Source organism: Streptomyces sp. NPDC057445, from assembly GCF_042802855.1.
In the GTDB taxonomy this organism is placed as follows: domain Bacteria; phylum Actinomycetota; class Actinomycetes; order Streptomycetales; family Streptomycetaceae; genus Streptomyces.
Window position 1 is genome coordinate 341,666 of sequence record NZ_JBHVDH010000002.1, and the last position, 56,518, is coordinate 398,183.

Annotated in this window: 50 protein-coding genes and 3 pseudogenes (2 of these 53 cut by a window edge); 22 read left to right on the plus strand and 31 right to left on the minus strand. The window is 70.4% G+C overall.

What is annotated here, in order from left to right; all coding sequences use genetic code 11:
• Positions 1 to 133 carry the beginning of an aminoglycoside adenylyltransferase gene (locus ACFU5O_RS06360; protein WP_384237070.1) on the minus strand. It extends 359 nt beyond the left edge of the window, so 133 of the gene's 492 nt are visible here — the first part of the coding sequence; it begins with the start codon at positions 131 to 133; its stop codon lies off the left edge, out of view.
• Positions 134 to 327: 194 nt separating this feature from the next.
• On the opposite strand from ACFU5O_RS06360, the gene ACFU5O_RS06365 reads away from it, so the two are divergent.
• The gene (locus ACFU5O_RS06365) at positions 328 to 1,023 is read left to right on the plus strand and encodes a CPBP family intramembrane glutamic endopeptidase (RefSeq protein ID WP_384237072.1); all 696 of its coding nucleotides are present in this window, start codon (positions 328 to 330) and stop codon (positions 1,021 to 1,023) included.
• Between the two features lie 213 nt (positions 1,024 to 1,236).
• On the opposite strand, the gene ACFU5O_RS06370 is transcribed toward ACFU5O_RS06365, so the two are convergent.
• The 3 genes from ACFU5O_RS06370 to ACFU5O_RS06380 all read right to left on the minus strand — a co-directional run bounded on the left by ACFU5O_RS06370 (position 1,237) and on the right by ACFU5O_RS06380 (position 5,111).
• Positions 1,237 to 2,019, minus strand: coding sequence for a hypothetical protein (locus ACFU5O_RS06370; RefSeq protein WP_384237075.1), 783 nt, complete (start codon positions 2,017 to 2,019; stop codon positions 1,237 to 1,239).
• Positions 2,019 to 3,311 carry a VWA domain-containing protein gene (locus ACFU5O_RS06375; protein ID WP_384237077.1) on the minus strand — a complete coding sequence of 431 codons (1,293 nt, stop codon included), beginning with the start codon at positions 3,309 to 3,311 and terminating at the stop codon, positions 2,019 to 2,021. Before ACFU5O_RS06375 ends, ACFU5O_RS06370 begins: the two co-directional genes overlap by 1 nt.
• Positions 3,312 to 3,479: 168 nt before the next feature.
• Positions 3,480 to 5,111 carry an FAD-binding oxidoreductase gene (locus tag ACFU5O_RS06380; RefSeq protein ID WP_384237078.1) on the minus strand — a complete coding sequence of 544 codons (1,632 nt, stop codon included), beginning with the start codon at positions 5,109 to 5,111 and terminating at the stop codon, positions 3,480 to 3,482.
• A 60-nt stretch (positions 5,112 to 5,171) separates the two neighbouring features.
• Between ACFU5O_RS06380 and ACFU5O_RS06385 the strand changes: the two genes are divergently transcribed.
• Positions 5,172 to 5,864 (plus strand): TetR/AcrR family transcriptional regulator, encoded by a 693-nt coding sequence (locus ACFU5O_RS06385; RefSeq protein WP_384237081.1) that lies wholly within the window; start codon positions 5,172 to 5,174, stop codon positions 5,862 to 5,864.
• 390 nt (positions 5,865 to 6,254) lie between these two features.
• Here ACFU5O_RS06385 and ACFU5O_RS06390 read toward each other — a convergent pair whose 3' ends face one another.
• Entirely contained in the window at positions 6,255 to 7,427 is a 1,173-nt protein-coding gene (locus ACFU5O_RS06390; protein WP_384237083.1) for a hypothetical protein, read from the minus strand.
• 448 nt (positions 7,428 to 7,875) lie between these two features.
• Positions 7,876 to 8,388 (minus strand): hypothetical protein, encoded by a 513-nt coding sequence (locus ACFU5O_RS06395; RefSeq protein WP_384237084.1) that lies wholly within the window; start codon positions 8,386 to 8,388, stop codon positions 7,876 to 7,878.
• A 388-nt stretch (positions 8,389 to 8,776) separates the two neighbouring features.
• On the opposite strand from ACFU5O_RS06395, the gene ACFU5O_RS06400 reads away from it, so the two are divergent.
• The 8 genes from ACFU5O_RS06400 to ACFU5O_RS06435 all read left to right on the plus strand — a co-directional run bounded on the left by ACFU5O_RS06400 (position 8,777) and on the right by ACFU5O_RS06435 (position 17,629).
• The gene (locus ACFU5O_RS06400) at positions 8,777 to 9,481 is read left to right on the plus strand and encodes a class I SAM-dependent methyltransferase (RefSeq protein WP_384237086.1); all 705 of its coding nucleotides are present in this window, start codon (positions 8,777 to 8,779) and stop codon (positions 9,479 to 9,481) included.
• The gene (locus ACFU5O_RS06405) at positions 9,478 to 12,129 is read left to right on the plus strand and encodes an SUMF1/EgtB/PvdO family nonheme iron enzyme (protein WP_384237087.1); all 2,652 of its coding nucleotides are present in this window, start codon (positions 9,478 to 9,480) and stop codon (positions 12,127 to 12,129) included. The genes ACFU5O_RS06400 and ACFU5O_RS06405 overlap by 4 nt, the downstream gene beginning before the upstream one ends.
• A complete protein-coding gene (locus ACFU5O_RS06410; protein WP_384237089.1) occupies positions 12,126 to 12,389 on the plus strand; it encodes a hypothetical protein in 264 nt (87 codons plus the stop codon). The genes ACFU5O_RS06405 and ACFU5O_RS06410 overlap by 4 nt, the downstream gene beginning before the upstream one ends.
• The gene (locus ACFU5O_RS06415; RefSeq protein WP_384237090.1) at positions 12,386 to 13,666 is read left to right on the plus strand and encodes a hypothetical protein; all 1,281 of its coding nucleotides are present in this window, start codon (positions 12,386 to 12,388) and stop codon (positions 13,664 to 13,666) included. Before ACFU5O_RS06410 ends, ACFU5O_RS06415 begins: the two co-directional genes overlap by 4 nt.
• A 304-nt stretch (positions 13,667 to 13,970) precedes the next feature.
• Complete coding sequence (locus ACFU5O_RS06420; RefSeq protein WP_384237092.1) at positions 13,971 to 14,153, plus strand: hypothetical protein; 183 nt, start codon at positions 13,971 to 13,973, stop codon at positions 14,151 to 14,153.
• A gap of 313 nt (positions 14,154 to 14,466) precedes the next feature.
• Positions 14,467 to 16,362 carry a cellulase family glycosylhydrolase gene (locus tag ACFU5O_RS06425; protein ID WP_384237094.1) on the plus strand — a complete coding sequence of 632 codons (1,896 nt, stop codon included), beginning with the start codon at positions 14,467 to 14,469 and terminating at the stop codon, positions 16,360 to 16,362.
• A 236-nt stretch (positions 16,363 to 16,598) separates the two neighbouring features.
• Positions 16,599 to 17,420, plus strand: a complete 822-nt coding sequence (locus ACFU5O_RS06430) for a Scr1 family TA system antitoxin-like transcriptional regulator (RefSeq protein ID WP_384237095.1) — start codon at positions 16,599 to 16,601, stop codon at positions 17,418 to 17,420.
• Positions 17,417 to 17,629, plus strand: a complete 213-nt coding sequence (locus tag ACFU5O_RS06435) for a DUF397 domain-containing protein (protein WP_384237098.1) — start codon at positions 17,417 to 17,419, stop codon at positions 17,627 to 17,629. The genes ACFU5O_RS06430 and ACFU5O_RS06435 overlap by 4 nt, the downstream gene beginning before the upstream one ends.
• Positions 17,630 to 17,785: 156 nt before the next feature.
• Here the strand turns inward: ACFU5O_RS06435 and ACFU5O_RS06440 are convergent, their stop codons facing one another.
• Positions 17,786 to 18,586: an N-formylglutamate amidohydrolase gene (locus ACFU5O_RS06440; RefSeq protein ID WP_384237100.1), complete on the minus strand. Its 801-nt coding sequence runs from the start codon at positions 18,584 to 18,586 to the stop codon at positions 17,786 to 17,788.
• Positions 18,587 to 18,950: 364 nt separating this feature from the next.
• On the opposite strand from ACFU5O_RS06440, the gene ACFU5O_RS06445 reads away from it, so the two are divergent.
• Positions 18,951 to 19,391: an ATP-binding protein gene (locus tag ACFU5O_RS06445; protein ID WP_384237102.1), complete on the plus strand. Its 441-nt coding sequence runs from the start codon at positions 18,951 to 18,953 to the stop codon at positions 19,389 to 19,391.
• A 316-nt stretch (positions 19,392 to 19,707) separates the two neighbouring features.
• On the opposite strand, the gene ACFU5O_RS06450 is transcribed toward ACFU5O_RS06445, so the two are convergent.
• The 4 genes from ACFU5O_RS06450 to ACFU5O_RS06465 all read right to left on the minus strand — a co-directional run bounded on the left by ACFU5O_RS06450 (position 19,708) and on the right by ACFU5O_RS06465 (position 26,023).
• Entirely contained in the window at positions 19,708 to 22,536 is a 2,829-nt protein-coding gene (locus ACFU5O_RS06450) for an NHLP bacteriocin export ABC transporter permease/ATPase subunit (protein WP_384237769.1), read from the minus strand.
• 55 nt (positions 22,537 to 22,591) lie between these two features.
• Entirely contained in the window at positions 22,592 to 24,709 is a 2,118-nt protein-coding gene (locus ACFU5O_RS06455; RefSeq protein WP_384237771.1) for an NHLP family bacteriocin export ABC transporter peptidase/permease/ATPase subunit, read from the minus strand.
• 113 nt (positions 24,710 to 24,822) lie between these two features.
• Entirely contained in the window at positions 24,823 to 25,692 is an 870-nt protein-coding gene (locus ACFU5O_RS06460) for an HlyD family efflux transporter periplasmic adaptor subunit (protein ID WP_384237104.1), read from the minus strand.
• Between the two features lie 103 nt (positions 25,693 to 25,795).
• Positions 25,796 to 26,023: a type A2 lantipeptide gene (locus tag ACFU5O_RS06465; RefSeq protein WP_384237774.1), complete on the minus strand. Its 228-nt coding sequence runs from the start codon at positions 26,021 to 26,023 to the stop codon at positions 25,796 to 25,798.
• Positions 26,024 to 26,619: 596 nt separating this feature from the next.
• On the opposite strand from ACFU5O_RS06465, the gene ACFU5O_RS06470 reads away from it, so the two are divergent.
• Positions 26,620 to 27,819, plus strand: a complete 1,200-nt coding sequence (locus ACFU5O_RS06470; protein ID WP_384237105.1) for an alpha/beta hydrolase family protein — start codon at positions 26,620 to 26,622, stop codon at positions 27,817 to 27,819.
• Positions 27,816 to 28,346 (plus strand): nuclear transport factor 2 family protein, encoded by a 531-nt coding sequence (locus tag ACFU5O_RS06475; protein WP_384237107.1) that lies wholly within the window; start codon positions 27,816 to 27,818, stop codon positions 28,344 to 28,346. Before ACFU5O_RS06470 ends, ACFU5O_RS06475 begins: the two co-directional genes overlap by 4 nt.
• Positions 28,347 to 28,399: 53 nt before the next feature.
• Here the strand turns inward: ACFU5O_RS06475 and ACFU5O_RS06480 are convergent, their stop codons facing one another.
• The 5 genes from ACFU5O_RS06480 to ACFU5O_RS06500 all read right to left on the minus strand — a co-directional run bounded on the left by ACFU5O_RS06480 (position 28,400) and on the right by ACFU5O_RS06500 (position 32,931).
• Complete coding sequence (locus ACFU5O_RS06480) at positions 28,400 to 30,016, minus strand: sigma-70 family RNA polymerase sigma factor (RefSeq protein WP_384237109.1); 1,617 nt, start codon at positions 30,014 to 30,016, stop codon at positions 28,400 to 28,402.
• Positions 30,013 to 30,594 (minus strand): NUDIX hydrolase, encoded by a 582-nt coding sequence (locus ACFU5O_RS06485; RefSeq protein ID WP_384237111.1) that lies wholly within the window; start codon positions 30,592 to 30,594, stop codon positions 30,013 to 30,015. Before ACFU5O_RS06485 ends, ACFU5O_RS06480 begins: the two co-directional genes overlap by 4 nt.
• A 282-nt stretch (positions 30,595 to 30,876) precedes the next feature.
• On the minus strand, positions 30,877 to 31,698 hold the full coding sequence (locus tag ACFU5O_RS06490) for a metallophosphoesterase family protein (protein WP_384237112.1): 822 nt from the start codon (positions 31,696 to 31,698) through the stop codon (positions 30,877 to 30,879).
• 352 nt (positions 31,699 to 32,050) lie between these two features.
• Positions 32,051 to 32,467, minus strand: a complete 417-nt coding sequence (locus ACFU5O_RS06495) for a hypothetical protein (RefSeq protein ID WP_384237776.1) — start codon at positions 32,465 to 32,467, stop codon at positions 32,051 to 32,053.
• A 5-nt stretch (positions 32,468 to 32,472) separates the two neighbouring features.
• A complete protein-coding gene (locus ACFU5O_RS06500) occupies positions 32,473 to 32,931 on the minus strand; it encodes an ATP-binding protein (RefSeq protein WP_384237114.1) in 459 nt (152 codons plus the stop codon).
• Between the two features lie 210 nt (positions 32,932 to 33,141).
• Here ACFU5O_RS06500 and ACFU5O_RS06505 point away from each other — a divergent pair, with 210 nt between their 5' ends.
• From ACFU5O_RS06505 to ACFU5O_RS06515, 3 genes are all read left to right on the plus strand, one after another.
• Positions 33,142 to 34,002, plus strand: a complete 861-nt coding sequence (locus ACFU5O_RS06505) for a helix-turn-helix domain-containing protein (RefSeq protein ID WP_384237115.1) — start codon at positions 33,142 to 33,144, stop codon at positions 34,000 to 34,002.
• A complete protein-coding gene (locus ACFU5O_RS06510; protein WP_384237117.1) occupies positions 34,003 to 34,239 on the plus strand; it encodes a DUF397 domain-containing protein in 237 nt (78 codons plus the stop codon). It abuts the gene before it with no gap.
• Positions 34,240 to 34,322: 83 nt separating this feature from the next.
• Positions 34,323 to 35,132, plus strand: a complete 810-nt coding sequence (locus ACFU5O_RS06515; RefSeq protein ID WP_384237118.1) for an SAM-dependent methyltransferase — start codon at positions 34,323 to 34,325, stop codon at positions 35,130 to 35,132.
• Positions 35,133 to 35,146: 14 nt separating this feature from the next.
• Here ACFU5O_RS06515 and ACFU5O_RS06520 read toward each other — a convergent pair whose 3' ends face one another.
• Positions 35,147 to 37,051 (minus strand): M64 family metallopeptidase, encoded by a 1,905-nt coding sequence (locus tag ACFU5O_RS06520; protein WP_384237120.1) that lies wholly within the window; start codon positions 37,049 to 37,051, stop codon positions 35,147 to 35,149.
• 135 nt (positions 37,052 to 37,186) lie between these two features.
• A complete protein-coding gene (locus ACFU5O_RS06525; protein ID WP_384237122.1) occupies positions 37,187 to 38,659 on the minus strand; it encodes a glycosyltransferase 87 family protein in 1,473 nt (490 codons plus the stop codon).
• Positions 38,660 to 38,759: 100 nt separating this feature from the next.
• Between ACFU5O_RS06525 and ACFU5O_RS06530 the strand changes: the two are divergent.
• The 3 genes and pseudogenes from ACFU5O_RS06530 to ACFU5O_RS06540 all read left to right on the plus strand — a co-directional run.
• Positions 38,760 to 39,735: pseudogene (locus ACFU5O_RS06530) on the plus strand (molybdopterin-dependent oxidoreductase); the annotation flags it as partial.
• A complete protein-coding gene (locus ACFU5O_RS06535; protein ID WP_384237124.1) occupies positions 39,735 to 40,196 on the plus strand; it encodes a hypothetical protein in 462 nt (153 codons plus the stop codon). The pseudogene ACFU5O_RS06530 and the gene ACFU5O_RS06535, both read left to right, overlap by 1 nt.
• Positions 40,197 to 40,376: 180 nt before the next feature.
• A complete protein-coding gene (locus tag ACFU5O_RS06540; RefSeq protein ID WP_384237125.1) occupies positions 40,377 to 41,294 on the plus strand; it encodes an endonuclease/exonuclease/phosphatase family protein in 918 nt (305 codons plus the stop codon).
• Between the two features lie 57 nt (positions 41,295 to 41,351).
• Here the strand turns inward: ACFU5O_RS06540 and ACFU5O_RS06545 are convergent, their stop codons facing one another.
• From ACFU5O_RS06545 to ACFU5O_RS06580, 8 genes are all read right to left on the minus strand, one after another.
• A complete protein-coding gene (locus tag ACFU5O_RS06545; protein ID WP_384237127.1) occupies positions 41,352 to 41,861 on the minus strand; it encodes a DUF664 domain-containing protein in 510 nt (169 codons plus the stop codon).
• Complete coding sequence (locus tag ACFU5O_RS06550; RefSeq protein ID WP_384237129.1) at positions 41,858 to 42,544, minus strand: methyltransferase domain-containing protein; 687 nt, start codon at positions 42,542 to 42,544, stop codon at positions 41,858 to 41,860. Before ACFU5O_RS06550 ends, ACFU5O_RS06545 begins: the two co-directional genes overlap by 4 nt.
• A complete protein-coding gene (locus tag ACFU5O_RS06555) occupies positions 42,541 to 43,167 on the minus strand; it encodes a DUF2064 domain-containing protein (RefSeq protein WP_384237132.1) in 627 nt (208 codons plus the stop codon). Before ACFU5O_RS06555 ends, ACFU5O_RS06550 begins: the two co-directional genes overlap by 4 nt.
• Positions 43,164 to 43,844 carry a glycosyltransferase family 2 protein gene (locus ACFU5O_RS06560; RefSeq protein WP_384237135.1) on the minus strand — a complete coding sequence of 227 codons (681 nt, stop codon included), beginning with the start codon at positions 43,842 to 43,844 and terminating at the stop codon, positions 43,164 to 43,166. The genes ACFU5O_RS06555 and ACFU5O_RS06560 overlap by 4 nt, the downstream gene beginning before the upstream one ends.
• A complete protein-coding gene (locus ACFU5O_RS06565; RefSeq protein WP_384237137.1) occupies positions 43,841 to 44,905 on the minus strand; it encodes an NAD-dependent epimerase/dehydratase family protein in 1,065 nt (354 codons plus the stop codon). The genes ACFU5O_RS06560 and ACFU5O_RS06565 overlap by 4 nt, the downstream gene beginning before the upstream one ends.
• A gap of 53 nt (positions 44,906 to 44,958) precedes the next feature.
• Positions 44,959 to 48,096, minus strand: a complete 3,138-nt coding sequence (locus ACFU5O_RS06570) for an alpha-mannosidase (RefSeq protein WP_384237140.1) — start codon at positions 48,094 to 48,096, stop codon at positions 44,959 to 44,961.
• Positions 48,097 to 48,107: 11 nt separating this feature from the next.
• Positions 48,108 to 49,436 (minus strand): 6-phospho-beta-glucosidase, encoded by a 1,329-nt coding sequence (locus ACFU5O_RS06575; protein WP_384237143.1) that lies wholly within the window; start codon positions 49,434 to 49,436, stop codon positions 48,108 to 48,110.
• Positions 49,437 to 50,074: 638 nt separating this feature from the next.
• Positions 50,075 to 51,844: an FAD-dependent oxidoreductase gene (locus tag ACFU5O_RS06580; protein ID WP_384237145.1), complete on the minus strand. Its 1,770-nt coding sequence runs from the start codon at positions 51,842 to 51,844 to the stop codon at positions 50,075 to 50,077.
• 125 nt (positions 51,845 to 51,969) lie between these two features.
• Here ACFU5O_RS06580 and ACFU5O_RS06585 point away from each other — a divergent pair, with 125 nt between their 5' ends.
• Entirely contained in the window at positions 51,970 to 52,395 is a 426-nt protein-coding gene (locus tag ACFU5O_RS06585) for a YchJ family protein (protein ID WP_384237147.1), read from the plus strand.
• Positions 52,396 to 52,612: 217 nt separating this feature from the next.
• Here the strand turns inward: ACFU5O_RS06585 and ACFU5O_RS06590 are convergent.
• Positions 52,613 to 52,975: pseudogene (locus ACFU5O_RS06590) on the minus strand (aldo/keto reductase); the annotation flags it as partial.
• A 1-nt stretch (position 52,976) separates the two neighbouring features.
• On the opposite strand from ACFU5O_RS06590, the pseudogene ACFU5O_RS06595 reads away from it, so the two are divergent.
• Positions 52,977 to 53,081 (plus strand): annotated as a pseudogene (locus ACFU5O_RS06595) (ArsR family transcriptional regulator); the annotation flags it as partial.
• Between the two features lie 63 nt (positions 53,082 to 53,144).
• On the opposite strand, the gene ACFU5O_RS06600 reads toward ACFU5O_RS06595, so the two are convergent.
• On the minus strand, positions 53,145 to 53,594 hold the full coding sequence (locus tag ACFU5O_RS06600) for a hypothetical protein (protein WP_384237149.1): 450 nt from the start codon (positions 53,592 to 53,594) through the stop codon (positions 53,145 to 53,147).
• Between the two features lie 152 nt (positions 53,595 to 53,746).
• Between ACFU5O_RS06600 and ACFU5O_RS06605 the strand changes: the two genes are divergently transcribed.
• A complete protein-coding gene (locus tag ACFU5O_RS06605; RefSeq protein ID WP_384237151.1) occupies positions 53,747 to 54,703 on the plus strand; it encodes a GlxA family transcriptional regulator in 957 nt (318 codons plus the stop codon).
• A 48-nt stretch (positions 54,704 to 54,751) separates the two neighbouring features.
• Here ACFU5O_RS06605 and ACFU5O_RS06610 read toward each other — a convergent pair whose 3' ends face one another.
• The 3 genes from ACFU5O_RS06610 to ACFU5O_RS06620 form a co-directional block, all read right to left on the minus strand.
• A complete protein-coding gene (locus ACFU5O_RS06610; RefSeq protein ID WP_384237153.1) occupies positions 54,752 to 55,051 on the minus strand; it encodes a hypothetical protein in 300 nt (99 codons plus the stop codon).
• 18 nt (positions 55,052 to 55,069) lie between these two features.
• A complete protein-coding gene (locus ACFU5O_RS06615; RefSeq protein WP_384237155.1) occupies positions 55,070 to 55,327 on the minus strand; it encodes a hypothetical protein in 258 nt (85 codons plus the stop codon).
• A 238-nt stretch (positions 55,328 to 55,565) separates the two neighbouring features.
• A protein-coding gene (locus ACFU5O_RS06620; protein ID WP_384237158.1) for an ATP-dependent DNA ligase crosses the window boundary here: on the minus strand, positions 55,566 to 56,518 show its 3' portion. 115 nt of this gene lie beyond the right edge of the window; only the last 953 of its 1,068 coding nucleotides appear in the window; its start codon lies beyond the right edge, outside the window — the gene reads right to left on this strand; its stop codon occupies positions 55,566 to 55,568.

The following is a 56,518-nucleotide window of genomic DNA, read 5'->3' on the forward strand; positions in this document are numbered from 1 at the left end:
CGAAGCCGTGCCGCAGCAGGGCCCCGGTCAACTCGGCCGAATCCTCGGCCCGGACGAACCAGTCGATGTCCTTGTGGTCACGTGTGACCTCGCCGAGGTAGAGAAGTCCATGGCCCAGCCCCCGCGCAGCCATACGACGATCCCGAGTGCGTCCGCGATGCCCCTCACCGCGGCGATGAGGGCCAGCTGCTGTTCCGCGCGCTTCCTGTCCACAGCTGAGCAGGCTATGCGCCGGCGACTGATGTCGGCACGCCGATCACCGCCGTGGTCCGCCGAGCGGCGCGTTGCGGGAAGACCACCGTGGGGATCGGGCATTCTGGCGTGACCATGCGGATGCTCATTCTGGCCGTCGTGGTGCTCGCGGCCTCCAACACACTCGTCAACCGGCTTGGGCCCGATCTGTACGTCCCCGTCTGTGTGACCACGGCCGCCTCGCTCGTGCTGATCGCCCGGCGGGCCGGGATCACATGGGACGAGCTGGGGCTCGGCCGTTCGTCGGCGCGGAGAGGCCTGCGATGGGGACTCGTGCTGGTCGGGGCCGTCCTTCTGGTCTATCTGGTGGCGCTGGCTGTGCCGTTCACCCGTGAGGCATTCCAGGACGAGCGCGCCGCGGAACTGTCGGGCGCGCAGCTGGTGTACCGCGTGCTGGTGCGCGTACCGCTGGGAACCGTGCTGCTGGAGGAAATCGCGTTCCGGGGTGTCCTGTGGGCCATGATGCGGCGACGCTGGGGCGCGTCCTGGGCCACCACCGTCTCCTCTGCACTCTTCGGGCTGTGGCACATTCAGCCGTCCCGCGGGCTCACCCACTCCAACGCGGCGGCGGAAGCGGTCTTCGGTACGGGTGCGACCGGAGCGGCGCTGTCAGTGGCAGCCGCGGTCGTCGGTACCGCCCTCGCGGGTGTGGTGTTCTGCGAGCTGCGCCGCCGGTCGGGCAGCCTGATCCCACCCATGGCGCTGCACTGCGCTCTCAACAGTGCGGGATATGCCCTGGCATGGGCGGTCGGCCACTGGTACGGCGATTGACCGGACAGCAGAGGTCGTGCCGGTCGGATCCCACCGCCCGACGCCGTCTCGCTCGACAGGTACTGATTCACCAGGACGCCCCGTCAGGCACCCGTCAGGGCCTCGCACCCGCCGGTCGGCCGCAGGTGGGGTGATCGAGGCACCGCCCACCCCGGGGGGAGGTCCCGCCCGGGGCGAGCGGCGATCCCGCCCGGGGCGAGCGGGCCGGAGGGATCAGGCGCCCGGCGGTACGTGTGCCGGGCGGCCGTTGCCGCGGGTGAGGCGGTAGCCCCAGATTCCGGCGAGGGCGGCGAGCAGCGCACCGCCCGCCGTCCACAGCACACGCGACGACCACCAGCCGGACGACCAGCCGCCGTCCGGTTCGATCTTCGGCCCCGACGCGGGCGCCAGCGGCACGGCCAGCGTGCCGTCCACGGCTGCGGCGCCTCCGGCCTCGGCCGTGATGACCTCCAGCGCGGTGTCGACGGTCTCACCCAGGTCTTCGGTGGGAGCGTCGACGACGGTCAGGCGGACGTAGTACGCACCGGGGAGCGGATCGTTCGCCGCCGGCTCGGCCCAGGACCGGACCGTACGCAGCGCGCAGGACAGCTCGACGGACGCGGCCCCGACCGGCGCCGCCTTGGCGTCGCTCCCGTAGCGGCAGGCCTGACGGCGCCGGAGTCCGTCGTACACATCCATCCGCCAGGTGTGCGAACCGTGCCGGGCGTCGGAGTCGGGCAACTTCACAGTGGCCCGGACCGTGGCCTGCTGCCCGGCGTCGGCCGGGAACTGCCAGTAGAGGTAGTCACCGGTCGACGCCTGGGCCGTGGCCCGCTGTCCGGGGCGTACGACGGTGGCGGTACGGAAGGACGTGCCGGCCTCGGTCGGCGCGGCGGCGGTCTCCTCGGTCTCCTCGGAGGCCGTGGGTGACGGCGTGTCCGCGCCTGCGGTCCCGGGCAGCGCGAAGAGCGCAGCGGCGGCGAGCAGCGCGCCTGTGAACGTGCGTACGGTACGCATCAGTTGGTCCTCCAGACGGCGATGCGCCAGCGCGAGATCCAGCCCCACAGCAGACCGGCCACAAAGCCGACGAGCGTCAGCAGACCGAGCAGCCACCAGCCGCGGCCGAGGCCGAGGAAGGCGACGTCGGCGGCGTTGTCGGGGCCGTCCACCACATCGAGGGTCAGCTCGACGGGCAGACCGGGAGAGGTCTTGACCGAGGCCGGGGCGGAGAAGGAGTTGCTCACCCGCAGACAAACCGTCTCGGCGGCGGGCTTGGTGTCGGTATCGGTGTCCGCGTCCTCGGTCTCGGGCTTCGGGTAGCGCAGGCCCGTCGAGATGACGTCGGTGCGTCCGTCCCCGGTGGCCTCGCCGCGTACGATCTCCCGACCGTGCACGGTCGATGCGCGCAGCAGTACACCGTAGTCGCGGTTGACGGCACGGTCGGCTGCGATGCTCACCGATGCGCGAAGCTCCTGCCCGGGCAGCAGGTCCACCCGGTACCAGCGGTGCTGGCCGAAGGTCTCACGGTCGGTGTAGAGGCCGGCCTTGAGCTGCGGGGCGTCCTTGCAGCCGTCGGTGCCCGTCGTGGCGACCGGGGTGACGACCGGCTCCGCCGCGCGGTCGACCAACTGACTCACACGGTCCGACAGTTCCTCCTTGTGCTGCACGGAGGTGTACGTACCGCCGGTGGCCTCGGCGATGCACATCAGTTGGGCACGCATCTTGGCGTTCGGGACCAGACCGAGCGTGTCGATGGTGATGTTGACGCCCTTGGCCGCGATCTCGCGCGCCACCTCGCACGGGTCCAGCGGGGCGCAGGTGTCCTCGCCGTCCGTGATGAGCACGATCCTGCGGGTGGTGTTGCCGCCCTCCAGGTCGTCGGCGGCGCCCAGCAGTGCGGGCCCGATCGGCGTCCAGCCGGTCGGAACCAGGGTCGCCACCGCTGTCTTCGCCTCGGTCCGGTCGAGCTCGCCGACGGGGTAGAGCGCGCGTGTGTCCTTGCAGCCCTTCTTCTGGTCCTTGCCGGGGTAGTCGGCGCCGAGCGTGCGTATGCCGAGCCGGACCTCTTCCGGTACGGCGTCCAGCACTTCGTTGAAGGCATGTTTGGCCGCGGACATGCGGGACTGTCCGTCGATGTCGCGTGCGCGCATGGAACCGCTGACGTCGAGGACGAGTTCGACCTTGGGCGGTTCCTTCGCGGCCGGCTCGTCGCCAGAGTCTGCGAAGGCGGCGGCCGGAAGTAGGCCACCGGTCAACGTGACCAGCAGCGCGCCGCACACCGCGGCCGCCAGTCGCTTTCGTGTGATCATCGGCGGATCATAGTGAGCGGGGCGGGTGCTGCCCAATTCGAGGGGGGAGTGCGGGACGTGCAGGGGACTTCAAGCCGGCGACTGTTTCCGGCCGGCGCCACCTGTCCCTCTCCGGATCTGCCTGCAGCCGTGGCGCCCCGCCGTGCCGGACTCCCTCCAACGCCCCCGTCAGCCGACGGCAATCGGATCGACAAGTACCCCCGGGTTGAGGATTCCGGCAGGGTCGAGTGCCTGCTTGGCGGCCCGGAGGGCGTGGGCGAACGGCTCCGGACGCTGGCGGTCGTATCCCGGCCGGTGGTCGCGGCCGACCGCGTGGTGGTGGGTGACGGTCGCGCCGTGGTCGGTGAGGATCTGCATGGCCGCGGACTTGATCTCGTCCCACATCGCGACTTCCTCGCCGCGCCGCCCCGGTGCGATGACGGTGAAGTACGGCGCCGGCCCGTCCGGGTAGACATGGGTGAAGCGGCAGTTGATCGTGCCCTCTGCGCCCGTCACCTCCCGTACGACGTCGCCCAGTTGCCGGCGTACCGACTCGTACAGCGCCGGAGCGCGGTCCCAGGTGCAGGCCGTCTCGAACGTCTCGGTGACCACGCTCATCCGGGTGAGCGCGTCACGTAGGTACGGCATCCGCAGGAACGCCGAGCGCCAGGTGCCGGCGGCGGCGTCCTCGCCCGTGTCCTCGGTACCCGGGGAGGCCGGGGCGGGTGAGCCGCCGTGGTCGCGGGCCAGGGTGACGAGTTCGGCGAGGCGCTCGCCGACGGGGGAGTGGGCCGACTCCACACCGAGGACGAGCACGCTCTCGCCGCCCCGTGCGACACCTGCCAGAGCGGCCTCTCCGGGGTCGAGCAGCCGGCAGTTCGCCGGGTGCAGGCCCGACTGCGCGATGGCGCGTACGGCGATCATCGCGGTGTCGAAGTCGCTGAACAGCACCGTGGCCGACGCCTTGTGACGCGGGCGGTCCTGGAGCCGCATCCATGCTTCTGTGATCACGCCGAGTGTGCCTTCGGACCCCAGGAACAACCGGTCGGGCGAGGGGCCCGCTCCCGAACCGGGCAGCCGGAGCGACTCGCTGACCCCGACGGGCGTCACCACACGCATCGACTCCACCAGGTCGTCGATGTGGGTGTACAGCGTTGCGTAGTGTCCGCCGGCACGGGTGGCCAGCCAGCCGCCCAGGGTGGAGAACTCGAAGCTCTGCGGGAAGTGGCGCAGGGTGATTCCGCGCGGCCTCAGCTGCGCTTCGAGGTCGGGGCCGAGGGTGCCGGCCTGGATCCGGGCGGCCCGGCTGACACGGTCGATCTCCAGCACGCGGTCCAGGGACGCGAGATCCAGGGACACCACACCGCGATGCCCGTCCGCGCGGTACTCGACCCCGCCGACGACCGAACTGCCCGCCCCGTACGGCACGACGGCGACGTCCGCGTCCGCCGCCCAGTCGAGGACGTCGATCACGTCCTGCTCGGTGCGCGGGTGGGCGACCTGGTCGGGCGCCGCCGAGAGGTCTCCGTTCAGGGCCCGGACCACGTCGCGGTACGCCTTGCCGTAGGTGTGCGACGCCCGGTCCCGTGGCGTGGCCGACATCAGCGGGGCGAGTGCGGAGGGCGGCTCGATGCGCACCTTCGGCAGGTCGAGGGCGGATATGTCGGGCACCGGCAGCGGAGTCGCCGCCGCGCCCGGAACCAGCCCGCCGAGTGCGAGGCACTCGGCGTCGGGCAGTGCCTTGTCCACGGCGCCCCAGCCCCACCAGGAGCGGTTACGGGACGAGTTGGAGCGGGATGCGGGCGGAGTGCTGTCGACCACGAGATATGACCTCTCGGTAATTTACCCCTTGGTAATTTACCGCAACGTATAGTCTCCGCCATGACCACTGCAAGAGCCTCGGCCTCACCAAATCCGGTCGGCCCCGCCGCACCGGCCGGATCCGGCGGCACGCAAGGAGCCCAAGGCCGGAGTCGCGGCGCCGGGACCAAGGGCGTCCCGCGCGCCCGGCGCGAGGAACAGATCGTGGCCGCGGCCCTGGAGGAGTTCGGCAGGCACGGCCACGCCGCGGCGTCGATGGCCGCGATCGCCCGGCGCGTCGGGGTCACCAAGCCGATGCTGTACACGTACTTCGGCTCCAAGGACGGCCTCTACGAGGCCTGTCTCGAACACATCGGCCCCCGTCTCCTCGCGGCGATCAACGCGGCCATGGCATCCAGCCCGTCGGATGACCGGCTGCCCCATGCGGTCCTCACCGCCGTCTTCGAAACGCTGGAGGAACAGCGGCACGCCTGGTTCGTGCTGTACGACCGCACCCTGCCGCCCGACTCCGAACCATGGCGCGCCGCCCACCGCCACCGCGAGGCCATCGACGAGGTGGCAGCCTCCGGCACCGCGGCGTTGCTGCACGGCCAGGGCAATGACGATGCCCTCGACGCGGACGCCCTCAAGCATGTGTGGACGGGCACGGTCAGCGCCCTCGTCGGCTGGTGGGTCTCCCACCCCGACCTGTCGGCGCAGGACATGAGCGCGCGCTGTGCCCGTCTGCTCGCCGCGATCCGTGGCGACGGCTGAGGCTGCCGCGTGCCGTAGCCGGGGCCGCTGCGACCCTCGGTGCCTCCATGCGCGCACCGCACCGACAGTCGACCCAAGGCCCCCTGCCGACGCCCGTGCACTGCTGCCGACAGCGCACTTGAACCCTCAAGCCGGGGGGCAGCCAACCTTGGGGGATGTGCTATCCGCGTACAAGGGCGTGACGCGGGATCTGCACGATCAGAAACGGCTCTTCGTCGCCTAGAGCCTGTCTCTTTGGGCGCTGCTCCACCTCCGGGCCCAGGGCTGGGAAGCATGGACGCCACGTAGCAGCCGACATGGTCATGGAGCGACTATGGACGACTTGGCGGTGCCCGATCAGGGAGGCGGGAGCGGAACCGCGGGCAGGGAGGCGCCTGGCCCGGAGCGGGACTATTGGATATCGAGGAGGGCGACGGCCTCGGCGAAGTCGGCGCACGCGGGCTCAAAGGTCCGCGTGGCGACGAGGAACATCGAGCGGTCCGTCAAGGCCCGCGCGAGGCGTGCAGGGTCGTCGGGCAGGCGGCGGGCGAGCGCCACGCCTTCGTCGAAGTACGGCTTGAACCGCTCCCCGAACTGGTAGGGGCGGCCGCCCTCGCGGAGGGCCGCGCGGATGCTGATTCTGCGCTGGACGTCGACCAGTTCGGGCAGTCGGCCGGCCTCGCTTAGTCCCGCCGCCTGCGCTTCGAGCTCGGGCAGAGTGTCGAGAAAGGCATCTCGCGTATCGCTCGACCATCCGAGGTCGGTGCCGAAGGGCGGCATCGGGGACTCAGCGCTCGCAGCTGGTTCGTCGGCCCGTCCCGACAGGGCGAACAGGGTGACCCACCACTCGAGGATGCAGCTCCAGTTCTTCGGCTCGCCCGTCGTCGCCAGCTCCTCCAGGACGGTCAGGGCCTCCCGCCGGGTGGCCGCGGCGTCCGCCTCGTGCCCGGCGGCCTCGCGCATCCGGGAGAGATGGACCAGCTCCCAGGTGAGTATGGCCAGCGCCTTGCGCTGGTCGGCGGCCTCGCGCCGGGTCTCGTCGATAAGCTCGCGGAAGACAGCCGATGCCTCATCGTGCAGGCCCGCGCCCTCCAGGTTCGCCGCCCACTCGACCATGTTCCAGAAGGAATGCTCCGGTATGCCGTTCCGAACTGCCTTCTCGTTGAGCTCCGCGGCCTCCCGGAAGCGCCCCTCCTCCGCCAGGATGTTCGCCAGCCTCCCGCTCCTTCCAGCCTTGGCCATTTCCTCGCAGGCCGCACGTCCCTCTGCTCGGCGCCCGAGGGCGAACAGAGCCCGCTGGTAGGCGTCCAGCGCCCTGCACAGCCGTTCTGCCCGGGTCGGCGCCCCGGCCTCGATCCTCCGCGCTGCCTCGACCGCCTCGGCGCCCAGCGCCAGGTCCACCTCCGGGTCCCGGCTGCGGTAGCTCATCGAGAGGAGCGCGTCGACCAGCTTCGGGAGATACGCCTTCGGGCTCACCTCCGCCAGAACCCGGTACGCGTGGACCTGTTCGAGCAGGCTCAGTCGGCCGGAACCCAGCAGCAACACGCGAGCCCGCAGCACCGCATCGTGATCGATCTTACTCATATTCCCCCTGTCTCCGGGTGATTGCACGAAGGAGATTCTGGGAGTTGTGGAGCGGACCGGACAAGGCTCGCGAACTGTGCGTTCCGTCCTACGAAAAACGTCGCTGACCTGTCATGATGGACATGCTTCCGTAGTAGTTCCCGGATGCGTGGCTGGGAGAGCCGGGAACCCGATCACCGGCACGTCGGGAATCTCTGAGGCGAGCGACCACCACGACTTTCTGGTCGTGCACGCCGACCAGCAGGGTCTTTTCGGCAGGCGCAGGCAGGAGGTCAGCGGCCTGGCCAGCATCTTTGACGGAGAGCAGAACCGGCTCGACGTTCATTCACCGGCCTGACGGGCCCTTCGAACACCTTGCTCAGCGCCGAGCCCAGACGAGGATGGCACGATGTTTCCTCTGTCGCCCGAGGGGCGATCTCCGTCGGTGCTCCGTGTACGGACACGTGCATCAGGAGGTCCGACGGGGCATCCAGCCGACGTGACGCAGTACCGGAAGTACCTTGAGGTGGATGAACGCGATGACGGGCGTCTCGTCGTCGTCGGCCGGGAAGAACAGAGCATGCTCGAAGGAGACTGCGTCCTGCGGACGGCCCAGGTCCACGTCTGGCAGATCCGGGCGGTCGTCCCGGGGCTCCAACGTCACATCCCCGCGGGCGGTGAGTTCCCGCAACCGCTCCAGACCGAATTCGGCTGCGAGACCCAAGGTGGTGAAGGTCTTCTTGACCCGGGGGCGGCCAAGCGAGTCGACCCAGGTCACCCAAGCCATGAGGCGCAGCCGCCCAGCCCCGTGTGCGGCGGCGGTTATGCCGCTGCGTAGCCGGTTGTGCAGGTTGGACAGCGGGGCAGGGATCTCAGGTACGACGACGGGTTTGTAGAGGACGATGTCCCGCTCGCCGTTGTTCCATCGGGTGTCGTGGACCGTGAGCAACGGGCGCCCTGACAGGCGTAGTTCCCACTCCACCGCGGTTCCGTTTGCGGGTATTCCCTCGCAGGTAGTACCTGACTTCACGTGACGGGTGGCCCCGCGATCGAGTGTGAGTTCGTCCATGAGCTGCATGATCTGTGCTCCACCTCCGGATGTGGCGAGGTATGCCCGCTGATGTACGTCGAGCGCACAGAACGTACCGCTTGCGATGCTCGCAGGGCAGGAAAACATACAAAGAGCAACGGGCAGTGCATTACGCGCTGTTGTCGGCCCGGCACCGCGCGATAGCCTGTCGTTCGACGGCACAGCGGATCGGTGACGCGCGAGGGGGATCGTGGAACGGCGCGATGTGCGGGGGCACTATGAGGGGCTCGCTGCCGAGTACGACGAGCACTGGGTGTACGGGCCGGAATACGTTCCCTGGATGTCCGCTCGTATCGCCGAAGCTCTGCGACTCAAGGCCACTGACCGCATCGCCGATATCGGCTCCGGCACCGGACTCTTTGCGCGTGAGGTCGCGAAGTCGCTTCAGCCTCGCCATCCCATCCTGTGCGTCGACCCTTCCGAGGCCATGCTTCGCCAGATCGGCATGCCACCCTCACCCGGTCTGACACCCCTCGTCGCCTCCGCCGAAGACATTGCCGAGGGTCGAGCCGACCTACCGTACGAACAGCTCGACGCGGTATGGCTGAAGGAGTCGGTGCACCATCTGGCCGACCCGGCCGGCACGCTCCGTGGCCTGACCGAGCGCTTGGCGCCCGGAGGCAGACTGCTGGTGGTCATGCTCCCGGCCACCATCCGGTACCCGCTGTTCGAAGCCGCCCTCACCCGTTTCGAGGAGCTCCAGCCCGACCCGGCCGACGTGCTGGGCCACCTGCGCGCGGCCGGGCTCGAAGCCGGCCTCACCCATGTCGAGCATGAGCTGCGCATCGACCGGGACAAGTACATGGGCATGGTGCGTGCCCGCTACATGTCACTTCTCTCCACGTTCAGCGACAGCGAGATCGAGAAGGGGATCGAGGAGATGGGCATTGCTCACCCGGAGCCAGTCCTCGTGTTCCCCGACCGATTCGCCTTCATCGTCGGAGAGCTCGTTGAGGCGGGGGAGCGGCGAGGTGGGGGCGAGTGAGTGCCGTGGTCGATGAGCGGCTGCGGCGCCTTCGGACCGAGCTCGACGATCACTCGCGTATCGCGGAACACTTGGGGCTCGACCTCGAGCGCCCGTTACGTTCCCTCAACGACGGCTATCCCGAGAATGCCGTCGCCCTTGTCGGCAAACTGACCGAGAAGCTGCTCAAGGAGCTGTGGCGCCACCACAACATCGAGGGCGACCCGTCGACCAAGGCCCTGAACGATCTCGTCAAGCGCTGCCGCCCGCATATCCGCAGCAGCACGGTGATGGACGCCCTCGAAGACATCCGTCGACTCCGCAACCGGTCCGCGCACGACGGCTACGACATCAGCGACGAGGACGGTCTGCTGGCGGTACGCAGACTCGTCGACGTGCTGGTCTGGTTCACGAACACCGGGAGCGCTGCGCTCCTCGGCGGCGAACCGGACATGGCGCCCGAGGTCGCCCGGCGCTGCGAGTTCCTGGCCGGCCTGTACGTGACCCTCGGCTACCGACAGGCCAAACGCTTCGTCCTCAGCCCCGACACCGTCTATCAGCTGTTCTGTCGCGAGTCGGGTATGCGGCTCGAATACGTCGAACTGATGCTTTCCCAGGACGCCGACGACCTGAGCACCGTGCTCGCCTCCAGCGGCGGCGAATTGCTGCGCACCCGTCTGCCCAAGCTCACCCGGTTCGTCGTCCTGGAGGACGACAACAGCACCGCGTCGTCCAGCGCCCTCCACCAGATGCTGGGGCAGGACCTCCGGATCGTCCCCTACAACGGCTTCGTCGACACGCTCGTCAACTTCGACGCACACCTCGCCGCTGTCGCATCCACTGCCGTACCGGCCGACCCTCGCGCGGCGATCAGTGCCGCCGTGCTGTCCACGGATCCGCGCACCGGCGAGTCGCGGATGACGGAGTTCGAGGACGCCGCGGAGTTACTCACCCGCCTCGCTCGGGGTAGCGCGAACGTACTGGTCACCGGTCGTCCAGGAAGCGGCAAGAGCACGCTTCTCCGCTCACTGGCGGTCAACCCCGAGACCCGCCGGTTCCGCTTCTACTTCGACCTCGGCCTCAAGCCCAAGGACGAGCCCTTCTCCGAGTACGCTGAGCGGCTCCTGGCGCCGTCCATGGCATCGGACCGCTCACGCGCCTACGATCTCTTCCTCTATCTGATCCGTTCCGGCACCGCGCTGTGCGTGCTCGATGCCATGGACGAAGGGGTCCCTGAATCCAGCCCCTCGGGATTCCTCCACCTGTTCACTGATCTCGCGGCGGTACTGTCGGCCGAGTCCGCGGTGGTCATGAGCTCCCGAGTGTCCTTCCTGGCCGACTCACCCCAGGTTCGTCAGTTACTGGACAGCGGCGCCGGCCGCTCCGAGCAGCTGGTCGAGCAGATGTACGCCAACGGAGTCGACCCGGCCAGGGTCCCGCACTTCCACCTCGTACGCCTTGCCGAACCCGACGCGACGCCGCTCGAGAAGCGCCTCACCGCCGAACTCGAACTGCCGCCCGGGCGGCCTTTCGCCGACATCCTCGGCACCCACATCACTCGCACGGTCACCGCCCGTGGGCCGGTGGACATCGAGCGGCGGCTGCCTGCTGCCTTCGGACAGGCATTCCTCGCTGACCGGACCGTGTTCTCCCTCCTCGATCTCCACCGGGAGCTCGGGTCGGACGCGTTCACCGACGGCCGTCTCGAATTCGATGCCTGCGTACTCTTCCCTCTCTTGCGCCTCGCCGGGCCTGATCGGGTCGCCTTCGTGCACACGGCGTACCAGGAGCTCCTGGCCGCGCGATATCTGGCAGAGCCCGGAAACCGCGACCGGGCAGCGGAGACAGCCGGGGGCGCCTTCCTCACCGAGCAGGTCCGGGCCTTCCTTGCGGGCGTTCCCAGCGCTCCCGCAACCGATGACTGTGTGCTGCCCGCAGGCACGTACCTGGTGGGGCCGGCGGAACGGCTGCTGCTCCGGCGTGTCCCACACTCCGTACGCTTCGACCGGCACGCGGTCACCGTCGCCCGCTACCGCCGCTTCCTCGAAGCACTCAACACTGACGGCACCTCGCCCTGGGATCACCCCGAGCAGCCGGCGAACGTCACTCACAAGCCGTGGACCGACCGGCTGCGTAAGCCCGACTACTACACCGATCCCCGCCATGACTCATACCCTGCGGTCTGCGTCAGCTGGTGGAGCGCGTACGCTTTCGCCGCCTTCGAAGGCAAGCGGCTGCCCACTTCCATGGAGTGGGAAGCCGCGGCGCGCGGTACGGACGGCCGGCTGTTCCCCTGGGGCGATGAGCCCGACAACGCACTCGTCAACTGTGCCGACGCCTGGGTCGGCCGTCCGGTCGTGACCTACCAGGCGTGGTACCGGGACTTCGCGGAAGACGCTATTCGCAAGGCATGGGTGACTCCCGTCGACGAACGACCCGGCAACCGCTCCCCGTTCGGGATGGTCGACATGGTCGGCAACTGCTGGGAGTGGACGTCCACCAGTCTTGGTGACCCGGGCGAGGCCGTCATCTGTGGCGGCAGTTACGACAACCCGATGCGTGCAGTACAGGCGAGCAGCAAAGGCATCTACCGGAAGCGGGGTGGCAGCAACGTCGTGGGCTTTCGTTGCGTGGAGGACATCACCGGCACGGAGGAGACGGTGGCATGAGTGACGTGCCACGCCACGGAATGATCGTGGACAGGCGACCGAATGGCGGGGGAGTGAACGGTGCCGTCGGTTCCTACATCGTCCTGGACGACGAGAACCAGCGTTACTACGGCTTCGACTATCGGCAGATCGTGACCGAAGGGTTCCGGACAATCCGCACCGGGGAGCGGGTCCGCTTCCACGTCTCGCCCGAACGACCGGACCGGGCAGAGTTCGTCATCCGGCTCGACCAGCCCGATCCGTCCGCGTACTACCGATGACCACAGCTTCCTCATCGCTCGAGGCCGTCAGCGGCGCGCGCCAGGAACTGACCGTCGTCGTGCCCGTACGGCTGCTGCGTACACCCGACTGGGCGGAGGGCCCGTTCCCGTTCGAGCTGGGCAGCCGCCGCACCGATTCCGCGACCCGTGCCACGTACTTCGCCCCGGCCTCCGCCCGGGTCCTGTACGGGGCGCCCGGCCGGCCTCGCCGCTGGCACCGACCGCTGTCGGTCAGCCAGGACGGACTTCATCTCATCGGCATGGAGCTGCTCCGTACGGCCACGGCTCGTCATCCTGGTCACGCGCTTGCGGTTCTGCACTTCAGCGTGGAGCGACCACTACTCCCTGTGCTGCGCGCGATAGGCGGACGGCCGACCGCTGACGCCCCGCCACTCACGGGACTGTTGGCGCCCCCACGCCTGCTGGCCGAACTCGCCGAAGTGCGTGATGGAACTGAACCCTTCGCCATTGCGCGTCCCTACACCGTCGCATTCATGACACCGCAGGCCGATCACGGTCCGGCGCTGCGCGCAGGATTCGAAGGAGTGCTGCCCCCGACCGCCGACCGCTGGCTGTGGCAGCTGGCCTCACGTTCCACACCGGCCGACTTCCCGCTGGCACCGGAAACTGCCACGGAGCAGCTCGGTTCCGCAGTCCGCATCTCGGCAGACTGGAGTGCCCTGGTTCTGAGGCAGGGTGCCGCCTTCCTCGGTCATCGTGCAGACGGGGGAGACGGCGACTTCTTCGAGTTCGGCGCGTTGCACTCGCGCACGGTCTATCTCGACGCCCTGCTTCTCGGGTCAATCCAGCGGGACCATATCGATGAGCTCACGGACGAACTCTCGGAGGTCTTCGACTCCTCACGGCTGGCGCGCCGGGTCACGACGTTGGAGAGGAACATCGCCCTCTTCCGTAGCACCTACTGGCGTCAGCATCTGACCGCGCACGGTCCGGCCAACGATCTGTTGCTCGCTTTCCAGAATCAGCACCGGCTGCCCGCCCGCTTCAACGAGATCCTCGCGGAGGTCGCCGACTACAGCCGACTGGTGCAGACGCAGGAGAGCCAGCAGATCAGTGGCGCACTGGGGACACTGACGATTCTCGGCCTCCCGCTCGGCACTGCGCTCGGCATCCTGCAGGTTCTCGGTGACGAGTCCGTGACGCATCTCCTGGTCGCCCTTGGCCTCTCTGTGGCCGCGGCGGCGGGTGCCTTGACCACCCGCTACGGGCGTCTGGTTCTGGCGTCCCTGAGAGGCACCGGGAAGCCTCGCCGCTGATCGGCTGTGACCGCTACTCGACCGCGCGTGCGGCTCCAGTGGTGCAAGACGTGGCAACGCCGTGGCCTCTCCCGCGCCGTGGACGGTTGCATTCAGTTGGGAGACGTAGCGCATGCCCTGGACGCCTACGAGGAACGGATCAAGCTTCCCCAGGGAAGCGGTGAACCTTCGAGCCCCGGATTGCCCTCCCTGCCACCGTTGATCCGGGTGCCCCTGCCGGTGCCCCTCGTGCTGGCCTCTTTCACCGGCGCATCCGGCATGGTTCCCGCCGCCTACCGGGATCCTGATCCGAGTATTCCGTGGCGTGACCCCATCCCTCCTGTGGTTCCGAGACGCGTATCTGCCTGCCCCGGAGATCGTCCGCTTCAGCAGCGGGAGTGCTGTGGAACAGGGCATCGATTCGGACTGGCGGCTGCCGGCCGACGGTGGCTGTGCCCGCGTCGCCGAGGAGCTGCGACATCACCTGGCTGTCGTGGATCCCGACTGATCTTCAACTGGACGGCCTGGTTCGGCAGGCTAGATGCCTACCCCTGCCATTGCGGGTAGGCCCCTGATCAGGTCCTTCGGGCGCCGTGCCCTTCTCGGTGCTGGGCGGCGCCTGCACGGTCGCCGGTGCCGATCCGCGAGCGCGCGCGGGCATCTGTTCCAGCCAGCCAGCCAGCCAGCCAGCCAGCCAACCGTCCGGCCAGGCCCTGCTCGTGAACAGGCTCCAGAGCTCCCTCCCCTTGTGTTTTCCGCGGGCCATTACGGGACGACGGATGCCGTTGACAAACTGACGAATCGTCAGGAACGTGGAGCGCATGCCGACGAAGCGCAGGCGTCTCATGGGTGTCCTGTTCCTCATCACCGCGTCCCTGATCGGGTCGAGCATGCCGTCCGTCGCTGCACCCGTGCCCGGATCCCACTGGTTCGACGAGCGGGCCGCCACCTCGTTCACGGTCGAAGACGGGCGATTCGTCGACGGACTCGGCCGCGAGGTGGTGCTGCGCGGGTACAACGTCTCCGGCGAGACCAAGCTGGAGGAGAACGACGGACTTCCCTTCGCCTCCGTCGCCGACGCCGAGAAGTCCGCCGCGGCGCTGCGCGCGCTCGGCGGTGGAAATTCCGCGCGCTTCCTGCTGTCGTGGGCGTACGCCGAACCCGTACGCGGCCAGGTCGACCACACCTATCTCGCCGCCGCCACCGCGCAGATGCGGGCCTTCCTCAGGGTCGGCATCCGTGTCTACCCGGACTTTCACCAGGACCTCTTCTCCCGGCATCTGTTCCACAAGGGCAGCTGGTACACCGGTGACGGAGCCCCGAAATGGGTGGTCGATGCCGGTGGCTACCCGCGTGAGTCATGCGGGATCTGCCTCTTCTGGGGACAGAACATCACCCAGAACCAGGCCGTGACGAAGGCGACGTACGACTTCTGGCACAACAAGGGCGGTATCCAGGAAGCGTTCCTCGCGACGGCGCAGACCACCATGGCGTACGTCGCCGAGCACCTCACGGCCGCCGAGTTCGCCGGCGTCGTCGGCTTCGATCCGTACAACGAGCCGCACGCCGGCTCGTACGACCCCGGCCAGACCAGTCGCACCTGGGAGCGTGACGTTCTGTGGCCCTTCTACGAGAGGTTCCGTGCCCGTATGGACGCGGCGGGGTGGCGCGACAAGCCCGCGTTCGTCGAGCCGAATCTCTTCTGGAACGCCAACCTGGACTTCCAGAGGCAGGAGGGCGGCCTCCTCGACGCAGGACGGCTCGGCCCGCGCTATGTCTTCAACACCCACTTCTACGACCAGAAGGCGATCTCCGGCGTCTTCATGTGGGGCAGAGCGAAGGACGGCCAGTACGCCGGCGACTTCGGCACCGTCCGCGATCGGGCCGCCGGTTCGCAAACCGCGGCCGTCGTCAGCGAGTTCGGCCACCCGCTCGGCGGCACCGTCTCCGACAAGGCCCCGACCGTGGGCAAGGCGATGTACCAGGCACTCGACTCCCGGCTCCCCGGTTCCACGTGGTGGTCCCGCCCCGAGGGCTCGGGCCCGGTCCTGTCCGGCTCGCAATGGCAGTGGGACATCTACCACGGCCGCCACCGCGAGCTCATGAACGGCAACCCCGACAAGGTCCTCGCCGCCGCCGACGCCTGGAACGACGAGGACCTGTCGGCGGTCCGCCTCGACGACTCCGACGCCCCGGTCCTCCGCCAGGACGCCCGTCTCCTGGACCGTCTCTACCCGAGCGCCACCGCGGGCCGTGTACTGGCCTTCACCTACGAGGACCGCTCCCGCGACGGCTCCACCACACTCACGTGGAACCCCGTCCCGGCATCGCTGCCACGCGTGCGCGAGCTGGTGGGAACAGGCCAGTACGGCGTCCTGTTGTGGCGCTCGGACGGCGCGTCGGCCCCGACGGAACTGCACCTCCCCGCATCGTTCGGGCCGGAGCGCACGACGGTCGTCTCCGACCTCGGAGTCCTGCACGGCCTCCCTGCGTACGACAGCGGCACCGCGATAGCGGTGGCCCCCGAGCCCGGCGGCACCGCAAGCCGCCGCGTTCTCCTGACCGCCAACAGCGCCAACGGCGCCGACGACGCCGACGACGACGACGCCGACGGCCTGCACTACGCCCTGATCACCAACGGCGCGACGAACCCGCCGACGGACCTGCTCCTCGCTGCACGCGCCGAGCTGGCTGCTTGGGCGGCGGAGCGCCGCTGAGGATGCGTCGATTGCCTGACGACGTGGTCCCCGCTCTCCCAAGCGCTGTTCGGCGCATCGTCTTGTGGTCCCCGCCGTGTGCTCCAGCAGAGAGGCGGCCTTCGTCAGAGGAGTCAGGCTCGTACACGAGGTCCTGTACGAGCTCACTCGCTGACGGTACGAGTAACCCAAGGTGGCCATGGGCTCGTTGTACAGGTGCAACGAGTGCGAAGAGCGCGACAAGGGGGTCGCCGCCCATGGCGAACAGCAGTGCACCCGAACAGTCCGACAGCCTCCGGGCGTTCGGAGCCGTCCTCAAGGTCTTCCGGGAACGGGCCTCGCTCACGCAGGAGCAGCTTGCGCCGCTGGTCTGCTACTCGCAGTCCTGCGTGGCCTCCATCGAGCAGGGGCGGCGCATGCCGCCCGGCGACTTCGTCGAGCGGGCCGAGGCGGCCCTTGACTCGTTCGGCGTGCTGCGGGCAGTGGCCCAGCACGTGTCGCGCAGGCCGGGCCTGGCGGCCTGGTTTCGGCTGTGGGCGCAGCTGGAGTCGGCGTCGGTCAGCCTGTGTACGTACGAGTGCCGGGTGGTGCCGGGACTGCTCCAGACCGAGGCGTACGCACGTGCCGTGATGCTCAACGTCCCACCGCCGCCCACCGAGGAGGAGGTGGCGGAGCGGATCGCCGCCCGCATGGAGCGGCAGGAGCTGCTGATGCGCAGACCGCCGATCGCGTTCAGCTTCATCGTCGAGGAGTCGGTGTTGCTGCGGCAGACCGGAGGCGAGGACGTCACGCGGGAACTCCTCGACCACCTCGTCGCCCAGGCCGACTTGTGGAGTGTGGAGCTGCAGATCACGCCGCTGCGGCAGCCGCATCACGCGGGTTCTGACGGCCCGATGCAGCTGCTGGAGACCCCGGACAACAAGTGGCTGGGCTACTCGGAGGGACAGAAGACGGGACAACTGATCACTGACCCGAAAGCGGTCAGCGTGATGCAGATGCGCTATGCCAAGATGCGCTCACAGGCCCTGTCCCCGGCGGACTCGGCGGACCTGTTGAAGCGGATGCGAGGAGCGCTATGAGCACCACCGACGAGCTGAACTGGTTCAAGAGCAGCTACAGCGGTTCCGAGGGTGACAGCTGCGTGGAAGTCGCCTGCCGACCCGATGCTGTCCATCTCCGTGACTCCAAGGAGAAGGACGGGCCGCGCTTCTCCGTCTCTCGGACGGCTTGGATGGATTTCATCGGATACACCGCACCACTTGCGCGAGCAGCAGGTCAGAGGAGTTGACGAGGACCGGGCCGGACCGGCTGTGCGCTCGGTCCGGTCGAAGGGGAAACTCGACCGGACCGAGCCACCATCCCTGATCGCCGGCCCAGGACGCGACCGACCCTGCTGCCGCTCCGGGAGGACGAACCCGGCCCGGTTCGGGCCCCCTGCGCGGCCCTAGCGGCGGGACACCGCCCCGACCAGATCCGCCAGCGCCGTTGCAAGCGCGGTGAGCCCGGTGCCCGCGGGGCCGCCCGGCTCCTCCATGTAGACGTCACGGCGGATCTCGATCATCAGGGCGCTCACCCGCCGGTCCTTGCCGTAGTACTCGAGCGGTACGTACGTGCCCGCGAAGGGACTGTTGATTCCCGTTCCGCCGAAGCCCGCGAAGGCCTCCTGGGCGTGAGCAAGGAGCTCGGCGGGCGTGTGGAAGGAATCGGTGCCCAGGCAGATCGGTGGGCGCGGGCCCTCGCCGTGGAGCTCGTACGGCAATGGCCGGGACGGATACGAGTGGATGTCCACGATGACTGCGTGCCCGACGGCGGCGAGCCGGTCGGCCACCGCTGATGCCATGGCCTGCGCGTACGGGTGGAAGTAGCGCTCGATCAGCGGTCGGTGGTCCACGTCCGCCGGGCGGAGCTGTTCCCGGTGCGTGGTCCGCGTGTAGACCGCGCCCATGCCGGCCGCCAGCATCTCCTCGCGCTCGTCCGGGAACCGCTCGGGGTCGATCACCAGCCGGGAGAGACGGTTGACGAACCGCCAGGGTGTTGCCGGGGCGGCGGTCGCCGCGGCGGCGGCGATCTCCGCTGTGTGCGCATCGGTGATGTGGTCGAGTTCGCGCGCGAGTGCGCGGTCGTCCAGCACGATGCCGCCCCGTACCGGCTCGGGTACCACGCGCGAGGAGTGCGGGACGTGGAGGATCACGGGCGAGTCGTCGGCGCCGGGCAGAAGTCGGAACGAATCGGGCATGCGGTTCATGTGTGTTCCTTGCCGAGTGGGTCGAACTCGGAGAGGCAAGCACGCCTCCCCGCCAGCCGGCCAGCGTAGGGCCCCGTGGCTCAGGCCATGACGTCGGCCCGGTCGGGAAGGAACTGTCGCGGCGCCGCGCAAGGTGGTCGACGGCGCGTGCCTCATGGTGACGGTCGTCGTACAGACGTGCCGGGGAGGCGACGCCAGGTGCTCCGAGGATCGCGTGGAAGGTCCAAGTCGCCCGAGCCCCGGCGTAGTTGGACAGCCCCGCTTCATGCCGAACGTGTCCAAGCGCTGTGACGACGAAGCCTGGTCGGTGGACGGGTGCGCGGCGGGACTGAGTGCTGCGACGAGCGAAACCGTATTGACGTGTATGCGGCAACCAGGTTCCTCGGTCCTGCAGTTCACGCAGCTGTTGAGCGCGACCCCGCGCGGTGCTCGGCTGGCCCGTCTGCTCGCCGTCGAGCAGCTTGTGGAGTGGGGATGGACGCGTGACGCCGAGCGGACCGACGTTGCCGCGCTCGTCGTCGCCGAGTTGGCCGCGAACGCCGTCAACCATGGCTGGCTGCCCGGCCGGGGCTTCCGTGTCAGCCTCGTTCTGGAGCCGGAGCGACTCAGGATCGAGGTGACGGATCCCCGTGGCGACTGGTTCCCCGCCGTCGCAGAGGCGGCGGACGAGGACGAGGGCGGTCAGGGGCTGGTTCTCGTCGCCACGCTGGCCGCCGAATGGGGTGTGCGTCCGCACCCACCCTCGGGGAAGACGGTCTGGGCCGACATCGCCCTGGGCGGCCTCCAGGCTCGCACCCCGCTGTAGCGGGGAACGCCCCGTTCCCGAGCGCCTACGTCCTTGGCGCGGTCGAATCCGGTCCGAGAGGGCGATCCGGCGCGGTCCTGACGTTCGTAGCTGGTCGGATTCGGCCGGGTCGAGCCGCTCGCTCTCGTCGACCATCCGCACGTCGGCGTCGGAACCGCGGTCGGTACGCAGGGCAGGACGGCGAGGCCGGGTGGGAGTCCACCGGTGACCGGGCGTTCCCGTCGTACCGACCGGTCAAGTGCCGGGTTCTGACCGCCCTTCCGTGACGACTGTGCCCGCCGGGCAGGGGCGCTCGTGAAGACCCGTCTCGAAGACGTCACGCCATCTGCCGTCGCACCAGCTCATGCAGCCGCCCGCCCGTGTCCGCCAGAAGTTCCGCCGGTGGGCCCTGCTGCACCACCCGCCCCTCCGACATCACGATCACGCGATCCGCGTCCAGCACCGTCGACAGCCGGTGGGCGATCACCACCCGCGTCGCACGAAGAGCCCTCGTGCTCTCCGTCACGATCCGCTGGGTGGCGTTGTCGAGGGCGCTCGTCGCCTCGTCGAAGAAGAGGACGCGGGGACGGCGGACGAGCGCCTGAGCGATCATCAGACGCTGACGCTGGCCCCCGGAGACGGCGCCCGAGCCGGCGATCATGGTCTGCATACCCATGGGCATACGGCGGATGTCCTCGGCGAGGCCCGCCATCTCGGCGGCCTCCCAGGCCTCTTCCTGGGTGAACGGCTCCGCGCCGCAGATGCAGTCCAGGATCGAACCCGTGAAGGGCGCCGCGTTCTGCAGGACCACACCGCACTGGCGGCGCACGGCCGCCTGGTCGAGGGCGGAGAGGTCCTGGCCGTCGTACAGGACACTGCCGGAGACCGGTTTGTCGAAGCCGATCAGCAGACGCAGAAGCGTGGACTTGCCGCAGCCACTGGGACCGACGATCGCCACGAACTCGCCCGGCCGCACCGCCAACGACACGTCGTCGAGGACGAGCGGGCCGTCATCGGTGTAGCGGAAGGACAGCTTTCGTGCCTCGATCGCCCCGGACAGCGCCCCGGGCTGGGTGCTTGCCCCACGCACCTCGGGTGCCTCGTCCAGCACCGGCTTGATCTGCTCGAACATCGGGAGTACGGCGGCGGCCGAGACCAGCGCACCGGTCAGCTGGGTCACCGAGGCCAGCATCATCGTCACGGCGGTGTGGAAGGTGAGGAATTCGCCGGCCGTCAGGCTTCCACGGGCCGGGCCCGCAAGCAGCACGAACATGATCAAGGAGCACAGCGGCAGATAGACCGCGTCGAGGACCGTGATCATGTTGCGGATGCGGCCGGAGCGCCGGTGCAGCTCGCGGCTGCGTGCGAACTGCTTCGCCCAGGCCGCGTACGCGAAGCTCTCCGCCGCCGCCACACGCAGCTTGGGCAGCCCGCGAAGGGTCTGGAACGCCTGGTTGTTGAGTTTGTTGCCGAGCTCGACGAGGCGGCGCTGCCAGCGCAGCTGCCAGAGGCCGAGCGTCAGGAACACGGTCCCGATGACGAGCAGCATCCCGACCGCCGCCAGTGCGAGCGGGACGCTGTAGACCAGCAGCAGCACCATGTTCATCGCACCGACCGTGCTCGCCTGGACGACCACGGGTCCCACGCCCGACAGGAGCCTGCGGATCCCGCTGATGCCCATCGCCGCACTCGCCAGCTCTCCGGTGGAGCGTTCGGCGAAGAACTTCGTCGGCAGCCTCAGCAGCCGGTCCCACACGGCCGGTTGCAGTGTGCTCTCGATCCGCCCTTCCATGCGCAGGATGGTGAGGTTCTGCAGCAGCATGAACGCCGCCGAGACGATCCCGGTGACGATGACGGCCACGGACACCTGCACGATGAGGCTGGTCTCGGCGTTCGGTACGTACACACCGAGCACCTGGCCCGTGGCGATCGGCACCAGTGCGCCCAGAGCGACCGTCACCAGGCCCGCGATCAGCAGATTGCGCAGATCCGGGCGGGTGCCGTGGAGGCTGAAGCGGACGAGCCGCCAGGGACTGAGCGGCTGCTCCGGCAGCGGCCGGTAGAACATGACGGCACGCGGGTCGAACTCGTCCGCGTTGTGCTCGTCGATACGCATACGGCTGCCCGTCGCCGGGTTCACCGCCTCGTACGCGCCACGACGCCACAGCAGGGCGACCGGCGCCCCGGACTTGGCGCGCTGCCCGACGAGCGGGCCGCAGTTCTCCCGCCACCAGCGTCCGTCGAGCCGGACCGCACGGGTACGGATCCGTGAGGTGAGCGCGATGCGTTCGACCGGGCCGGTCCGGTCGTCGGCGGGACCGCCCGCTCCGCCGCCCTGGTGCGGCTCCGCGAGCGTGATCCCGGCCGATGAGGCGACGAGCCGGCAGACGGCGTACGCCGCGTCGTCGGACGCCCCGTCCGTCCGGGCGGACGCTGTCCTGCGGGAGCGGCCGATGGACGCCAGCAGTGCCTGGTCGGCGCCCTCGCGGACCGCCTCGCCCGCCTTCATGCCCGCGGCGGCCCGGTCCTCGTGGGCGCGTTCCAGCCGCTCGATCCAGCGGTCGAGACCCGAGAGCAGCCGGTACTGCTGGTTGACCATCTGCTGCCACAGCGAGCCGTCGACGAGCAGATCGGCGGCGGCCTCCGCGCTGAACGCGGCGCCGTACTGCACACTGCCCGGGAGGATCGGCAGCCACAGGTTGTCCTCGTCCGTGACCCCCTCTTCGTCCGCCGTCCGGCCGTCGAGCGGCGCCTCGAACAGCACGCGCTGGCCGCGCCCCACGCCGAGCGCGAAGGCGTGCTCCAGCAGGCTGAGGGTCCCGTCCTGGCTGTCGTACCGGCTGCGGTACTGCTGCTCGTACGCCCAGGGCTCGGCGTACTCCTGCGGCCGGTACAGCTCCCGCAGCGCGATCCGGCGCAGTACGCATCCCTGCAACGGCCTGCCGACCAGCGTGTGCCGCGGCCCCTCGACCGGGCCGAGCAGCAGGGTGCCCTTCTCCAGACGGCCCAGGAAGTGCCAGTGCCCCTGCTGGGCGGCATCGACCGCGAACAGGTCGAGCGCTCCGCCCACGACGAGCCACAGCACCTGGGGTCCCTCGAGCGGGAGACTGCGCAGTCCACCGCAGTCGATCTGTCCGCCGAGGCCGCCGATGGCGGAGAGGACCATGTCGTCCGGATGTGGCGAAGAGGCGGCCCGATGGCCGGGCTGAACGGGGATCACCTCAGTGCTCCTTGACCAGTTCGGCGTACGCGCCCCCACGCGCGAGCAGGTCCTCGTGGCGGCCCCGCTCCACGACGGAGCCGTGGTCGAGCACCACGATCTCGTCGCTGTCGCGCACGGTGCTCAGCCGGTGGGCGATCACCACGCAGGCGCAGCCGCGCCGCCGCAGGTTGTCGATGATGAGCTGCTCGGTCTCCGCGTCCAGGGCGCTGGTCACCTCGTCGAGGACCAGCACGCTGGGGCGGCGCACCAGCGCCCGGGCGATCTCCAGCCGCTGCCGCTGCCCGCCGGAGAAGTTGCGGCCGTCCTGCTCGACACGGCCGTGGATTCCGCCGGGTCGCCGCGCGACCACCTCGTACAGCGCCGCGTCCTTCAGCGCGTCGGTCACCGCCTCGTCGGGGATCGACGGATCCCACAGCGCCACGTTGTCCCTGACCGTCCCCTCGAAGAGGAAGACGTCCTGGTCGACGAAGGAGACCGAGGCCGCGAGCGCACCCCGCGGGATCTCGTCGAGGCGCTGTCCGTCGATCCGGATCGTCCCTTCCCAGGGGCTGTAGAGCCCGGCGATGAGGCGGGACACGGTGGACTTCCCGCTGCCGGAGCCGCCGACGAGCGCGACCTGCTGCCCCGGTCCGACCGACAGGGAGAAGCCGGTGAGCAGCGGCTTGTCGAGCGGGCTGTAGCCGAAGGTGATGTCGTCCAGCGTCACGTGGCCCATCAGTCTGCGGGTGCTCTTGGGAGGCTCGCGGCGGGTGTAGAGGGTGTCGGCGGGGAAGTTCTCGACGTCCTTGAGCCGCGCCACGTCGGCCGCGAAGTCCTGGATACGGCCGGCCATCGAGTTGAGCCGGGTGATGGGCGCGGTGAACCGGGTCACGAGTGCCTGGAATGCGACGAGCAGACCGATCGAGATATGGCCCTCCACGGCCCGCAGCCCGCCGATCCACAGGATCAGCGCGCTGTTGAGCGTCGCGAGGAGCGGGGCCACGACGGCGAGCGCCGCGCTCGGGATCCCGAGCCGCTGCTGCTCCTCCAGCGTCGTGGCGTGCTGCCCGGCCCAGCGGCGGAAGTATCCGTTCTCGCCGCCCGTGGCCTTCATGGTCTCGATGAGCTGGATGCCGGTGTACGACGTGTTGGTGAGCCGGGCGCTGTCCGCGCGCAACTTCTGGGTACGGGTCGCCCGCAGCCGCACCACCACGCGCATCGCGACCACGTTGAGCAGCGCGATCAGCACCCCGATGACGGTGAGCTGAGGATCGTACGTCCACAGCAGCAGCGCGTAGAGGATCACGACGATCCCGTCCACGCCGAAGGCGGTGAGATCACGGGCCAGGGTCTCGGCGACCGCGTCGTTGGACTGGAGCCGCTGGACGAGGTCGGCGGGGCTGCGCTGGGCGAAGAACGTGACGGGCAGCCGCAGCAGATGCCGGAAGAAGCGGGCGCTGCTCAGCGTCGAGGAGATGATGCGGCCGCGCAGCAGATTCGCCTGCTGCAGCCCCGTCAGCACGGCGGTCAGCGCCACCATGGCGGCCATCGAGGCGAACAGGACGCCGAGCAGCGACGTCTGACGGCCCACCAGGAACATGTCGATGTACGTACGGCTCAGCGCCGGCAGTGCCGCGCCGACCGCGACCAGCAGCAGGCTGGCGAGCAGCGCGGCCAGCATGGTGCCGGTCGTGCCGCGCAGCCGGGCGGGGACGGAGCGCAGCACTCCGGGCCGGCGGCCGCCCTTGCGGAATCCGTCGCCGGGTTCGAGGACCAGGACCACACCGGTGAAGCTGGTGTCGAAGTCCTCCATCGACACGAAGCGGCGGCCCTTGTCGGGGTCGTTGATGTGCACGCCGCGCCGGCCGAAGCGGCGTCCCATGCCGTCGTGGACGACGTAGTGGTTGAACTCCCAGAAGAGGATGGCGGGCGCCCGTACCCCGGCGAGCGCGGCCGGTTCCATCTGCATGCCCTTGGCCTGCAGTCCGTAGCTGCGGGCCGCCTTGAGGATGTTGCTGGCCCGGGAGCCGTCACGCGACACGCCGCAGGCGATGCGCAGCTCTTCGAGGGGCACGTGCCTGCCGTAGTGGCCGAGCACCATCGCGAGCGTGGCGGCGCCGCACTCGACGGCCTCCATCTGGAGCACGGTGGGGGTGCGGACGGCCTTCTGCTTCTTGGGCTTCTGCGACCGGGGCGGCGCGGACCGGGCCCGGCGGCGGCCGTGCGTGGTGGTGCGGGGCGGTGCGCTGGTCACGGCAGCAGCCAATCGATCGGGCGCTGGTCGGCCAGGTGGACGGCACCGGTGGCCAGGGTCATGGAGTCGAGTCCGTAGGGCGGTCCGTCGTGCGACGACCACCGGTAGCCCGACTTGGTGCGCGACGACGATTCGAGCCGCACCAGGACCGGGACGGGCCTGCCCTGCCGGGAGAGCTGCTCGCCCAGCTGGCTGTCGCCGAGGAAGGCGGTGATCTGCTGCCGGGTCTGGGAGGTCCTGCCGATCGCCTTGACCCTGCCCCGCAGCACTCCGTACTGCTGCGCGGGTACGGACTGCACGGTGAGATCGACCCGGGCGCCGACGGGCACGGTCGAGCCGTTGTCGGACGGCAGGTAGAGCATCACCATCAAGGGGGCGTCGGCGTTGTCGACCCGTTCCAGGACCGCCACATCGGCGCCGGGCGTGACGACGGCCCCGATGGTGGCGACGAGCGCGGACACGCGCCCCGCCGCGATGGTACGGACGACGGTTTCGTCCTTCTCCCCGTCCGATGCCTCCGCAGCCTGGTCGTCCTGGGTGTCCTGCGAGTCCTGCGAGTCCTGCTTCGTACGGACCTTCAGCAGCGGCGCACCCGCAGGCAGCCGTTTGCCCTCCTGGGCGAGGACTTCGGTGATCTGGCCCCCGACCGGACTCTGCAGGACATAACTGCCCTGCCCATGAGTAAGAATTCCGGGTGCACTGAGGGTGGACGAAACGGAACCGTTTACGGCCCAGAAACACGCGGCTGCCATAGCGGCAACGGTGACGGCCAGGACCAGCCACCCCTGCGGCCGGGCAAAGCGCACCGGCAGGTCTATTTGTTCGGGCGATTGCAGCTTGGAAAGGGCCTTCTGGCGGAACTGCACGAAACTCTTCCCTCTACTGCAAATGTCCGGGTCGGGATGTAGGGGGGTGAAAAGCGCGATGAGCCCCGGAACATGGAGGGTTCCGGGGCTCACCCATGCCGTCTCAGAGACCGGCGACCAGACCGGTGACAGCACCGGTGTTGAGGCCCGTGGCCGACTCGACGGTGCCGACAGCGGTGCCGAGGATGCCGGAAACCGGGGCGACGGAGTCGAGGGTGGAGGTGGCGTTGCCGACCACACCGTTGACAACGGCGCTGTGCAGACCACCGGAGACGTTGTCGAGGTCGCTGTCGGAGATCTCCGCGGTCTCAACCTGGGGGGTGAAGTCCATGATCGAGCTTCCCTTCATTTGGATATTCCTAAAAAGGCCACGGCCGGCTCCGCCGGATAACGAACCGGCCGTGTCAGCGGTCGTGCGGGTACCCGTAAATCGGAGACCCTTGTCGCAACTTCCGCGGTGGGCAGGATCAAAGCACGTCGACGCGCCGCACATCCAATCGGACAAGTCCCGTCGATGGCCCCGCAGGTCATGGAATTAAGTTCACGTGCAGGCGCGTCCACGCGGCGGTGGCGATTCCTTCACAAGTTTCACGTGCTGAATTCCTTTCGCCCGGGTACACGGCGCCTCCCTGAATCGGACACTCCCGCCCCAATGGCTCGCCATGCCGTCAAGTGGGCCGGCCGTGCTGAGCGTCCCTCAGCTCGCGTGCACTGGTTGAGCGTTCAATGTGCAGGTTTGCGGAAGATAGGGTTCCGGTCGGTTGCCCGGGACGGGCCGCACCTTGTGACCGGACGCGGGCGCGACCCGGTTGGACCCGCGTACGGCGCGCCGCAGGTGCCGGTCCGCGCCGGGCGGTGAAGGATCTGTGGGCAGCCGCCCGGAGCAGGAGGCGCGCGACGCAGTCCGATCGGTGATGAGGATCCGTCATGCATCTGTTCGACGACCCGCTGTTCCAGATGCATGCCGAGCGGGCGCTGATGCTGATCGGCCGTGGCGGCGCCGAGTACGGGGAGTGCTCAGTGGTCGCCGGACACATCCCGGCAGGTGACCGCGACGCCTGGCACCGGGCATGGTCGGCCTCTGCCGCCCGGGTGGCGGCCGCGGCGGAGGGCAGTGCCTCGCACGGGCACCGGGTGAGCGCGGCCGACGGGTTCTGGCGGGCGACGACCTACAACCGCATCTCGTACCAGCCGCTGTTCGGCTTTCCCGTGGACCCCAGGCTCGCCGCGGCCTTCAAACGGGAGCGCGAGTGCTTCGCGCGGATGGCGGCCCTCGCGGACCGTCCCGTCGAGCTGGTCGAGATCCCGTTCGAGGAGACCACGCTGCCCGGCTGTCTCTGTCTGCCGGACGCCGACAGGACCGTCGCACGGCCTACCCTCGTCGCGGTCAACGGATACGACTCCGACATCCACGAGATGTACTGGTCGCACGCCATGCCCGCGGTGCGCCGCGGCTACGCCTGTCTCCTCGTCGACGGCCCGGGCCAGGGCCGGGCGCTGATCGAACAGGGACTGCGTATGAGGCCGGACTGGGAGACCGTACTGCGCCCGGTCGTGGACTACGCGGTGGGCCGGCCGGAGGTCGACGCCTCACGCATCGCCGTCATGGGATGGAGCTTCGGCGGCTATCTCGCGCCGCGCGGCGTGTCCGGGGACGACCGGGTCGCCGCACTGATCGCCGACCCCGGCCTGTTCGATCCTCTTGACGCCATGCCTCTCCCGCAGGAGCTGAAGGACCAGCTGCCCGACGCCGATCCCAAGGTCCTCGACGCGGTGCTGGCACCGGTCGCCGAGGACCCGGTCATGCGCTGGCGGCTGATCCAGCGCGCCCTGTGGGTGCACGGACTGGGCTCACTGGGCGAGTACGTGATCGAAATGGACCGCTACCGGCTGTCCGGCGTGGTCGGCGGCATCGGCTGCCCCACGCTCGTCGTCACCAACGACTCCGACCCCCTCGCGTCGCAGGCACAGCTGCTCTTCGACGCGCTCAACGTCCCCAAGACCCTCGTGCGCTTCCGCACAGAGGACGGCGCCCCCGGCCACTGCCAGGCATGGAACCGCTCCCTGTCCGACCAGCGGGTCTTCGACTGGCTCGACACGACTCTCGACCGGAGGGAGGGCACATGACCGCCACGCCGAGCCCCGCGGAGCTGGAACGCGTCTGGGAACTGCACACCAGTGGCGAGTTCAGCACGCTCGACGTCGACGCGACGATGGCCACGATGACGGACGACCCCGTCGTGCTGCATGTGCCGACGGCGATGGGTGCCCGTGGCCGGGAGGCCGTACGCGACTTCTACCGGCGCTGGTTCATCGGACACAACCCGCAGGACTTCACGATCACCACGCTGACGCGCACCACGGGCCGCGACCGCATCGTCGACGAGATGATCGTCTCCTTCACCCACGACATCGAGGTGCCCTGGATCCTGCCGGGCGTCGCCCCGACCGGGCGGCCCGTCGGCATCGTCTCCTTCGAAGGTTCGCTGATCTCGGCCGAACACATCTACTGGGACCAGGCGTCGGTCCTCGGCCAGGTGGGCCTCGTCGGGCCGGACGCGCTGTCGCGCCTGCCGGTCGTGACGGACCAGCGCGCCACGCTCACCGACGGCCCGCTCAACCGGCTGATGGGCAACGGCGGCCCGGGGGCCTGAGCCGCCGTGCGCGGAGCCGCCGCGCACGGCGTACCGGCCGCCACCGGCCCTCGTCAGAGCTGTGAGCCGAACGCCTGCGTCCACCAGGGGCCCCCGGACCCGTTGTGGATGCCGACGCCCATCTCCTTGAAGGAGCAGTTGAGAATGTTGGCCCGGTGACCGGGGCTGTTCATCCACGAGTCCATCACGGAGGCCGGGGTCTGCTGGCCCCGCGCGATGTTCTCGCCGTACGTGCTCCAGCGGTAGCCGGTCGCGGTGATGCGGTCGCCGGGGTCCTTGCCGTCCGGGTTGGTGTGGTCGAAGAAGTCGCGGGCGGCCATGTCGGCGGAGTGGTTGCCTGCCGCCGTCGCGAGCTTGTCGTTGTTGCTCACCGGGCCGCATCCGGCCTTGGAACGCTCGGTGTTGACCAGGGCGATGACCTGATCCGCGGTGCCGCTCGGTGTGGCCGGTACCGGATCCGGAGCTTTCTGCGTGGCCTTGGGCCGGGGCTTGGGCTTGGCCTTCGTCGGGCTGGGGGTGGGCTTGGCCGACGTCTTGCTGGGGCTCGGCTTCGGCGTGGGGGAGGGGGAGGCCGAGAGCGTCGGAGAGGGCGAAGGGCTCTGCGAGGCCAGAGGGAGCACGGGGGAGGCCGCCGGGGCGGCGGCCGTCGAAGGTGATGCCTCGTCCCTGTCGGGGCCGGTGAGGAGACTTACCGCTCCGCCGCCGGTGACCAGGGCGGCGACCGCGGCGGCGACGGCCGCGGTACGGCGTCGGCGCCTGGCGCGCTCCAGCCGGGCCTGGGTCCTTGCCGCGGCGGGGGCGTGGGGCGCCTGGGCGGAGGCCGTGGTGACGAGGTCGGGAGAGGTGGGGCTGTGCGCGGAGGCCGTGGCGACGAAATCGGGCGAGGCGAACGTGTTCGCGAGCGTGGCCGCCACGGGGACAAGGCCGAGACCGACCAGCAGGCCCTCTGCGGGCACCAGGTTGGACCAGTGGCCCGAGCAGACCGTGCAGTCGCGGGCGTGGCGGGCCAGGCGCTTGCGCCAGAGGGCCGAGGGTATGCCGTCCCAGCCGGCGGTCATCTCGTCGAGGAGCACACAGCGCGGGTCGGCGGCCAGCGCGCGGACCACCACCCTGGCCGTCTCCAGCTGGGCCTTCATCCGCTGCACCCGTACCGCGGTGTGCTGGGGCGTCAGCTCCAGCGCGGCGGCGACCTCCGCCCGGGAGAGCTCTCCGGCAGCCTCCAGCCACCACAGGGACAGCAGCGCCCGGTCGTCCTCGTCGAGCCAGCGGGTGGCCTCCGCGGTCTCGAGGCGCTGGCCGGAGAGGCCGAGGCGCATGATGGTCAGGTCCACGAAGTCCGCGCCGGGGTCGACGAGGTCGTACGCGTCCGCCAGGCCACCACCGGTGGGTATCGCGCCCGAGCTGCGCTCCCGCCAGTGGCCGCGTATCTGATTCATCGTGATGGCGACCAGCCAGCTGCGGAAGTTCTCCGGGCTGCGCAGACCGTCGAGGCCGCCGAGGACGCGGAGCATGGTCTCCTGCACCACGTCGTCCACATCCGCATGGCCGTTCAGGGCCCGGCCGACGATGTTGTAGACCAGTGGCAGGTACTCCGCGACGAGCCCGTCCTGCGCCTGCTGGTCCCCGGCCCCGGCCGCCATGACCATCGCAACCTCGCGTTCGCTGCTCACGCTGTGTCCACTCTCTTCCTGGGCTTGGGCATGTCTCGTCCGACAAAGGGGAGACGCCCTGCCTCCGCCCCGATAACAGAAATCGGATAGGAGTACGCAGGAACCTCCGGAAGTGTTAGATCGGACCGCCAAGCCCGCAGTACGGCGGCGGAGGGTTCATACAGTTGGTCCGGAATGTCCTCCGGTCGGTGCCACTGCCAGCGCACGATCTTGTCGGGCTCGGTGACTTCGGGCTCGCCGTCGACCTCCGTGACGAGTCCCGCGGCCGAGACGCGGGTGATGCCCTGCTTGCCGTCCATGACCACGGCGACGATCGTCACGTCCCGCTCCTGGACGCGCAGTGCCGTCTCCTCTGCCAGCTCCCGGGCACCTGCCTGCTCGAAGCTCTCGCCGGGATCGACCTTGCCGCCGGGGAGTTCCCAGCTGCCGTTGTGGGCCAGCCCGAGAAGGACCCGTCCCGCCAGGTCGACGACGATCATGCCCACGCCCGTCACGCCGTTGGGGGTGGGAAACGCCCGTGCGGGGCGTTCGGCCGCTCCGGGTGCTGAGTTCGGGGGCTGGCTCGCGGAGTCGGTCACCTTCGGCCTTCCGGGCGGCGGGTCTCACCGCGCCCGGTCGGGCGCGGCGGTGCCCGATCGTACGGGGGATACGAGGGTGGCCGCTGTGACGCAAGCAGCACAGCGTGCTTGCAGGGGAACCCGAATCCCGGAAGTAGGAAACGCCTGGACCCGCTGCCGCCACCGGCGAACGGGCGCCACGACCACGGCGGTCACCGGCGCGGCGGCACAGTACCCCTCAGGCCGGTCCTTCGGAGTCCACGCGCCGCTCGGCGCGAAGGGACGTCCTGCGAAACGGTGCGGTCAGCGAAGCACCGTCGTCGGTTGCGCCGGGCCCTTGCCTCTCGGCCGCCACTCGCGGGGGTACCCCACCGACACCTCGTGGAACGGCACACCGTCGTGCCACGTCGTCCGCGGAATGTGCAGATGCCCGTAGACCATCGCCCGCGCCCGGTGCCTGATGTGCCAGTCGGCGGTGTGCTCCGTTCCGCACCACAGCGCGAACTCGGGATAGCGCAGGACCCGCGTCGGCTCCCGCACCAGCGGATAGTGGTTGACCAGCACCGTCTGCAGGTCGGCGGGTACGGCCGCGAGCCGTGACTCGGTCAGCTCCAGGCGGGCCCGGCACCAGGCCTCGCGGCCCGGGTACGGGTCGGGGTGCAGCAGGTGCTCGTCGGTGCAGACGACATTGGCGCGGTGCGCCTGTGCCAGTGCCTCCTCCTGGGTCGCCGTGCCGTCGGGGCGGAAGGTGTAGTCGTAGAGCAGGAACAGGGGCGCGATCGCGGCGGCCCGCCCGTCCTCGCCCGTCCAGACCGGATAGGGATCCTCGGGCGTGTGGACCCCGAGCTCCCGGCACAGCCCGACGAGCAGTTCGTAGCGCTCCACGCCGCGCGCCTGGACCGGGTCGGCGGGGACGGTCCACAGCTCATGGTTGCCGGGCGCCCAGACGACGGTGGCGAACCGGTCGCGCAGCAGCCTCAGCGCCCATTCCACGTCCTCGACCAGATCGGCCACATCGCCTGCGACCAGGAGCCAGTCGCCGTCGGAGTCCGGCCGCAGGCCGTCGACGTGCTTGCGGTTCTCCGGATGGTTGATGTGCAGATCACTGATGGCGAGCAGAGACAACACAACCCCCGGGAGTGGACGGCCTGGTGGGACCTCGTTCGGTGATCCTCCCACCGCGAGGGGGCAACTGTCCCTCTCCGCCACCCTGTTGTCCCGGTGAGGATGTGCCGGCCGGCCTGGCCCGCGATCGACCGGTGAGCGCTCCCGGCGGCGCGCCCGCGCGCAGGTGCGTCGCGTCCCCTGCGAGGGTGCGTCGCGTCCCCCTGCGAGGACGTGGAAGGCCCCGGCGTCTGCCCGGCCCGCCGGGCACCCGAGGGCGCGACGATCCGACCCGGGCGTTGTCGCGGTGCGTGACAGGTCGGCGACCGGTTGTCCGGGGCGAGCTGCGGTTGTGGTCCGGCCCGCGGCCCGCTCAGGCTCCCTGAGGGCTTCTGAGTCCGTAGTTCGCCCACGCGGGCGCGGTCCCCGTGATCTGGCAGACCATGAGATACAGCGGAATCGGTGGGGTGTACGGGCTGGTGCCGTCGGGCCAGTGGATCAGCCGGGGGCGCGCGCCCGGCACATACGCGTCACGGGAGTAGTAGGAGGGAAGCGGCCAGGTCAGCTCCAGGTCGGAGCCGGCCGGCACGATCCACCACCACCAGTCCGTGTCCGAGTACACACAGCCCGTATGCGGCAGCTTGGTCAGCATCCGCAGTCCGTGCCGCGCCGGTACCCCGACCGCGTCGTAGCCCAGCGTCGTGGGCAGTCCCGGCGGCACGTCCAGGCGCAACAGCCCGGTCGCGCCGGCTTCCTCCCTGTCCCTGATGCGGGACAGCAGACCGGCCATGGTCCTCAGCACGGGCGCCCCGCGTCGAGCGCGAGCTCGGCCCAGACGATACGGCCGGGACCCGGCTGGGCGTCGTGCGCTCCCCAGGCGCTGCTCACCGCGTCCACCAGCAGCAGCCCGCGCCCCCGCTCATCGGGGGAGAGCGCGTGCAGCCGCGGCTCACCGGGCGGGTGGCCCTGGTCCTGCACCGCTATGCGCAACTGTCCCTCCGCGTCGCGCAGTTCGCACAGGACGCGTTCGCTCGCGGTGTGCACGACGGCGTTGGTGAAGAGCTCGGACGCGATCAGTGCGACCGTGTCGAGGTGGTCCCCCCCTATGCCCCAGCGCAGCATCCGCTCATGTATGAGGCGGCGGGCCCGTGCGACGCAGTCGGTCCGACCTGGCAGCTCGAAGCCGAAGCGGCGGATCGTGGAGACGGGATACGGGTCCACGAACTGGGTGCTACGCGCGTTACCAGGAGCCACGACCAATCCTTCACGGTGGGGAAGCGCGGCCGTGCATGCCTCTCCCCGGGCACGGCGGCAGCCTCGTGAACTGGTTCACCGACCCACTCTCCACCCGGAGAAGACACTTGGCAAGGGGCACTCTGGAAATTGCAGAGTGTCGGGTCCTGGGGGGCAGTGGCATGGCACACTCGTCGTGACATCGAGAACAGGGCGCTGGGGAGGTCTGTAGTGAGCGAGCCGCGGTCCGCCCCCACTGTGGGACAGGTCGTACTGGGCAAGCGACTGCAGGATCTGCGGGAGCGGGCCGGCCTCAAACGCGAGGAGGCCGCCAAGGTGCTCCGCGTGGCCCCTGCCACCATCCGCCGGATGGAGACCGCAGAGGTCGCGCTGAAGATTCCCTACGTACAGCTGCTGCTGCGGGCGTACGGCATCGCGGACGACGAGGCCGAGGCCTTCGTCCAACTCGCCGAGGACGCCAACAAGCCGGGCTGGTGGCAGCGCTTCCATGACGTGCTTCCCGGCTGGTTCAGCATGTACGTCAGCCTGGAGGGGGCCGCCGCCCTCATCCGTGCCTACGAGCCCCACTTCGTCCCGGGCCTGTTGCAGACCGAGGACTACGCGCGTGCCGTCATGCACAGCGGGGCTCTCGGCGCCACCAGTACCGAGGACATCGAGCGGCATGTCGCCCTGCGCATGGAGAGGCAGGCGCTGCTCGGCAGGGCCGACGCCCCCAGATTCTGGGCGATCATCGATGAGACGGTGCTGCGACGGCCGGCGGGTGGCAGGAAGGTGTTGCGCGCTCAGATCGACCGGCTCCTCGAGGCCGCCGAGCTGCCCCATGTCACCCTCCAGGTCGCGGAGTTCGCGACCGGCCCGCACCCCGGCACCTACGGACCCTTCGTCCTCTTCCGGTTCGCGGTGCCGGAGCTTCCGGACATGGTCTACAGCGAGTACCTGACCGGCGCCGTCTATCTCGACGCGCGCCCCGAGGTGGCGTCGCACCTGGAGGTCATGGACCGCATGGCGGCCCAGGCCGCCACCGCACAACGCACGAAGGACATCCTCCGTGGTGTCCGCAAGGAGCTGTGAATGGATCGCATATACAACGGCATGCCTGCCCGGGAGCTCGGCTCTGAGGGATGGCACAAGCCGTGGAGCGGCGGCAACGGCGGCAACTGCATCGAGGCCATGAAGCTGGCCGACGGCAGGGTCGCCGTGCGCCAGTCCGCCGACCCTGAAGGCCCCGCCCTCATCTACACGCACGGCGAGATCGCCGCCTTCATCCAGGGTGCCAAGGCCGGTCAGGCAGACTTCCTTCTGACGTGACCCGGGCTCAACATCCCGCGGAGTACGTGCAGTTCCGTTCGTCCACTTGTCGCACACCCGTCGCAGACCCTTGGAGACGCCAGATGACCGGGCAAGACCCCGCCGCCGTACGGATCGACACCAGCAAGCCGCACCCGGCCCGCATGTACGACTGGTTCCTCGGTGGCAAGGACAACTACCCGGTGGACGAGGAGATGGCCAAGCAGCTCCTCACGCTCGACGCGCGCGGACGGGACATGGCGCGGGTCAACCGGGCCTATATGCACCGTGCGACGCGCTGGCTCGGCAGGAACGGCATACGCCAGTACCTCGACATCGGCACCGGCATCCCCACCGAGCCCAATCTGCACCAGATCGCCCAGCAGGTCGCCCCCGAGTCCCGTGTCGTCTACTGCGACAACGACCCGATCGTGCTCGCCCACGCCGAGGCCCTGCTCCGCAGCACCCCGGAGGGTGCCACCGAGTACATCCAGGCCGACGCCCGCGAGCCCGAGGCGATCCTGGACGCGGCCGGCAAGGTCCTCGACTTCTCGCAGCCCATCGCGCTGTCGCTGCTCGCGCTGCTGCACTTCGTGGACGACGAGGACGGCGCGTACGAACTGGTGGGCAGGCTGGTCCAGCAGCTGGCACCGGGCAGCTACCTCGTGCTTTCCCAGACGACAGGTGACTTCGACCCTGAGAAGGCGGTGCAGGCCCGCGCGATGTACAGGTCGCGCGGGCTCACGCTCCGCACCCGCTCACGCGAGGAGTTCACACGCTTCTTCGACGGTCTCGAACTTGTCGAGCCGGGCGTCTCGCTGACGGCCGAATGGCACCCGGAGCTCGGCGAGGTCGTCGACGTCCTGGGTGACGGACCCATTCCCGGCTACGCGGGCGTCGCGCGCGTCCGGTAGCGGACCGGCCCAAGTCAGCCGCGGGGCAGCAGGGTGACGAGGAAACTCGTCGCCCTGCCGACGTTTCCGGCCGCGTCGATCGTCCGGTGCTCGACGGTGTGGGTGCCGTGGTCGGGCGTGGCGTCGTCCCAGGGCACGGCACGCGGAGTGCCGAGCTTGCCGTAGACGAGATCGTCGATGACGGTTCCGCCAGGGGTGAAACGGAACGGCGCGTCGGCGTCGGTCGGCCAGCCGTAGTACGTGTACCAGCCGTCGCCGTCCACCCGGAACTGAGAGACCACCGTGCCGGGTTGGTCGTCACGCGCGGTCAGCCGCATGGTGAACGGTCCGTCGTAGACGTACTCGGGCGGCCTGCCGGGCCGGTGCACCGTCCGCAGCGGCTGCGACAACTCGTACGATCCTCTCGCGGGCGTGGCGTCCACCACCCAGCGCAGCACGGTGGACGACCCGGCGATCGCGGCCGTGAGGCTGTGGGTCCCGGGGCTCAGCCGCAGCGCGCCGAGGTCCAGGTCCCGGTCGTTGCCGGGGTTCGGGACGGGTCGGCCGTCGAGCGACCAGCGGACCGTGTACGTCCGGTCCGTCGGGTGTGTCGTGTCGGCGTGGACGACGGACGCGGCGCCGACCGGGCCGTCGGTGGCGGTGTGTCCGGTGAAGGCGGCCGGGACCGGAGTGTGCGTGGTGCGCACGGAGGTGTCGACCGTCCAGCCGACGGTCCGGGTCAGCGCCGCCGAGGCGCGGACGGCGGGGTCGCGTACGAACGGGGTGGGGTCGGTGACGGTGGCCGTGAGGGTGTGCGTACCCCGCTGGATGCCGAGCCGGCGCAGATCCAGGGTGCGGGCGCCCCGGGCCTCTCGCAGCGGGCGGCCGTCGAGCCGCCAGACGACGTCGAGTTCCCCGCCGAGCGGGTGCAGGGTGTCGACCCACACCGTCCGGTCGGGGCCGACGGGGGCCGTGTTCGGGCTGTGGCCCTGGACCAGGTTCACCTTCGCCGAGATCGCCTGGACCATCATCTCGCGCCCCACCTGATCGAACGCGTAGCCCAGGGTCTTCATGATGGAGTGCTTGCTGGGCCGCCAGACACCCTTGGTGCTGTACATCCCGCCCTCGTGGCGGCCGATGACCCCGCCCGACTCGCTCCTCTCGCCCAGCCAGCGCCACCACTTGGCGCGCTGCTCCCGCATCTGCTGTTCGGTGAGCAGGGTGTGATGCGCGGAGGACGGCTCGCCGCCCGAGTACGTGCCGCCGGGGACACCGCGGCCGTAGTAGTCGTACTCGTCCTGGAGCTTGCCCAGAGAATGGCCGATCTCGTGCGGGGTGATGAGCGACGAGAGGGCGTTACCGCCGGATGCGGTGGCGTACGCACCGCCCGCCCCGCCGTAGGTGTCGCTGTTCCCGAGCGCCACGATCTGGCGGTTGGCGCTCGTCGTGCCGCCGACCAGGTCGGCCAGCGCGGTCGCCGCGCCGCTGTCGACGGTGAGCAGGCGCTGCACACTGTCCGGGTTGCAGCCGTTCCAGAAGCCCATGTTCAGCGGGGTGTCACGGCGGGGCGCGTCCAGCGACGGGTCGCAGTCGACACCCGATTCGGGGGACGGCACCTCGACCGCCCAGACATTGATGTACGAACGGTACGAGGCGAACGGCTCGGTGCTCCACAGCACATTGAGGTGCTTGTCGATGTCGGCGCGGAACTTGTCCATGCCCGCGGCGGTGTAACCGTCGCCGAGGAGGACGAGGTTGAAGCGCTTGTCCGCCGGGCCCGTGGTCTGTACGGGCACGACGGTGGCGTTCTCGGTCACCGGTTCCCCGGACACGGTGGCCGAGGCGGATGACGCCGGGACGAGGAGACCGCTGAAGAGCAGGGCGCCCGCGGTGGCGAGCGCCAGGGCTGCTCTGGGAAGACGTATGCCGGAGGTGTCCATGGGGCGGGAGCGTAGGACTGCGCTCAACGGGACGTAAAGACAACGGGTTTGGCCAAACCCGCGCGGTGGCCGGTAGCGGGTGGTCGGTGGCCTGGGGGGCGGCGCGACGGAACGATCGCGTCGGCTCGCTGATTCTCATGCCCACCTCCTGACGTGACGCCAAACCCTGCCCCCCGGGGCAACGTCAACCTCGCCCTCCGAGTGGGGGTGCGGTTCCACCGCCGGGCGCCCACCCGGGGCGTCGGCACCGCGCGTTCGTCGCAGGACCCAGCCCGTGATCACCGCGCAGGCCGCGATCCCGTAGGCCGTGGCGCTGACGGTGTCCGGGTCGGCTCCCGACTGGGCGGTGACGTATTTCGCGGCCCCCGCCGCGGCCACCGTCAGCCACTCCCAACGGCCGTCCAGGGCCACGAGCGCGATCAGCAGCAGCGCGTACCACGAGTAGGGAGGTGTCAGCAGCAGGAACGCGACGCCGGTGACGAGCAGTGCACCGCTCCACGGCCGTTCCGGATTCCCGCGCAGCAGCACGTACCCGACCGCGCACAGCATTCCCGCGGCCATGACCCACGGCGCCCAGTCGTCCGGAAGCACCAGCCGCAGCAGCGCGTACCGGCTGCGCGCCGAGGCGTCCCCGTACCCCTCCTCCTCGACGTAGCCGGTCAGATAGCCGAGGACCGAACCTCGGGAGAGCAGCGCGTAAGGGAGATAGGCCAGTCCGACCACGGCCGCCGCGGGAAGCAGCACCGCGGCGGCGTCACGCCGTCTGCGCACCCCTGACAGCGCGCCCGGCAGCAGCACGGCGGGCATCAGCTTGGTCGCGGTCGCCGCGCCGAGCAGGGCACCGCCGACGGCCCGGTGCCGTCCGACCGCCGCGAGGCCGGCCACCCCCATGAGCACTCCAAGGACGTCGGCGTGGGCGTTGTTGACGGCCTCGAACGGGACCGCGGGGCACCATGCCCAGTACGCGGCATGCCGTGGATCGGCCCCTCGTCGGCGCAGCACCAGCAGCAGCGCGCCTGTCACGCCGACCGACAGCAACGCACCGCCCGTCTGCAGCGGCTTGTGCCGGGCACCGTCCGGTGACAGCACGTCCACCAGCAGGAAGTACCCCTCCGACACCGGCGGGTAGATGGTGGGGACGGCGGGCCGGTTGAGCCGGGTGCAGTGCACGTCCCTGGACCCGCCCCTGGCGGCGGCGATCACGGCCCGGTCCGGGACCGCGCACTCCGCTCCTCTCGGGAAGAGCCAGTCGTCGCGCAGGGCGGCCAGCGCGGGATCGGCCGGCACATGGTCGTACGGCGAGATCCCGGCGGCCTGCACGCGCCCGTCCCAGGCGTACCGGTACATGTCGGTGCTGGTGCGCGGGGGAGCGAGGAGCCCCGTCGCCGCGACGACGACCGAGCCGCCGAGCACCAGTGTCACGGCATGACGGACCGTCGCCTTCCGCAGGGTCCACACCGCGAGTGCGAAGAGCAGCCAGCAGGCCGCGTACCACCAGCTCAGTGCGACGGGGTCCCAGAAGTAGCCGTCTTGGCGGACGGTGAGAGCCAGCGCGGCGGTGAGGGCGGTCAGCAGCAGGCCGGTCACGAGGGTTCGCGGGGAGATCACCTGTTCAGCGTGGCAGGCGGGGGCCGCCCGGGCGGCGCCTCGCCCGCCGACGTCAGAGATCCGTAAGGCGCCCGACCCGGCACGAAGACCGGTTCCGGAGGTGCCGCCCCGCCCGGTCCGGGGCTACCGGCTGACCCAGGGGCTGCACGTCGCGAGCGGCATCGCCGCGATCCCGCTGCTGATGGCGAAGCTGTGGACCCTGTACAGCGACTGTTCGCGTGGCCGCCGGTCCGCTCCGTGCGCCACGCGCCGGAGCGGCTGTCGTGGCCGTGGTCGTACTGGCCGCAGCGGCCGTGTTCCAGCTGTTCAGCGGGCTGCTGAACACCGTGCAGTGGTATCCCTGGCCGTTCTCCTTCGTGCCCGTGCACTACGCGGTGGCCTGGGTGCTGGTCGGTGCACTGCTGCTGCACCTCGCGGTGAAGGCGCCCGAGATCAAGGCGCACTGGAGCCGTCGCTCGCCCGGGACACTCGAACTCCCGGCGCAGGACGGGCCGGACCGGAGGTCGTTCCTGGCGGGCGTCGCGGCGGCCGTCGGCGCGGTCACCCTGGTCACGGTGGGGCAGTCGTTCACCCCGCTGAGGCGTTTCGACCTGCTGGCGCCGCGTCACCCGGACCACGGCCCGCAGGGCCTGCCCGTCAACCGCACCGCGGCGGCGGCCCGGGTCACCGGGGTGTCGGCGGCGCACTGGCGGCTGACGGTGGCCGGGCCCCGTTCCTACGAGCTGTCCCTGGACGAACTCCGGGCCATGCCCCAGCACACCGTGACCCTGCCGATCGCCTGTGTCGAAGGCTGGAGCAAGTCGGCCGTCTGGACGGGCGTACGGATCCGGGATCTGCTGGACCGGGCCGGGGCGCCGCCCGGCGCGCTGCTGCGCGTGGAGTCACTGGAGAGACGCGGGGCGTACCGGATCATGGAGATGGGCCGCGGTTACGCGCGCGATCCGCTGACGCTGCTCGCGCTGCGCCTGAACGGCGAGACCCTCTCCCCGGACCACGGCTTCCCGGCCTGCATCATCGCTCCGAACCGGCCCGGCGTCCTCCAGACCAAGTGGGTCACGCGGCTGGAGGTGCGGTGATGCTGCGGTTCGTGGTGGGCGCGGCCGGCGTCGCGGTGACGGGGTTCGGGGCCTGGCTGCTCTTCGGCGCGGGCTACGTGCGGGATCCCTGGGAGGTGGTGGTGTGGCTGGTGGGCGCGATCGTCCTCCACGACGGCGTCATCGCGCCCCTCGTCCTCGCAGTGGGCTTGCTGCTCGCGGCGCTTCCCGCCCGCGGCGTCCTCCGGACGGCCCTGATCGTCTGCGGAGCCCTGACCCTGATCGCCCTTCCGCCGCTGCTGCGCCCGGGTGCGCCGACGAATCCCTCGGCGCTGCCGCTCGACTATCTCCGCAACTGGCTGCTGACGCTGGGCGCCGTCGCCGTGCTGACCGCCGCGGCGCTGCTGCTGCCCCGTGCGGCACGTGCGCTGTCGAAGTGGCCGGCGCGCCACCGCTCACGCCCTGAGGAGAAGGCCCGGGCAGCGCGTTGCGACAAGCCCTGAGCCGGTCGCACTCTGGTGTCGGACGAACACCGCGGGTATCGTCGCCTCGCCCTGCTGCCTCACGGACCGACCGCCCGGCGGAACGCCGGTGGACACCGGGCGCCGAGGCAGCGGCGATCGGCACGGCCTGTGTCCCACCCCACCGCTCCACAGAAGGGCAGAGATGTGTCCGGGCGACCGATGACGAGCAAGAACCCGCTGCTGGCCGCGGGCTTACTGGCCATCAGCACGACCTTGGCCCTGAGCCCTGCCGCGTACGGGCAGGACGCCCCGTATGCTCGGGCAACCGGCACCTTCAGCGTGCTGACGTACAACGTCGCCGGCCTCCCCGAGCCCCTCTCGGGCAGCAGGCCCGCAGTCAACACGAAGAAGATCTCCTCGCGCATCAACGCCTACGATCTGGTCAACGTGCAGGAGGACTTCGCCTACCACGCCGACCTGATCAAGCACGACGAGCATCCCCACCGGACGACGCCGTCCGTTCCCGTGTGGGTTCCCGGCGTGCCCTTCTCGGACGGACTCAACACGCTTTCCGACTTCAGACTCAAGAAGCTCGACCGAGTGGCCTGGAAGCGGTGCACCGAATCCAACTGCCTGACTCCCAAAGGCTTCACCTATCTCCAGCTCGAACTTCCGGGCGGAGCCACGCTCGACCTCTACAACGCGCACATGAACGCGGGCTCCGACACTGAGAAGAAGCTGCGCGTTCGCCGTGACAACATCGCTCAGTTGTCCGCCTACATCAAGAAGCACTCCGCCGGACGCGCGGTGATCGTGATGGGCGACACCAACAGCCGTTACACCCGGTCCGGTGACAGCATCCGCCAACTGCGCGACGACAACGGCCTTGCCGACCCCTGGGTGCAGTTGGTCAAGGACGGGATCACGCCAGGGGTGGACGACAACGCGCCGACGTGCAAGGACTCCGAGGAGTGCGAGGTCGTCGACAAGGTCTTCTACCGCAGCGGTGGAGAGGTGACGCTGAACGCGACGTCCTATGCCAACGAGCACGACGCGTTCCTGGACTCGGGGGGAGAGCCGTTGTCGGACCACAACCCGCAGTCCGTGGTGTTCGGCTTCACCGTACGATCGGGCTGAGGCTTCCAGGCATCGCCCGGCCGCAGGTCACGGGGAGCCGGGAGCCGCCGAAGCGGGTCAGCGCCGCTCGAGCACCCCCCTGACGAACGCCGCCTGGCCGGCGTGCTGGAGATCGTCGGCGATGACGCTCACCAGCCGCACGCCCAGGGTCACCGGCGGGGACCACGCGTCGTCCACGACCCGGTTCAGGGCCGTGCCCGTCAGGCCACCGACGAACTCCACGGTTTGCGTATGAACGGCGTCGAAGTAGCCGAGCAGCAGGCCGGCCGGGTCGACCCGGACCTGCGCGACCTCCTCGGCGTTGTGACCGTACCCGGTGTCCGTCTCGTCGAACGGGAGCCCGAAGCGGTCCGCCCAGCCCTGCGACAGCCACACCTGCTCCCGGCCGGCCGCGTCGGCGACATGGTCGTCCTGGATCCGGGTGAGGTGCCACACGAGCCAGGCGATGGTGTTGGCACCCGGGTCGACGCGGGCGTGCAGATCCTTCACCGGCACTCCCTCGACCGCCTCGTGCACCGCCTCGTGGACGCGTCCGAAGGCATCCGCCAGCACATCTGCCGTGTTCATACGACGAGTGAACCGTGTGTCTCCTCGCGGCGGGGACCGACACCACGGGACAGGCACACGAACGTACGCCCCTGGGCGGTCCACGGCTCGGTGCGCGCCCAGCCCGTGGCGGTCGCATGCCCGGCCAGGGCGGACAGGCCGACCCTCGCCCACGGGAAGGACGCCCCAAGCCCTCCGCTGCCGTCGACCACCCGGACGTCGACCCGCTCGTCCACTTCCACAGGGGCGGCCTCGGCTATGAGCACGCCGTCCGGTGCGACGAGCTCGGCGACCCGGGACAGCAGTGCGCGTGGGTCTCCGCCGATGCCGATGTTGCCGTCGATCAGCAGAGCCGTTCCCCAACTGCCCTCCCTCGGCAGCGGATCGAAGACCGAGCGGCACAGCGCACTGCCGCCCGAGCGCACCGCACGCGCCACCGCCGCGGGGCTGACGTCGACCCCGAGAGTCGGCCGTCCCACCCGCGCCAGCGCTGCCACCAGCCGTCCGGGCCCGCAGCCGATGTCCAGGACCGGACCCCGGCAGCGGTCCAGCACGGTGCGGTCGGCCGCGTCCGGGGCCGCGCACCAGCGCTCGACCTCCAGGGGCAGCAGCCAGCCGTCGGGACGGCTGAGGAAGAGAGGCCCGCGACCGGTGCGCAGCGCGTCGTCGTACGGGTCGGCCCGCCACGCCGTCGTGACGCTCATCGGGCCCCCTCGCGCGCCAACCGCGTGACCTCGGCCGCGAAACGGCTGTGCGGCGCGCCGTCCGCCACCAGCCGCGCGTCCGCGGGCGTGTCCACGTCCCTCAGCACCGGGAGATCACGCACCGTCAGCCCGGCCGCGACCAGCCGCCGCCGCTGCAACGCGCCCGTGTCCGGCATGGACATCGGCACCCCGGAGACCAGCGCCGGGTCGGACTCGGCGAGCCCCAGCGCCCAGAAGCCGCCGTCCTCGGCCGGCCCGAACACGGCTTCGCCACGGGCCAGTTCCAGCCCTGTGGCGAGCAGCGCCGGTGTCACCTGAGGGGTGTCCATCCCGATCAGGAGCGCCGGGCCCGAGCACGCGGCGAACGCGGCGGCCAGCCGCTGGTCCAGGCCGCCGCGCGCGAGCTGCGGCAGGACCTCGATGTCGGACGGCAGCCAGCGGCCCGGCGTACCGTCGAGCACCAGGACCCGGCGCGTCGCCGCCGTGGCCCGTACCGCCTCCAGCGTGTCGACGAGCGCCGCCTCGGCCAGTGCTGCGGCCTCCTCGGGCGTGTACCGGGAGGTGAGGCGGGTCTTGACCCGCCCCGGCACCGGAGCTTTCGCGATCACCATGAGTGTGCTCATGACGCACCGCCCGGCGCCGGCCCGTCCGCGAGCACGCTCCGCATGTCGTGCACCGCCTGCCAGGTGCCCCGCCATGTTCCGGTGACCTTCGACCGCCCCGCCCTCGGCAGATAGGGCACGTCGACCTCGCCGACCCGCCACCCCGCGTCCGCGGCACGTACCACCATCTCCAGCGGATAGCCGCTGCGGCGGTCGGTCAGCCCGAGGCCGAGGAGGTCCTTGCGGCGCGCCGCGCGCATGGGACCCAGGTCGCGCAGACCGAGTCCGGTGCGGCGGCGTGTCATCCGGGCCAGTGCCAGGTTCCCGGCGCGCGCGTGCGGAGGCCAGGCGCCGCGCACTTGCGGACGCCGCCGCCCCAGCATCAGATCCGCCTCGCCGTCCGCGACCCGCCGTACGAGGCCGGGCAGCAGACCGGGATCCAGCGAGGCGTCGCAGTCGCAGAAGCAGACGTACTCCGCGTCGGCGGCGAGCAGGCCCGTGTGGCAGGCCGCGCCGAAGCCACGGCGCGGCTCGTGCACCACCGTCGCGCCCAGCGACCGGGCGAGGTCCGCCGACCCGTCCGTAGAACCGTTGTCGACGACCAGGGTCCGCCAGCCCTCCGGGATCCGTGCCAGGACCCACGGGAGCGCCTCCGCCTCGTCCAGACAGGGAAGTACGACATCCACGGTCACACTCACGAGAGGACACCTCGCAGCCCCGCCTTCGCGAACTCCGTCATCCCTTCCGCGAAGCCGACCGACGGCCGCCAGCCCAGCTCGGCCCTCAGCCGGCCCGAGTCGGCGGTGATGTGCCGTACGTCCCCGAGGCGGAACTCGCCCGTCACCACCGGGGCGGGCCCGCCGTGCGCCGTGGCGAGCGCGGTCGCCATCTCCCCGACCGTGTGAGGGGTGCCGCTGCCCGTGTTGTACGCGGTGAAGGTGCCCGGCTCCCGGCCGCCCACCGCCTCCAGAGCCACCACATCGGCGTCCGCGACGTCCCGCACGTGCACGAAGTCCCGCCGCTGGCGCCCGTCCTCGAAGACCCGTGGCGACTCGCCCCGCTCCAGCGCGGAGCGGAAGAAGGAGGCGACGCCCGCGTACGGCGTGTCGCGCGGCATCCCCGGCCCGTACACGTTGTGGTAGCGCAGCGCCACCGCCCGGCCGCCCGTCGCCCGGGCCCAGGCAGCCGCCAGATGCTCCTGGGTGAGCTTGGTCGCGGCGTACACGTTCCGTGGATCGACCGGGGCGTCCTCGCGCACCAGGCCCGGCGTCAGCTCCCGGTCGCAGACCGGGCAGGAGGGTTCGAACCGGCCCGCCTCCAGCGCGGCCGGCGATCGCGGGCCCGGCCGGACCGGGCCGTGCGCCGGGCAGTCGTAGCGGCCCTCGCCGTACACGACCATCGACCCCGCGAGCACCAGATCACGGACCCCGGCCTCCGCCATCGCCGCGAGCAGCACCGCCGTGCCGAGGTCGTTGCAGGACACGTACTCCGGCGCGTCGGCGAAGCCTTGCCCCAGGCCGACCATCGCCGCCTGGTGACAGACCGCGTCCACACCTCTCAGGGCCCGTGCGACCGCAGCGCGGTCGCGGACGTCCGCGTGGACGTCGCCGGGGACCGACCCGAGGACCGAGGAGGGGGGACCGGGGTGGGCGGCGGGCAGCAGGGCATCCAGGACGACCGGATCGTGACCGCGTGCGGCGAGGGCGGACACGACCTGTCTGCCGATGAAACCCGCGCCTCCAGTGACAAGAACTCGCATGTCACAGAAGCTACGGCGCGGATCACGATCCGCCCCCGTTCCGCGCCCCCGCGTCACAGGTCCGTAAGGACTGTCCTCCGCCTCAGCCGCAACGTCAGGATCTGGAACGGCCGTAGCGACAGACCCACCGCGTCGTCCGCGACGGTGAGCGGCGGCTCTCCCAGAGGGCGTTCCAGCAGATCCGTCAGCACCGCTCCGGCCAACCGGAAGCCGACGCGCAGAGTGGTCCTCGCCCGGCCGCCCAGCGACTCGTAGAGCCGTACGACCACATCGCCTGATCCGTCGTCGGCGAGCTTCACCGCCTCGACCACGGCCGACGGCCCGTCCGTCGTCACCAGGGGCGCCAGTTCCGCACCGCCGGGACCGACCCGCAACGGCAGATTGAGCGCGTACCCCTCCGTCACCGCGTCCTCGATCGTCGCACCCGGCAGCAGGGAGTAGGTGAAGCGGTGCGGTCCCTGGTCGGCCCCGGGGTCGGGCACGCGGGGTGCGCGCACCAGACTGAGCCGCACCGTCGTGGTCGTACCGCCGTCCTCCTCGCGCGTCGTACGCGAGACGTCGTGACCGTACGTCGCGTCGTTGATGACCGCGACACCGTAGCCCGGCTCGCCGATGTGCACCCAGCGGTGCCCGTAGACCTCGAAACGGGCCGCCTCCCAGCTGGTGTTGGTGTGCGTCGGCCGGTGGACATGGCCGAACTGGATCTCGGCGGCGGACCGGTCCGCGTGCACGTCCAGGGGGAACGCGGCCTTGAGGATCTTCTCCGTCTCGTGCCAGTCGATCTCCGTGGCGATGTCGATCCGCCGGCTGCCGGCCCGCACGGTCACCGTCTGCACGATCCGCGAAGCCTTGCCGAAGGTCCGCTCCACGCGCAGCGCGCCGATCAGGGCGTCGTGCTCGGCGACCGTGATCACGGAGTCTTCCAGCAGGTCGGAGTAGTGCCCCAGGTAGTGCTTGTCGATGTCCCAGGCGTCCCAGTAGTTGGGCAGGTCGGTGTGCAGCCGCAGCAGATTGCCCTTGCCGCCCGGTGCCAGTACTTCGCGGTCGGCGGTCAGGTCGCGTACGGAGGCGAAGGTCCCGTCGGCCGCGAGTTCCACCCGGACCAGGCCGTTGTCCAGGGTCCGCCGCCCGGTCACCGTGACCGGCCGCTGCGCCGGGGCGTCGGACGTGACGGGGGCGCATCCGGCGGCGGGCACCTCGACGAAGAGGGCGGCAGAACCGTCCGACAGCCGGGGGAGGCCGGGGTCGAGGACACCGGCCAGCACGGCCGGAACCCTGACGACCTCCGCCCGGTCGCGTGGACCGGAGTTGAACACCCACGGCTCGGCCGGACCCGCCCCGGTCACGGCCTCCAGGGCCTGAGCCGTCAGCGCCTCCAGCTCCTTCGCGACCCGTGCGTACTCCGCCTCCGCCTCCTGGTGCACCCACGCGATCGACGAACCCGGGAGGATGTCGTGGAACTGGTGCAGCAGCACCGTCTTCCACAACCGGTCCAGCTCCGCGTACGGATACGCGTACCCGGGCACCCGCAGCGCTGCCGCCGTCGCCCACAACTCGGTCTCCCGCAGCGCGTGTTCACTGCGGCGGTTGCCCTGCTTGGTGCGTGCCTGCGAGGTGTACGTCGCCCTGTGCAGCTCCAGGTAGAGCTCACCCGACCACACGGGAGCGTCCGGGTACTCGGCCTGCGCCGCCGCGAAGAAGGCGTTCGGATGCTCGATCACGACTTTTGCCGAGCCCTCCAGATCGGCCAGCCGCCGCGCCCGCTCCAGCATCTCCCGGTTCGGACCGCCCCCGCCGTCGCCGTGCCCGAACGGCGCGAGCGACCGCGTACCGCGTCCCTTGTCCTGGTAGTTGCGTACCGCGTGCGCCATCTCACGGCCCGAGAAGACGACGTTGTAGGTGTCCACCGGCGGGAAGTGCGTGAAGACCCGGGAGCCGTCGATCCCCTCCCACCAGAAGGTGTGGTGGGGGAGCTTGTTGGTCTGGTTCCACGACAGCTTCTGGGTCAGGAACCACTTCATCCCCGCGAGCTTCGCAAGCTGCGGATAGGCGGCGGTGTACCCGAACGAGTCGGGCAGCCACACCCCTTCCGCCTCGATCCCGAACTCGTCGAGGAAGAAGCGCTTGCCGTGCACGAGCTGGCGGGCCAGCGCCTCACCGCCCGGCAGGTTGCCGTCGGCCTCCACCCACATACCGCCGACGGGGGCCCACCGGCCGTCCTTCACCGCCTCCTGGATACGGGCCCACACCTGCGGGTGGTTGTCGCGCACCCAGGCGTACTGCTGGGCCTGCGAGCACGCGAAGACGAACTCCGGGTACTCCCTGGCGAGGGCGGTGACATTGGCGAACGTCCGGGCGGCCTTCCGCTTGGTCTCGCGCACCGGCCAGAGCCAGGCGCTGTCGATGTGGGCGTGTCCGACGGCCGACATCGTGTGCGCGCTGGCATGCGCGGGCCGGGACAGGGCGTCCGCGAGCAGGACCCGGGCCCGGGGCGCCGTCCCCGGGATGTCGTCCAGGTCGAGGGCGTCCAGCGCCCGGTCCAGGGCGTGCATGATCTCGTGGCGCCGCGGATCGTGCTCGTCCAGCTCCAGCATCAGCTCCCGCAGCACCTGCATGTCCAGCGACAGATGCCAGACCTGCTCGTCGAGTACGGCGAGGTCGGCGCGCGCGAAGGTGTAGAGCGGGTCGCTGCCCGCCGTGCGCTTGTCGCCCATCGGGGTCGGACGGCGGAAGCGATCGGCGAGGATGTCCGGGTTGGACGCGGCCTCTACGAGGAACTCGACCTGCTCGCCACCGGCCGCGGGGGAGGCGATGGGGACGTACTGGTTCTGCGGATTGACGGCCTTGACCGGTGTGCCGTCCGGCAGATGCACCAGCGCCTCGGCCTGATTGCCCGGCCAGCTGCTGACGAAGCCGAGGTCGAACCAGGCCTCCACCCTGAGGCCCGCCCACTGCGCCGGCACCTCGCCGCGCACCCGGAACCAGGTCGTTCCCCAGGGCGGCCCCCACGGCGTGCCCATGGCGAACGGCTCGTAGGCGGCGTCCCGCGCCTCCTCGAACGGCACCGGCTCGTCCGGCACCTGCCAGGCCTCCACCTTCAGCGGAACCGCCGCCGAGTGGATCAATGGCCGGATCCGCTGCTCCAGGACGCGCTCGACGCGCTGCTCGATCCTCCGGCGTTCGTCGTGCATCTGACAGACACCTACTTCCGGTTGAGATAGGCGAGGCCGGGGTGCTCCTCCAGATAACCGTCGAGGAGCCTTCGCGCCACGGTGACGGAGTCGACGAGAGGGTGCAGGGCGAAGGCCCTGACGGCGGCGGCGCGCGAGCCGGTGTCCGCCGCGGCGAGCACCTCGCGCTCGACGGCCTTGACCGAGGTGACCAGCCCTACCGCATGCCGCGGGAGCGGGTCGGCCGCGAACGGATGGGCGCCGTTGGCGTCGACCAGGCAGGGCACCTCGACCACGGCATCCTCGTCCAGCACCGAAAGAGTCGTGCGGTTGCGCACGTTGAGGATCAGCGTGGCGCGCTCGTCACGTGCGATCGCGCGCATCAGCGCGAGCGCGACCTTCTCGTAGCCGCCGGACTCGAGATCCTCGGCTGCGCGCTCACCGGCACCGGAGGCCTCCCGGCTGCCCGCCATGTACGTGGCCTCCCGCTCGGCGCGGGTGAGGTTCCAGCTCGTGAGGGACGGGTCGGCGTAGAAGGCGGCCTGCTGGTCGCGCAGGAAGGCGCCACGGGTCCGCTCGGCGGCCCGGTAGGCCCGCACGGTCTCGCGGTTGAAGTAGTAGTAGTGCAGATACTCGTTGGGGACCGCGCCCAGCGACCGCAGCCAATCGGCGCCGAAGAGCCGGCCCTCCTCGAAGGAGCCGAGGGCTTCGGGGTCGGCCAGCAGACGCGGAAGTTCATCGCGGCCGGCCACGCGCAGTCCACGCAGCCAGCCGAGGTGGTTGAGGCCGACGTAGTCGAACCCCGCCTCGGCAGGATCGGCGCCGAGCGCCCGGGCGACGCGCCGCCCGAGCCCGACGGGGGAGTCGCAGATGCCGATGACCCGGTCGCCGAGCACACGCGACATGGCCTCGGTGACAAGGCCTGCCGGATTGGTGAAGTTGATGACCCAGGCGTCAGGGGCCAGCGCGGCGACCCGCCGGGCGATGTCCATGGCCACGGGCACGGTCCGCAGCCCGTACGCGATGCCGCCCGCGCCGACCGTCTCCTGGCCCAGCACACCCTCGGCGAGGGCGATCCGCTCGTCGGCCGCGCGGCCTTCCGGGCCGCCCACCCGGATCGCGGAGAACACGAAGTCGGCACCGCGCACGGCGTCGTCCGGATCCGTGGTGACCGTGACCTCCGGGGGGTCCGGAACCCCGTTCGCCAGCTCGGCGAGCACCGCGGCGACGGCACGGAGACGGGCCGCGTCGAGATCGTGGAGGGTGACGTGGGTTACCCGGCCGTCTGCGTGGTCACCGAGCAGCGCGCCGTACACCAGCGGCACACGGAAGCCTCCTCCGCCGAGAATCGTCAGCCTCATCCGGTGACCCTCCTCACTGCCCGGCTGCGCGTGCGCCTGCGCCGGTACGCCGGTGTTCCGTCATGCCGGAATGCCCTGCCGCGGTGGCCGGTCCGCTGTCCCAACGCTGTCACTTTTGCGGCGTTCCCGCGAGAACCCGTGGCGCGTCGGCCGGTGCCGGGGCTTTGCCGAACGGCTACGGGAATCCCTGGAACCCCGGAGCGTCTGCTCCGGGGCGACACGGGCGGTGACGATCCCCGCCTCGACCGGGGGAGGACGGACATGAGTGAGCAGGCCTTCATGGGCCGCCGCGGACGGCTGCTGCTCGGCGGCCGGTCCCGTCGGCGGTGGCCCGGGCGTTTGCGCGGGAGTGGCCGACAGCGGGCCGGCCGGTTCCCGACCGAGAGCGCGTATGGACGGACACCCGGCCACCGCGGCGCCGGTTCAGCGCCGTCGGACGGCTCACCGATCCGTACCGGCTCTGGTACGACCCGACCGACCGGCGGCGTGAGACTGTCCCGGTCCACGGATCCGCGGATCCGCGGATCCGCGGATCCGCGGATCCGTGGACCGGGTGGTCGGTGTCGCCCGGCTGCCCGCGGGCACGGCCGTCGATCGCCGCCGGGCCCGCGTAGCCAGGGAGCCCGTGAGTGGCCGGCTCACCCCAGGTCGAACACGTTGCGCAGTCCCAGTCGGTGGCGCGTGCGGTCGTGGCGCTTGAGGTGGTCGAGCTCCGGGGCGCGGAAGAGGGGCTTGACCGTGCAGCGCGCGGCCGGTGAGGCGATCCGGTCCAGGAGCGCGTTGACGGCGGCCCGGGCCGACGCGTTGGCACCCTCCATCGTCGCGAGATCGATGTCCACGGCGACGTAGTCCCCGGAGAGGAACAGGTTCGGGACCTTCGTCGCCGCGGAAGGGCGGTTGTGGAAGGTGCCCACCGGGTGGATGAGGAGCTCGTCGTCGTTCGTCGGGTGCGGGGTGCCGAGGCCGCCGACACCCGGGTCCAGGAACCACGAGTGCAGGGCGCTGTCCTTGAGGACCTGGCGCCCCGTGTCGTTCAGGGCCGCCTTGAGCTGGGCCCACACCTCGCGGGCGACCTGCTCGCGCGTGCACTGTTTGGCCGTCTTCCCGTAGAGGATGCCGGGCCTGTCCCATTCGGAGATGTCCACGGAGACGCAGTCGACCGCGACGCCGTCGCCGTAGTCCTGCGGGAAGTCGCGGTGCGGCCAGTGCTCCGCCTGCTGAATGGCCGTCAGTGACCAGGGCGAATCGATGCAGTTGAGATGACCGTGCAGCAGCGGGGCGCGTTCGGTCAGATAGAACTGGATGCCGGTCATCCAGTCCGTCTCCAGCTTGTCGCACCGCCCGAGCTGCGGATCAGCCGCGCGCAGCGCCGCGCCCCAGGTGCGCCGGGCGTGCTCCACCGGAATGGCCGAGATGTAGTGGTCGGCCGTGATGGAACGGCCCGCCCCGTCCGGATCCTCCATCACGGCCCCGGTGATCCGGCCCGACCCGTACGCCAGCTCACGCAGCGTCCAGCCGACCTTGAACTCCACGCCCAGCGACTCCAGATGGGTCACCCAGGGATCGATCCAGGCCTCGTTGGTGGGGGCGTTGAGAATCCGGTCGAGCGGCCCGTCCGCGCCACGCCCGAGTGCGTTGAAGGCAAATGCCTCGAGGAGTGTGGCGACCGTGCGGGTGCTGGCCTCCTCGGCCTTGGTGGCCACGATGTTACGGGTCAGCCCTATGGCCAGGATGCGCTGGTAGTCGTACGACATCTCCTCGGCCCGGATGAAGTCCCACCAGGGCGTGCGCTCCCACGCCTCGTTCCGCCGCTCGTCGCAGCTGGTGAGAAAGACGAGTCCGCGGTTCACGAAGTACGCCGTCTCGTGAAGCGGAATGCCCGCGATCGTCTCGAGGAACGCGGTGAGGGCCCGACGGATCTCGTCGAGTGTGAGCTCGGCGGGCCGGTGGCCGGGCCAGGGGAGCGGGATGCGGAGGTCCTCGCGGCCGGTGCGGGCGAAGGACATCTCGGGCGGGGCCACGAGATTGTCCCAGACGCCGTTCGCGTTGCCGGGAAAGGGGATGCGTCGCATCGTGTCCGGCAGGTTGTGGTAGATGCCCGGGATGAAGCGGAAGCCGTGCTCGGCCGGCAGGGCAGCGCGGCCGCCCTTGCCGCTGCCCGGCACGTCCATGCTGCGGGCCTTGCCGCCCAGCGCTCTGCGCTCGTAGACGGTCACGCGTAAGCCGCGCTCGGCGAGTTCATGAGCCGCGGTGAGCCCCGCGACACCGCCGCCGAGGACGGCCACGGAGGGCGGGAGCGAGCGCGGCGCCGCGTGCGCCGCCCCGCCCCCGGAGGTGAGCGCCGCGGCGGACCCGGCCGCCGCGGCTCCCGCGATGAAGGTGCGCCGTGTGGTTCCCGACCGATCCATGCCCAGCCCCTACTCATCGGTAACTGTCACGTCCGGCGCAGGAGCATACGGACGGCCCCGTCGGCCCGGAAGCCGTGTGCGGACCCATTCACCCAGTGCGACGCACCACGCGACACAATGGGGGCATGTCCCGACGCACCACCCGCCCCGCACAGCCCACCGTCACGGCACAGTCGCCCTGCCCGTGTGGACTGCCCGCCTCGTACGGCGCTTGCTGCGGAAGGTTCCACACCGGCCGGGCCGCCGCTGCGACCGCCGAACTGCTCATGCGCTCCCGCTACAGCGCCTTCGTCGTCGGCGACGAGGCGTATCTGCTGCGCACCTGGCATCCCGCCACCCGGCCGGCGTCCGTCGGCCTGGACCCCGGCACGCGCTGGAGCGGCCTGGAGATCCTGGACACGGCGGACGGCAGCATGTTCCACACCACAGGCACCGTCACCTTTGTCGCCCGCTACATCCACGACGGCGAAACGGGCGCACTGCGCGAGCGCAGTCGCTTCGAACGCAAGGACGGCGCCTGGGTGTATGTGGACGGTACGTTCGAGGAGTGAGCGGGCCGCCGTGCGTGTCTCCGCCAACGCCGAAAGCCCGTCGGACAGTTGATCGATTGCTGCCGGAACTCAGGGCACCTGCTGTCCGGTTCGTGCTGCCTGAGGTGGAAACGGACGAACAGTGGGATGCGGTCGTGCCCGACGAGCCGGTGATGCGCCCCGGTGCCGAGGATCTCTGCGCCCGGCTCGGGCTCGCCGGACCCGTGGGCTCTGTTCGTCACCCACCGCAAGCCTCGTCCCGGCCGGCTCGACGGCCTCCTCGTCGGTGGAGCGCGTCCAGGGCGACCAGTTCGTCCTCGGAGAGGCGCAGTGCGCCTGCGGCCACGTTGGCGGCCAGGTGTTCTGGGTCGCCGGTACCGGGGATGGCCAGCACATGCGGTCCGCGGTCCAGCGTCCATGCCAGTCGCACCTGCGCCGCGCTCGCCCCATGCGCGCGTGCGACGGCGAGTACCTCGTCGCTCTCGGTTCCGCTCGCGCCTGCCTGGCGCCCCGTGCCGGCGATCGCGTAGAACGGCACGAACGCGACGCCCTGTTCACCGCAGGCACGCACGAATTCGTCGTGCTCCGGCCGCACACCGACCTACCTCACCGCGCTGCGCGACGCCGGCCTGGTCAGCGCCCACCGGGCCGGTTGCTCGGTGCTGTACGCCCGTACCTCCGTCGCCGATTCGCTCCTCGCGGAGTGACGGCACGCGGGCGACCGGCCGACGACGGGCCGGCCATGCGGCCCGGTGTTCCTTGAGCCCAGGTCACACGCTCGTCGTGGAACCCGGCCGCACGATCATCAGTACGGTGACCGTGGCCCACAGCAGATTGAACATCCCCGTGTACATGGCGAGCCGCTTGGTGTCCGAGATCCCGGCCGGTCCTTCCAGAACCGCCCTCTGGCGTGGCAGCACCAGCGCGGCGAGCACGACGGCGGCGAGCGCGGTCAGGGCCATCGAGACGATCAGCCAGGTGTCGCCGAGGACGTGCAGGCTGTTGGCAGTGGCGATACCGAAGACGGGCACGACGACGCCGGCCACCGCGTACACCCGGCAGACACGGTGGAGATTGCGGAGCACGGCGCGTCCCCGCACGTCGTCGGGCTCGGCGAGGACACGGCGGGCAGCCGCGGGGAACATGCTGGCGGCCACGGTGACAGGACCGACGGCGACGATCGCGGCCAGGACATGGACGATGAGGAGGATCTTGGTCACGGCGTGACGCTAGCGGCGGACGGGCGGCCGGAAACAGTGGCCGCAATGCCAGTTTCCAACGGATTCCCGCCACCCTGACACCACAGGACCTTCCGCCGATTCCCCGGCGGACCGTCGTTGGCGGGATCCCGTTCATCGCCTACGTTACGGCCATGCACACCGTGGCCGTACTCGCCCTCGACGGCGTCATCCCCTTCGACCTGTCCACCCCGATCGAAGTGTTCAGCCGCACCCGGCTGCCGGACGGCCGGGCCGCCTACCGGGTGCGGGTCTGCGCACCGGTCCGGGAGGTCGACGCGGGCGTCTTCACGCTACGGGCGCACTGGGGGCTCGACGCGCTGGCCGAGGCGGACACGATCGTCCTGCCCGGCTGCGCCGATCCGACGGTGCCGGTGCCCGTGGAAGTGACCGACGCGCTGCGCCGGGCCGCCGCGAGCGGCACCCGGATCGCCTCGATCTGTGCCGGCGCCTTCGTCTTCGCCGCGACCGGGCTTCTCGACGGGATGCGGGCCACCACCCACTGGATCGGGGCGCCGCTGCTGGCCCGGATGCACCCGGGGATCGAGGTGGACCCGGATGTGCTGTACGTCGACAACGGCCAGTTCCTCACCTCGGCGGGGGCGGCGGCCGGGCTCGACCTCTGTCTGCACATGATCCGCCGCGACCACGGCTCGGCGGTCGCCGCGGACGCGGCCCGCCTCTCGGTGATGCCTCTTGAACGCGAGGGAGGCCAGGCCCAGTTCATCGTCCATGAACAACCGCCGGCCCCGGCCGGTGCGACCCTTGAACCGCTGCTGCGCTGGATGGAGGAGAACGCCTCCCGCGAACTCACCCTCGCGGACATCGCCGACCACGCAGGGATGAGCCCGCGCACGATCAACCGCCGCTTCCGTGAACAGACCGGCACGACCCCGCTCCAGTGGCTCCACCGCGCCCGCATCCGCCAGGCCCAGCACCTCCTGGAAACGACCGCCCACCCGGTCGACCGCATCGCGACGCAGGTCGGCTTCGGCTCCTCCACGTCGTTCCGTGACCGCTTCAAGCGCCAGGTGGGCACGAGCCCGTACGCGTACCGCCGTGCCTTCCGCGGAGGGGAGCGGATCGCCTGAACAGCGCGAAGGCACTTGCCCACGAGACCGTGACCTGCCCGCCGGGACCTAGGAGGCAGTGCGGACGGCGCCGCGTAGGCCGCCCAGCACGCGGAGTGTGGCGGTGGTGAACTCGTCCAAGGGATGGAACAGTTCGATCACCGGTTCCGACAGCGTGACATCGGCCGGCGCCCCGGCCAGCGGGGCGGTGGTGGTCGCGGTCCACGCCGCACTCGAGTTCATGGGCCTGCGGCGCGCGAGGCGCGGCGAGGCGAGCGCGGCCGGCGCCGGGACTCCGTGACGGGTGCCTTCCGTCGCGGGTGTGCCGCCTGCGTGCCCTGCCCCGGCCGCGGCCTGAGCGCGCTTCACCCCAGGGCGCTCCGCCGGTCAGGACGCTCGGCCCGGCCGCAGGACCAGCCCCGGGTTGTACGCCGCCAGGACCTTGTTCGCCCTGGCCAGGGCCGCGAGGGCATGTTCGCGGTCGGCCTGGTCCTCGGGGCAGAAGGGGGCGCGGAAGAGACGCGCCTCGCGGGCCGCGCATTCGGCCTCGATCTCCGCCTGCAGGATGCCGAGCGGCATGCAGGACCCGATCAGGGCGGCGACGCCGTCGGGGATCGGGACGGGAACGAGGTTCGACGCGGTCACGTGAGGTCCTTTGCTGATACATGCGCCGGGGGTCGCCGGGCGTGGGCACTGTTGCCCCTCTATACGTACCGGACGGGCTTCACGGTTCGCTCCCCGGGATGTCTCTGTGCTGCAACTGTTCGGAAATGCCCGTTGATTTCTCCTTACGCAAGAGTAGGCGGCACGGGTCGGCGAGCCGGTAACTCCCAAGCCGGCAAGGGCAGTCGGCCGCCCACTTCCGATGTCCGGGAGCCGGTGATCAGCCGTTCCCCGACAGCACCTGGGACAGGTCGTAACGTACGGGCTCCTCCAGCTGGGCGTACGTACAGCTCTCCGGCGTGCGGTCCGGCCGCCACCGCCGGAACTGGGCCGTATGGCGGAAGCGGTCGCCCTCCATGTGGTCGTACGCGACCTCCACCACCCGCTCCGGCCGAAGGGCCACCCACGACAGGTCCTTCTTGCCCGACCATCGGCTCGGGGCGCCGGGCAGCCTGGCCGACTCGTGCGCCGCCTCCTCTGACCAGCGCGCCCAGGGATGACCGGCCGCATCGTCCATACGCAGTGGCTCCAGCTCCGCGACCAGTTCCTCGCGGCGTTTCATCGAGAACGCTGCGCAGACGCCGACGTGCTGCAGCGCACCCGTGGCGTCGTGCAGACCGAGCAGCAGCGAGCCGACGACCGGACCGCTCTTGTGGAAGCGATAGCCGGCGACGACAACATCCGCCGTCCGCTCATGCTTGATCTTGTACATCAGCCGGGCGTCCGGACGGTACGGCAGATCGAGCGGCTTGGCGATCACTCCGTCCAGTCCGGCGCCCTCGTACCGCTCGAACCACTCCGCCGCGACGGCCGTGTCCGTCGTGGAGGGCGCCAGATGGACCGGTTCCCGCGCGCTGCCCAGCGCCTCTGTGAGGATGGCGTGCCGCCGCGCCAGCGGGGTGTCCAGCAGGGACTTGTCGCCGAGCGCGAGCAGATCGAAGGCGACAAAGCTCGCGGGGGTCGTCTCGGCGAGCATCCGCACCCGTGAGTCGGCCGGGTGAATGCGCTCGGTGAGCCGGTCGAAGTCCAGCCGGCCCTCGTGCGCGATCACGATCTCGCCGTCGACGACGCACCGCTCCGGCAGATTCTGGCGAAGCGCGACGACCAGCTCGGGGAAGTAGCGGGTGAGCGGCTTCCCGGTACGGCTGCCGATCACCACCTCGTCACCGTCCC

Coding starts and splice junctions, on each gene's coding strand:
- ACFU5O_RS06365 (WP_384237072.1), top strand. CDS start 328: ATGCGGATGCTCATTCTGGCCGTCGTGGTGCTCGCGGCCTCCAACACA.
- ACFU5O_RS06370 (WP_384237075.1), bottom strand. CDS start 2,019: ATGCGTACCGTACGCACGTTCACAGGCGCGCTGCTCGCCGCCGCTGCG.
- ACFU5O_RS06375 (WP_384237077.1), bottom strand. CDS start 3,311: ATGATCACACGAAAGCGACTGGCGGCCGCGGTGTGCGGCGCGCTGCTG.
- ACFU5O_RS06385 (WP_384237081.1), top strand. CDS start 5,172: ATGACCACTGCAAGAGCCTCGGCCTCACCAAATCCGGTCGGCCCCGCC.
- ACFU5O_RS06390 (WP_384237083.1), bottom strand. CDS start 7,427: ATGAGTAAGATCGATCACGATGCGGTGCTGCGGGCTCGCGTGTTGCTG.
- ACFU5O_RS06400 (WP_384237086.1), top strand. CDS start 8,777: ATGTCCGCTCGTATCGCCGAAGCTCTGCGACTCAAGGCCACTGACCGC.
- ACFU5O_RS06410 (WP_384237089.1), top strand. CDS start 12,126: ATGAGTGACGTGCCACGCCACGGAATGATCGTGGACAGGCGACCGAAT.
- ACFU5O_RS06415 (WP_384237090.1), top strand. CDS start 12,386: ATGACCACAGCTTCCTCATCGCTCGAGGCCGTCAGCGGCGCGCGCCAG.
- ACFU5O_RS06425 (WP_384237094.1), top strand. CDS start 14,467: ATGCCGACGAAGCGCAGGCGTCTCATGGGTGTCCTGTTCCTCATCACC.
- ACFU5O_RS06430 (WP_384237095.1), top strand. CDS start 16,599: ATGGCGAACAGCAGTGCACCCGAACAGTCCGACAGCCTCCGGGCGTTC.
- ACFU5O_RS06435 (WP_384237098.1), top strand. CDS start 17,417: ATGAGCACCACCGACGAGCTGAACTGGTTCAAGAGCAGCTACAGCGGT.
- ACFU5O_RS06440 (WP_384237100.1), bottom strand. CDS start 18,586: ATGAACCGCATGCCCGATTCGTTCCGACTTCTGCCCGGCGCCGACGAC.
- ACFU5O_RS06445 (WP_384237102.1), top strand. CDS start 18,951: ATGCGGCAACCAGGTTCCTCGGTCCTGCAGTTCACGCAGCTGTTGAGC.
- ACFU5O_RS06450 (WP_384237769.1), bottom strand. CDS start 22,536: ATGGTCCTCTCCGCCATCGGCGGCCTCGGCGGACAGATCGACTGCGGT.
- ACFU5O_RS06455 (WP_384237771.1), bottom strand. CDS start 24,709: ATGGAGGCCGTCGAGTGCGGCGCCGCCACGCTCGCGATGGTGCTCGGC.
- ACFU5O_RS06465 (WP_384237774.1), bottom strand. CDS start 26,023: ATGGACTTCACCCCCCAGGTTGAGACCGCGGAGATCTCCGACAGCGAC.
- ACFU5O_RS06470 (WP_384237105.1), top strand. CDS start 26,620: ATGCATCTGTTCGACGACCCGCTGTTCCAGATGCATGCCGAGCGGGCG.
- ACFU5O_RS06475 (WP_384237107.1), top strand. CDS start 27,816: ATGACCGCCACGCCGAGCCCCGCGGAGCTGGAACGCGTCTGGGAACTG.
- ACFU5O_RS06495 (WP_384237776.1), bottom strand. CDS start 32,467: ATGGCCGGTCTGCTGTCCCGCATCAGGGACAGGGAGGAAGCCGGCGCG.
- ACFU5O_RS06510 (WP_384237117.1), top strand. CDS start 34,003: ATGGATCGCATATACAACGGCATGCCTGCCCGGGAGCTCGGCTCTGAG.
- ACFU5O_RS06515 (WP_384237118.1), top strand. CDS start 34,323: ATGACCGGGCAAGACCCCGCCGCCGTACGGATCGACACCAGCAAGCCG.
- ACFU5O_RS06520 (WP_384237120.1), bottom strand. CDS start 37,051: ATGGACACCTCCGGCATACGTCTTCCCAGAGCAGCCCTGGCGCTCGCC.
- ACFU5O_RS06535 (WP_384237124.1), top strand. CDS start 39,735: ATGCTGCGGTTCGTGGTGGGCGCGGCCGGCGTCGCGGTGACGGGGTTC.
- ACFU5O_RS06540 (WP_384237125.1), top strand. CDS start 40,377: ATGACGAGCAAGAACCCGCTGCTGGCCGCGGGCTTACTGGCCATCAGC.
- ACFU5O_RS06545 (WP_384237127.1), bottom strand. CDS start 41,861: ATGAACACGGCAGATGTGCTGGCGGATGCCTTCGGACGCGTCCACGAG.
- ACFU5O_RS06550 (WP_384237129.1), bottom strand. CDS start 42,544: ATGAGCGTCACGACGGCGTGGCGGGCCGACCCGTACGACGACGCGCTG.
- ACFU5O_RS06555 (WP_384237132.1), bottom strand. CDS start 43,167: ATGAGCACACTCATGGTGATCGCGAAAGCTCCGGTGCCGGGGCGGGTC.
- ACFU5O_RS06565 (WP_384237137.1), bottom strand. CDS start 44,905: ATGCGAGTTCTTGTCACTGGAGGCGCGGGTTTCATCGGCAGACAGGTC.
- ACFU5O_RS06570 (WP_384237140.1), bottom strand. CDS start 48,096: ATGCACGACGAACGCCGGAGGATCGAGCAGCGCGTCGAGCGCGTCCTG.
- ACFU5O_RS06575 (WP_384237143.1), bottom strand. CDS start 49,436: ATGAGGCTGACGATTCTCGGCGGAGGAGGCTTCCGTGTGCCGCTGGTG.
- ACFU5O_RS06580 (WP_384237145.1), bottom strand. CDS start 51,844: ATGGATCGGTCGGGAACCACACGGCGCACCTTCATCGCGGGAGCCGCG.
- ACFU5O_RS06585 (WP_384237147.1), top strand. CDS start 51,970: ATGTCCCGACGCACCACCCGCCCCGCACAGCCCACCGTCACGGCACAG.
- ACFU5O_RS06605 (WP_384237151.1), top strand. CDS start 53,747: ATGCACACCGTGGCCGTACTCGCCCTCGACGGCGTCATCCCCTTCGAC.